We start from the raw sequence: 56493 nt of genomic DNA on the forward strand, positions 1-56493 counted from the left end.
GGCTCGCTGCCGTCGCCGTCCGTGGGCGCCGGTGCGGTCCTCGGCCTGATCGTCGGTGTGCTGACGCTGGCGGTCGGGGTGCTGGTCGTGCTGCGGCTGCAGGGCTCCCTGCTGCCGCAGGCCTGGACCTCCGGCAAGGCTGCGTCCGGTAGCGCGGCACCCGTTCCGCAGGACGCTGCGTCCGACACGCAGGATGCTCCCTCCGACCCGTCCGACCAGTCCGACGGAGACAACCCGAACACCCAGCGGCCCAACGCCGAGCAGTAGAAAGAGAAGGAGACACATCATGTCGGGTTACGACCTCTACACCAGTCTCGGCCTCTCCCGCGCGGAGCCGCCGGAGCAGCTCGCCGAGCAGCTGGACCGCCGCCTCTCCGAGCTGCGCAGCAACGGCTTCACCGACGACACCCCGCAGGTCAGCGAGGTATCCGCTGCCCGGGCCGTCCTCGGCGACCCCGCCAAGCGCACCGAGTACGACCACGCCCTGGACGCCCCGGGCGACGACGAGCCGAACATCCCCTCGATCATCGCCCTGGCGCAGCGTCCCACCGGGCCGCAGTGGGGGGTTCCCGCCGCCGGTGCCCCGAAGAACTCGGCGATGGATACACTGACCGACCTGCTCAAGCCGCTGTACGTCGCCGCGGCCGTCGGCGTTCTGCTCCTGCTGAGCATCGGTAACTTCTTCTTCCCCTGGGGGAAGATGGAGGCCGACGGCGAGGCGGCGCCGATGAACGGCTTCGGTGTCATCACCGCCGGCGGTGACGCCATCACCCGGACCCTGTACCTCTACATCGCCCTGCTGGTCATCGTGCTGCTCATCGCCGGCGCGGTCATGCTGGCCACCAGCTCGGCGCCGAAGGCCGGAGCCCTTCTCGCCGCCGTCGGTGGCGGCCTGCTGACCATCTACAGCTTCATCGCACTGGTCACCAAGTTCGGCGCCGCAGACTTCTTCGGCGTGGTCGGCGGCAGCGGATCATTCATGTCGGACTTCGGCGAGGAGTTCGAGACTGCCTCGATCGACGCCGCCGTCGGCATCGGGTCGATCTTCGGCCTGATCCTCGGCCTTCTCGTCCTGGCTGTCACCGTGTTCTATGTCATCAAGGGCGAGGGCCGCATCCTGCCGGCCCGGCAGCCCGTCCAGCAGTAGGACGGCACCACTGAACCCCCGGCATGGTGCCGGGGGTTCTTCTGGTTCCGAGGTCAGCGCTCTTGGTTCAGGTGTCGCTAGCTGTACCCGAATCGGTCACTCGACTACACACGGGACGACCGAAATGGGGACACTTAGCGACACCGGGGCAGATGTCCGACGGTCAGGGGCCAGAGGCCAGGGCTCAGGCAGTCAGGACGGTGCCGACCGCACCCTTGGCCGCACGGACCTCGGGGCTGCGTCCCACCGTCGTGACCCCGACGACTACGTCGCCGGAGCCGTCGGCGGCGGGTGCCACCGTGTAGACCACGAGTTCCTCGGGGGAGGACAGCTCCACCTGCTCGCGCCGGCCCTCGACCAGTCCCGCCTCGCCGAGGGTGTTGAGCATCAGTCCGTACTGGTTCGTCCAGCCACGCCGCTGCTCCTCAAGGTAGGAGCCGGCAGCGTCGCCGGAGTCGTTCACGGCTCCGAGCTGGCGTCCGACGATGGTGCCCAACGCACGGGCCGACCCCTCGTCCTCGGGACGCACCGTCACCTCCACCCCGTCGATGACCCCGTGGACCTCGACACAGTCGCCGACCGCCCACACGTCCGGTGCGGACGTCCGACCGGCGGGGTCGACGATGATGCCGCCACCGGGGCCGGAACCGACGGCGATGCCGGCGTCCTCGGCCAACATCGTGTCGCGCACCGCACCGACGGAGACGACGACCACCGCCGGATCCAACCGGTCGATCTCCGCGGCGAGCGCCGCAGCGTCCAAACCACAGGTCACGGAAACCTTGTTCTCGGCGTGACGTTCACGCAGCCACTGGGAGGCGGCCGGCGGCAGCATCCGGGAGCAGACCTCGTCGGCCATCTCCAGGACATGCACCGGCGCGTCACCGATCGTCGCGGCGGCGGAGGCGGCCTCCAGGCCCAGCACACCACCACCGACCACGACGACGGTGTCCTCGGCGTCCAGCTCGTCCAACCGGGCACGCAGCGCGGTGGAATGCTCCGGGGTGCGGATGTAGTGGACGTCGCGGCCGGCCTGCCACGGGGTCTCCGCGGGGTCGAGCAGGCGCGGGCCCGCGCCGGTGGCGATGACCAGCTGGTCCCACTGGTAGGTGGTGCCGCCGGCGGTGAGGGTGCGGGCGTCCGTGTCGATGTGGGTGACCGGGGTCGACAGGTGCAGGGTGACCCCGGGGGTCTCCAGCGGCGCGGCAGGCAGGGCGACGTCGGCGGGGGTCTTGCCCTTGAGCAGGATCCCCTTGTTCACCTCGGGACGCCGGTAGGGGGCGTGGGGTTCGGTGGTGAAGATGTCGATGGTGGTGTCGGACGCATCGGACGCATCGGACGCATCGGACGCAGCGTCCGATGCGGTGGCGTAGGCCTTGACGAGGGTGTGTGCGGCGACGCCGCCGCCGATGACGGCGATGCGGTGGGTGCTGGTGGACATGAGGCCTTCCTGGAGCAGAACGGTGTGTGCGGGTGGGTGGGGTGTGACGACAAAACCCCAGGTCGCGAAAAGTGTCACCGCCGATGTCGGTGGTGGCACTTCCCGTCGGCCCGGGGAAGGGGAGTCGGCAGACTACTTGCGGCTGATCTGGACCATCTCGAAGTCGGCCTTCGCCGCGCCGCAGTCCGGGCACTCCCAGTCGTCGGGGATGTCCTCCCAGCGGGTTCCGGGCTCGAAACCCTCGTCCGGGTCGCCTTCAGCCTCGTCGTAGATGTATCCGCACTGCAGGCATTCATAGACCTTGTAGTCGTCCATGGGAGCGTCCTTTCTTTCACATGGCCAGGTGGCAGGTTCCGGGTGCGGACCTGCGCCGTCTAGCCGACCTTCTCGAAGTCCACCTTGTCACGGACTCCGCAGTCGGGGCAGAACCAGTCTTCGGGAACTTCGTTCTCCCAGTCGAATCCGGGGGCGAAGCCCTCTGCGTCGTCGCCGGCTTCGGTGTCGACTCGGTAGTCGCACAGGGGGCACTGGTAGACAGCCACGGTGGCGTCCTCTCTTCTCGGGTCTTATGGGTCAAGCACGGTCAGGTGTGGTCAGGAGGTGAGTGGTGATTGTCAGGCGCTGGGCGTCGGGCCCGCCGCACCGCCGGCACCGGCGGCGTAGTCGATCGGCTTGCGGTTCTTCGGCCGGGGAATGACGTGGGTGGACGGGACGCCCGGCCCACGGTAGAGCCCGACGAGGCCCGGGAGCGTGAAGAACAGGGAGATGGCGATCAGCCAGGGGTAGGCCTCCTTGAGGAAGGCCGTTCCGGTCCAGCCGAGGATCCCCAGGACCAGCGTGGCGAGACCGAGGACGGTCAGCCCGATGCACATGGTGTAGTGGAACGTGGGGTTCGTCATCTTCTGCGGCGGCGCCTGGTTCTCCGGGATGTTCCCGCCACCGGCGGCGCGGAGGGCGTCCAGATCGGTCTGGGTGGCGGAACCGGAGGTCTTCTTGGGTGCAGTCGTGGACATTGTGCCTAGGCTCCTGCGGTCTCGGAGACGGGTGCCTTGCCGCCCCACTTGGCGCGCAGCTTGGCGGCTTTGGAGGGGTGCAGGTTGGCGCGGTCGAGGTCGTAGTTGTAGTACTGCATCAGCTTCTTGTCCATGATCCAGAACCACACCGGGGGAACCGCGGCGGCGGCGATCATCGTCGCGTAGCCGGCGGGCAGCTCCGGGGCGAAGACGTCCGAGCGCAGCGACTGGTACCGACGGGTCGGGTTGGCGTGGTGGTCGGAGTGGCGCTGCAGCTGGTACAGGAAGATGTTGGTCGTCAGGTTGTCCGAGTTCCAGGAGTGCTCGGGGGAGCAGCGCTCGTAGCGGCCGTCCTCGAGCTTCTGGCGCAGCAGGCCGTAGTGCTCCAGATAGTTGACGAACTCCAGCAGGGCGATGCCGATGATCGCCTGGACCAGCATGTACGGCAGGATGTTGATGCCGAAGACGGCGAGCAGGACGCCCCACAGAACGACGGTCATCAGCCAGGCGTTGAGGACGTCGTTGTCCAGGTTGAACTGGCTCTTGCCGCCGCGCTCCAGGCGCTTCTTCTCGTTGTTCCAGGAGCGGGGGATCTGCTTCGGGATGGAGCGCAGCAGGTAGGAGTAGGCGTTCTCGCCCATCCGGGAGCTCACCGGGTCCTCCGGGGTGGCGACCTTCACGTGGTGACCCTTGTTGTGCTCGACGTAGAAGTGGCCGTAGGCGGGCACAGCGAGGACGATCTTGCCGAGCCAGCGCTCGAAGCTGCCCTTCTTGTGGCCGAGCTCATGGGCGGCGACGATGCCGATACCGGAGGTCATGCCCATCGACCATGCGAGGCCGAGCTTGTCGTACCATTCCAGGCCGCCGTAGGTCCACTGCCAGCAGCACAGCACCAGGCTGGCCAGCATGATGGGGAAGTACAGGTAGGAGATGATCCGGTAGTACTTGGTCTCCTCCAGCCACGGGACGAACTCCTCGGGGGCGTTCTCGCCGTCACGGCCGAGGACGAAGTCGCCGACCGGGATCAGGATGAACACGGCGATCGGGCCGAGGAACCAGGACGCGTGCACCATGAACTCGGGCGCGTTGATCGCCTTCATCCACTCGACGATGCCCCAGTTGATCAGGGGGATCGCCGCGGGGACCATGGAGAAGATCCAGGCGTACTTCTTCTTGTCGACCCACTTCTTCTCGTTCTGGGTGAAGGGCTGTTCGATCGGTGTGCCGTCGTCGGCACCTGTCGGCTTTCGTTCTGTCGTCGTCATGACGGTGTCAACCTCCGTTAGGTTGGCTGGAAGTGTGTCTCAAGACACATATTTTCTGAGACGCGATAGACGATACAAGACGTAGTTAGGCTCCACAATGGAATTAGCAAATTCCCTGGAGGAAACATTCCAGATTCTGATGACCTGCGGATATGGTGTCCGCTTGAGGAATGGATAGCCTCACTAGCGCACCCCTAGAGCGGGGGTGGCGACCGGGGGAGGGGCGGGTCACAGGGGTGGGATTTGGAGTGCCCGGTACATGTTCCGGGGCGGGGTCCGTGGTCCCGCCATCTGGTCCGGACACGAGAAAACCCCGGCCTCCCACGAGGTCCGGGGTAGTCGCAGGGCGCTCCATATTGTCCGCACTGGAACAGCTTGTCGCTGTCGGCGGGAAGCGCCCACGGCTGGACGCGTCAAGCGTGCAACCGCGTGGGCCCCAGGGGTGGCGGGGCCGAGGTCGGGCGTCCGGGCGGTGCTTTTGTCGGCAAACGACCAGGTGCCGCAGAAGAACTTACCGAATGCGGTGAGAAACTGCCAGATGACCTGCGATCACACCCCGAAAACGGGGGCAGGCGTTGCCCAGCGCCGTCAGTCCGCCGTCAGTCCGCCGTCAGTCCGCAGTCAGTCCACCGTCCGGTCCCGTCCGGCGAGGTAGCCGGCACCGATGAGGATCACGTCGATGACCACCAGAGACACCAGTGCCGGCGACCACGATCCGGTGGCGTCATGCAGCGCGCCGACGGCCACCGGACCGACTGCGGCCAGCACATAACCGATGCTCTGCGCCAGGCCCGACAGGGACGCCGCGGTGGTGTGGTGTCGGGTACGAAGACCGAACAAGGACAGTGACAGGGTGATGCTGGCCCCGCCGCCGAGGCCGGCCAGGATCGCCCACAGGGCGGCGGCCTCCGGAGCGAGAAGAAGTCCTAGTGAGGACGCCAGCAGGAACAACGGTAGGATCGCGCCGATGAACCGCTGGTCACGGTGTCGGGCGATCAGGGCCGAGCAGACCAGGCTGCCGACGATGCCGAAGGCGTTGACCAGGAACATGTGGGTTCCGGCGGCGGTGTCACTGATTCCGGCGTCCCGCTCGATGGTGGACAGCCAGGTGACCAGGACGTAGAAGTGGGTGGACTGCAGGCCCATGAACCCCGTCACCTGCCAGGTCAGCGCGCTGCGCCACAGGGGGCGCGGGGTGGGGGCGGCGTCCTGACGGGGGAGGACGTTCCGGGTGTCCGTGGCCGTGCGGGCAGTCGTTCCCGTCGCGCTTGGCGCCGTCGGCGCAGGACGCTTCCGCAGCATCGGCAGCAGTACCCCCAGCGCGATCAGTGCCAGGCCGGCCCACATGCCCAGCGGCAACCGCCAGCCCAACGCACTCAGGCCCGCCACCGGGACCGCCACGCCGGACGCGATCGCCGCCACCCCGGACTGCACTGCGGCGTACGTGCCGGTGACCTGGCCGATCGAGGTGGGGAAGTCGCGCTTCACCCAGGCCGGCAGCACCACGTTCAGCACTGCGATCGCCATGCCGATCAAGGCCGTGCCCAACCACAGCAGTGCGTCCGGCGGGGTGGAGCGCAACAGCAGGCCCGTCGCCAGTACCGCCAGCGCGATGGCGACGATGCGCTCCAGGCCGAAGCGCCGCGCCAGTAGCGGGGCCACCGGGGAGATCACCGCGAACCCCAGCAGCGGCAGGCTGACCAGGTAGGACGCGGTGGACGACGTGAGTCCCAGATCGTCCTGGATGTCGCTGAGCACCGGGCCGACGGTGGTCAGGGCGGCGCGCAGGTTCGCGGCGACCAAGATGATCCCGAGGACAGGCAGGGCGATCCGCAACGCTTTTCGTGGCATTCGGAGGAATCTACCAAACACCTGAGGAGTAGCCTCCTGGGGCATGAGTATTGCCCTGAGTATCACCGATGTCTCCGTCCGACGCGGCGACAAGCACCTCATCCATGACGTGAACCTCGCCGTGCCCACCGGTAGCCACTGGGCGGTGCTCGGGCCCAACGGCGCGGGTAAGTCCACCATCCTGAAACTCGTCGGTGCGCGGTTGTACCCCACGGACGGCACCGTGGAGGTCCTCGGCGAGACGTTGGGACGCACCGACACCCGCGAACTGCAGAAGCGCATCGGCTACGTCGACCCGAAACAGCGTCTCGACGACATCAGCTGCGCCGAGGCGGTGCTGTCCGGGGTCTCGGCGTCCAACGGCTACCTCCGACGCTTCGACTACACCGTCGCCCACCGCGAGCGCGCCGAGGAGGTCATCGAGCTGGTGGGGATGGCAGGGCGCACCGAGCGACTGTGGAGCCAGATGAGCCAGGGAGAGAAGGCCCGCACCCTGATCGCCCGGGCACTGGTCACCGACCCGGAACTGCTGCTGCTCGACGAACCGTCCACCGGCCTGGATCTGCCCGGGCGCGAGACCCTGCTGCGGGTCATCGACGAGATGCGCGTCCAACTCCCGGCCCTGACCTCGGTGTTGATCACCCACCACGTCGAGGAGGTCGCCGCCTCCACGACCGATGTGCTCATGGTGAAGGACGGGACGGTGCTCGCCGCCGGGCCGGTGGCGGAAACCATGACCTCGGTGAACCTCAGTACCCTGTACGACATGGAGGTGACGCTGAACCGGATCGCGGGACGCTGGTTCGCGGTCAACGGGTAGGTCGGTGGCTGGCCGGTGTGGATTCGGCGAGACACAGCTCATGCGCGTCAGTGGGCAGTTCGGAGGGGCTACCGGATAGGCTCTCAAGGGTGAGTGACAGCAGAGCAGTGGAACCAGAGCCCGTGAATCCGTCCGGTCCGGTGTCGTCCGGTGCTGCCGGCGGCGCTGCGGCGAAAAAGAAGAAGATGCCGGTGTGGGCGGAGTACGTCCTCACCTTCATCGTGGCGATTCTGCTCCTCGGGCTGTTCAACACCTTCATCGGGCGGCTGTACCAGATCCCGTCGGAGTCGATGGAGCCCACGCTGGTCGGCTGCGACGACTGCACCGACGACCGCATCTTCGTCGACAAGCTCTCCTACCGTTTCAGTGATGTCGAGCAGGGTGACGTGGTCGTATTCACCGGCACCGAGGCATGGAACGAGGATTACACCTCCACCCGCTCCGACCAGGCGCTGGTTGCTGCGATGCAGAACGGCCTGGAGAAGATCGGGATCCTCGCCCCCGACGAGTTCACCCTGGTCAAGCGTGTGATCGCCACCGGCGGTCAGACCGTGCAGTGCCAGGAGGGTGACCCCGGCATCATGGTGGACGGGGAGAAGGTCGACGACTCCTACACCATGGACCCGATGGCCTACGCCGTGGATCCGCGCACCGGGGCGGACGCCTGCCAGGGTGAGTACTTCGGCCCGGTCGAGGTGCCGGAGGACTCCTTGTGGCTGATGGGCGACAACCGCACCAACTCGAAGGACTCCCGCTACTACCACCTCGCCGGTGACCCGCTGGACGGCACGATCCCGCTGGACAACGTGGTCGGCAAGGTGCAGTTCAAGGTCTGGCCGCTGAACCGCCTGGGTGGCGTGGAGTAGACCTCTCGCCGGGACGCCTGCGTGCCGCGGCCGGTGTCCCTCCTCGGAGGGTGTGTCCGGTGTCCTGCTCCGGTGTCGCGTCCGCTGCGTACCGAAGCATGACGGATTCACCGTTTCGCTGGCAGTCGAACCCCTAATCCGTCACGCTTCGGTCCGGTCAGGTGCCCCGCTCCCCTCCCGAGGCACAGGACGGGGCGTCATCGGGACGCCGCGGGGCGTCCGGTCTCCCCGTCAGTTACGGCTGTCGGTGATGTCCTCGGCGATACGTGCGCTGGACGCGGCCTCGCGGGAGTCCAGCGAGGCGGGATCGGTGCCGTTCGCGCCGTCCGCGTCCTCACCCTCACCGTCGCGGCTACCGAGCTTGCCGTCGGAGATCTTGGCGACGATCATCGCGATCGCGCCGTCACCGGTGACGTTCGCCGCGGTGCCGAAGGAGTCGATGGCGATGTAGGCGGCGATCATGATCGCGATGTGGTCGGCGGTGAAGCCCAGCTGGTCGCCGAGCACGCCGGCGGCCGCCATGATGGCACCACCGGGCACGCCCGGGGCGGCGATCATCATGATGCCCAGCAGCAGCAGGGATCCGATGAACTGCATGGTGCCGATGTCCAGGTCGAAGATGTGGATCACGGCCAGGGCGAACAGCGAGATCTTCATCACCGAACCGGCCAGGTGGATCGTGGCGCACAGCGGGACGACGAAGCCAGCGACGTTGTCCGGCACGCCGTTCTTCTTCGCGGACTCCAGGGTGACCGGGATGGTCGCGGCGGAGGAGGAGGTGCCCAGCGCGGTGGCGTAGGCCGGCATCATCGTCCACAGTGCCTTGAAGGGGTTGCGTCCGGCGACCGCGCCGGCGAAGAGGTACTGGGCGAGGATGAAGAGAATGGTCATCACGGTGGCCAGCAGCAGTACCTTGATGAACGCGGAGATCACGTCGACGAGATGGCCGTTCATGCCCATCGACAGGAAGACCCCGAAGATGAAGATCGGCAGCAGCGGGATGATGAAGGTCTTCACTACCTTCATCACGATGCTCTCCAGCTCACGGGAGGCGGTGTAGAGCACGTCGGATTTCACCGCGGTCATCGCCAGGCCGATGCAGAACGCCAGGATCAGCGCGGTCATGATCTCGAAGGGGGCGGGCATCTCGATGTCGAAGAACGGCTCCAGGGCACCCTCGTCGATGTCGACGAGGGTGTCGTAGGAGTCATTGCCCAGCAGCCACCCGTAGGTCAGGGTGGCGACGCCGAAGGCCACCAGTCCGGAGATGATGGTGGAGGCGTAGGCGATGCCGGCGGTGATGCCGAGCCAGCGTCCGGCGCTGCGTCCGATGCCGGCGATCGCCGGGGTGATCAGTGCGAAGATCAGGACCGGGATGAACAGGTCCAGGAAGTTGCCGAACAGTCCGTTGAAGGTCACGAAGACGCGCGCGAGCCCGTCCGGGAAGAAGAAGCTGCAGGCGATGCCGAGGATGATCGCCACGATGATCCGGAACAGCAGACTTCCGGCGAGTTTCTTGAACGTCATGAGGTGACTCTAAATCGCTGATGCCGCGTCCACCAACTGGGGAGTGCTGTTTCCGGCTGTGATCTTTCACATGGTGAACAATCAGCGGGTCTGACGGTGCCTGACTACTCCAACCCGAGCGCGTCGGTGATGGTGAAGTGCAGGTCGGTCTGGTCGGTCAGGCCGGAGACGTTGGCGGCGGACGGACCGTAGGCGGCGATGCGCAGCTGGGCACCGGTGTGCCCCTGGCTCTGGTTGTCCTGGTTCTCCGAGGTGGCGTAGCCGATGGTCATCTCCGCGCCTTCGCGGGTGATCAGGCGGCGGGACAGGCCGGGGTACACCGACTCGCGGGCCTCCTCGACGCTGATGTCCTTGTCCTCGGCCAGGGCCTCGATGTCCTCTTCGCTGACGTTGCCGAGGACCTGGCTCGTGTGGGCGTGGTCGGCGGTGACGATGACCAGGGTGTCACCGTCCTCCTCGGCGAAGGCGAGTGCCTCTTGGACGGCCTCGTCAAGGTCGACGGTCTCCCCGATCTGGCCGCAGGGGTTGGCGGCGTGGTTCTCCTTGTCGATGGAGGCGCCCTCGACCTGCAGGAAGAAGCCGTTCTCGGCACCGTCCCCGTTGTCGGAGAGCAGATCGATGGCCTTGGTGGTCATCGTGGCCAGGGTGGGGATGTCCCCGGTGCGCTCAGGGTTGTCGGTGCATTCCTGGGCGGGCTCCAGGTAGCCCTGCTGCTCGGCGAGGTCGCCTTCCCAACGCACCGGCATGGTGTCCTCGGCGAAGAGTCCGAGGACAGGTGCGTCCTGGTTCGCCTCGGTGATGGCGTCGAGTTCCTCTGCGTTGGTGGGCAGCTGGTAGCCGCGGTCCCCGGCCTGCTCCAGCAGGGTCTTGCCCTCCCAGTCGCCGGCCTTGGCGTTCTGGTCGAAGCTCTCGGCCCCGCCACCGAGGACGACATCGGCACGCGACTCGAGGTACTGCTCGGAGATGGAGCCGGCACCGCCCTGGTCGAGCAGGTCGTCGCCACATTCCTCGGTGTCATCCGGACCGTAGCATTTGCGGGCGTCCACGTGGGCGGCCAGCACAGCCGGGGTGGCGTCCTGAATCGCGGCCGTGGAGACGTTGCCGGTGGCAAGGCCGGCGTCCTTGGCCTTCTCGATGAGGTTGGTCTGGTTCTCGCCGTGGATGTCGACACCGATGGCGCCGTTGTAGGACTTGGTGCCGGTGGCCCACGCGGTGCCGGACGCTGCGGAGTCGGTCACGTAGTTCGGCGTGCCGTCCTTGTTGAGGGCGTAGTGGGTGTACTGCCCGGTGACCGGCAGGGCGTCGAGTCCGCTGAAGCTGCCGGCGGCACCTTCGGCGTAGTTGCGGGCGGCGGTGATCTCGGAGTCGCCCATGCCGTCACCGATGAGCAGGATGACGTTCTTGGCGCCGGTGGCGGAGACGGCGTCACGGACGTAGTCGCCCTGGTCGCCGTCGAGACGTCGTGCGCCACCGTTCTCGGTGATGTCGCCCTCGGCCGAACGGCTCTGGAGGTCCGGGCTGCCTGATCCGGAACCGGAGCCGTTGTCGTCGTCGCTGCAGGCGGCGGCGGTGGCGAGCAGGGAGACCGCGCCGAGTGCGGCAGTGGCGGTGCGGGCGGTGCGGGTGATTCGGGTGTGCTTCACGTTCTGCTTTCTTGACGTCATGTGTGATCCGTCGACAGACGCTACGAGTTGAGTGTGAACGGTGGGTGAGGGTGGCTCTGCGCACCGGTGAACTGGTGGTGAATCCTGCTTCCGGGGGCCAATGCTCTGTTGGGGGAGGGGACGAGGACTGACCCCGGTCTACTTCTCGACCGCAGCCTTGCCCGTCGACCCCCGGGCCACCAGTGAGGGGGCCATCTGGAGGTGGAGGTCATCCCGGCGCCCAGTGGAACGGGAGCGCACCATCGCGAAGGCACGGCCACCCATGTCGTAGGTCGGTTGGTCGATACTGGTCAGGGTGGGACGCATCTGCGTGCACAGCGCCGAGTTGTTGTAGCCGGTGACGCTGAGGTCCTCCGGCAGTGACAGTCCGGCATCCAGGGCGGCACTGACCAGTCGCAGTGCCATCCGGTCGTTGTTCGCCACCACGGCGGTGGTCGCGCCCTGACCCAGGGACAGTGGCCGGCGTTCGGCGATGCGCTGGATGGCCCACTCGGCGTCGGTCGGGCCCACGGTCACCGGGTCGGCAAGCCCCGCGGCGTGCATGACCCGGGTGAACCCGCGTTGGCGGTGCATCGCGGCAGGACGGGTCGATGACCGGAGGAAGGCGATCCGGCGGTGCCCCAGCGACAGCAGGTGTTCGGTGGCTGCGGCGGCCCCCGAGGCGTCGTCGTTGGAGATGGAGTCGACCCCGGGGACCTCGTAGGGGAGCCGGCCGACGACCGTGACCGGGATCCTGGAGGCGATCTCTTCCAGGGAGTCGATCGGCAGCCTGGAACTGATGACCACCATGCCGTCGGGATTCGACGAAGCCAGGGAGAAGAACCGCTGTTCCAGACGCTGCACGTCTTTTCCGCCGTGCGCCAGCGTGGTGGATGACCCGGCGGCTTCGGCGGCTGCCTCGATGCCGGATACGACGTCGTGGTTGTACGGGCTGGACAGGTCGTTGAGCAGCACGGCCAACACCGGGCGCGTGGACGGACGTAGAACGCGCGAGCGAACCGCAGGGCGGTACCCGAGCTTCTCCGCCGCGGCGAGTACGCGGGCCCGCGTGGCCTCGGACACGCCGTCCTCGCCGCGGATCGCCAGTGACGCCGCGGACACCGAGACCTCTGATGCTGCGGCGACGGCGGACAGGGTCACGGTCCTGTTCTTCCTCATGGGCACAGAACCTACCCAGAAAAGATGGTCCGTGCCTGGTGGCGCGGGATTTCACTGGAAGGTTCCAGTGGATTCCATCTTCTGGTGCCGACCTGTTCACTTTCCGACAACGTGCGCTTCTCCTGCCGTTACTACCGTCTCCCGCTATGAGCCCGACACCCACGACAGAACCGATGCCCGTCCCCCCGGCCGCCCTGGACTCCCTGGACTCCCCGTCCGCGGGGGACCTGTGGCCGCCACAGTCCGCACCTGCCGGCCTGATCCTCGATTTCGGAGGGGTGCTGTTCACGACCCGCACCAGAGAGGACGCCGTTGAGCGTCAGCGGAGCGTCCTGCGCGACTACCTTGTACGCAGGGTCGGCACGGCCACGCAGACCGCGGACACTGCGGAACTTCTGGCGAAGGACACAGACCTTCTCGACCGTGCAATCGCAGCGGCGGCGGCATCATTGACACACTTCAAGCACGGTTCCTCGCGGCGACCCGCCCCACGTGAGCTCAGTCCGGCGGAGATCGTCGGGGAGTTCTACGTCCCTGATTTCCCGGACGAGGTGCGGGACGCCCTGGTGGCCGTCGCCCCGGAACTGCTGGCCGATCTGGCTGAGGCGCGCACCGAGCACATCCTGCGCACCGGGGCCCGTGAGTTGCTCGAGACCGCTGCGGCGGCGGGCATCCCGATCGGCATCGCATCCAACGCACATTCCGGGCTGCACCACCGCCGGCTGTTTGCCAGGCACGGCCTCGACGTATTCCTGACCGCCCAGAACTATTCGGATGAGGTCGGTATCCGCAAGCCTCACCCGGACATGATCCGCCTCACCGCTCGTGCGCTCAGCGCCGCGTGTGATGAGTGCTGGTATGTCGGCGACACCCTGGACCGTGATGTCGTCGCGGGTCGGCGTGCCGGGGTCGGGGCCGTGATCCTCACCCGGGACAAGCACACCGACAATCCGCCGTTCCCGGTGGAGGTTCAGGCGGACGCTGTCCTCGAGACCCCGGGGGACCTGGCGGAGGTCCTGCGGGGACTCGCCGGCCCGGACGGCCCGGACGGCCCGGATGTGGCAGCCGGAGCGGACGGTCCGGACACGGCGTCGGGTACGACGATCCGGGCCTTGCTGATCGACCACGGTGGCGTGATCTCCGAGACCTGGCCGCACCCGCAGCCCTCGCTGGCGGTGGCCGAGGCCTTGGCGGCGGCCTGTGCCAAGGCCGGGGACCCGGTCTCCACGGGGACCGCGGCGAACCTCGTCGAACGCGCCCGGAAGCGCTACCGCGAGTTCAAGGCCGCCGAACAGTCCGCCGGCACCAGCAGGGAGGTCACCCCGGAGATCTACTGGACCGAGTTCGTGGACCTCACAAGTCGTCAACGCGAAGTCGTCGCCGGGCACGCAGACCTGCTCACCGTCCTGCTCTACCGCACCCGCTCCCGGAAGATGCTGCGCCCGGGTGCCGCCGAACTGCTGCGTGCCGCGCAGGAGGCAGGCGTCCCGGTCGTGATGGTGTCCAACACCATCAGCGGACGCGGGGTGCGTGCCCTGATCACCGAATACGGTCTCAACAGGACCTTCGACAGCTGGGTGTTCTCCGACGAGGTCGGGGTGAAGAAACCCCATCCCGGCATCTTCGACTCCGCTCTGGAGGAGCTGCCGGCAGACATCTCTCCGCAGGACTGCCTGATGGTCGGCGACAAGATCGACAACGACATGTCCGGCGCACGCGACGCCGGCATCGGACACCGGTACCTGGTGCGCGGTGGTGACAGCGGCAATGACGAGATCGCCGATGCTGTGCGGTCCGGTACAGCCACCGGTGCCGTCGACAACCTCTCCCAGCTCATCGCCCTTCTCCCTCCGACCCCGGTGCCTCCTGTGTCCCGCGCAACCCAGGCACCCCGGGCATCCCACGCGACGATCTCCTGACCCTCCGCCCCGGTGCCCCCACCGGAGAAAGTGACACGACCATGTCTTCACCGTCATCACCGTCCTCCCCTTCATCACCGTCAACTGCCACACGCCCTTCCCCCGCCCGCCCCGACCGCGCCGACCAGGCAGGGCGCCGCGGCACCCTGCGCACCCGCGGTGCCAACGGAATCATCGAGCTGACCACCCCGCAGAAGCTCATGGTGTTCGTGCTGTCCATGTCCCTGTTCGGGCTGTCGAACATCATGCTCGAGCTCATCCCGGACATCCAGGTCGGCCCGGTGGACATCTCCATCTCCAATATGATCTTCATCCCGCTGACCATGGCAGTGCTGTTCTCCCCGTTCTGGGCCGCACTCGGCGCCCCGCTGGGCGAGATCGTGTTCACCGACCTGCTCATGGGTGACTTCTCCGGACTGGCGGAGGTCGAAGGCTACCTGCAGATGTTCCTCGGGATCTACATCGGTGGTTCGCTGGTGCGGAGGGTGACCTCGGTGCCGCAGATCTGGATCGGTGCCATCGTCATCATCGGCATCGACAAGCTGTTGTCCGCCGTCGTCGACCTGTCCAAGGTGTGGATCGGTGTCGAGGACGCCGAGTACGTCTCCGGCCTCCCGGAGTCGATCCTGGTCGTCGAGGGTGTCGGCTTCGTCACCGACCTGGTGACCAGCGGCATCCTGTTCGGTGCGATCCCCGCCATGTGGATCATCCCCCGCCTGCACGGACGCATCGAGCCACTGATGGGCATACGTCCGCGCCAGCCTGGTGAGCGTCCTCCGGGACAGGCCCGTGGTAACGCGGCCTTCGTGGCGGTGGCCGTCCTGCTGTCGGTGGCGTCCTTCGGATTCGCCTTCCTCGAGGCGTTCGACGTCAGCGCCGGCGAATGGTCGCCGGACTTCCTCGGCGAGTACGGCAACGGTGTCCTGTGGGTGTCGGTCGCCGCGGTCGCGGTCGTGCTCGCCCTGGCTGTACTGCTGTTCCGGGTGTCCCAGAAGAAGAGCGGGAAAAAGGGTGGGACGCAGTGAACTTCATCCAGATCACCGACCTGTCCTTCCGCTACCCGGGCGCGGAGGTGGATTCCCTGCGCAACGTGAACCTCACGATCGAGAAGGGCGACTTCGTGGCCGTCGTCGGCGGCAACGGATCCGGAAAAACCACCCTGTGCAAGACCCTCAACGGCATGATCCCGCACTACTGGTCGGGTGAGTTCGCCGGCGGCGTCCGGGTGAACGGCATCGACACCTTCGACTCCACCGTCGCCGAACTGTCCCGTACCGTCGGCTACGTCTACCAGGACTTCCAGAACCAGCTGGTCCGTCCGACCGTGCGGGACGAGGTCGCCTTCGGTCCGGTGAACTACGGACTGGAGGACTTCGGGCAGAGGCGGGACGAAGCACTGTCCCAGCTGGGGATCGAGGGACTCTCCGAACGGTTCGTCTGGCAGCTGTCCGGCGGCCAGGCCCACCTGGTGGCGCTGGCCAGCGTGCTGGCGTTGCGTCCGGAGGTCGTCATCGTCGACGAGCCGGTGGCTGAACTGGACCCGGCCCGTGCCGAGGAAACCTACCGGCAGCTGGAGAAGCTGAACCGTGAGGTCGGCACGACGATCATCGCCATCGAACACCACGCGGAGTTCATCGCCCGCTACGCCTCCTCGGTCATCCTCATGAACGACGGTGCCCCGGTGTGGCACCTTCCGGTCCGTGAGGCGATGGCCCGGGCCGGGGAATTGGAGTCACACGGTATCCCGGCCCCGACGGTCACCGACATCGGTCGTCGTATCGGGGTGGGCCAGCCGGCGCTGACAGTGGCGGAGGCCGCCGACCAGCTACGGCAGGACGGTCTGGTGGGGACCCATGACATGGTGCCCGACGCCGCTGCGTCCCCGACGGTCTCGTCCGGGGCAACCAACCCGTCCAACCCACCTATCCGGGGGCACACGGCGAACGCCGCGGCCGACTCCATCGCCCGACTGCAGGGCGTGCGCCACGGCTACCGGTCCGTCGGCGGCAGCATCACCCCGGTGCTCGACGGCATCGACCTGACTCTGCACGAGGGGGAACGCGTCGCCGTCGTGGGCTCCAACGGGGCCGGCAAGTCCACCCTGCTGAAGTTGCTGACCGGACTGATCGTCCCGCGCTCCGGCACGGTGGAGGTCTGCGGGGTGAACTCCCGGAAGCGTTCCGCTGCCCAGCTGGCTGACCTGGTGTCGTACCTGTACCAGCACCCGGAACGGATGTTCCTCACCGAGTCGGTGCGCAAGGATGTCGAGCTGTTCCCCACCGGGCGGAGGATCCCTGATGCGGAGGCCATCGCCACCCGGGTCATCGACCGGGTCAACCTCCGCGAGATGGCGGACCGGGACGGCCGGGCCCTGTCCGGCGGGCAGCAGCGCCGAGCGACGATCGCCATCGGCCTGGCGATGCGTCCACGGGTGTTGTTGTTGGATGAACCGACCGCCAGCCTGGACATCCGGTCGCGGGACGGGGTCATCGGGATGCTCGCCGAACTGGCGGACACCATCCGCTGTGCCGTGGTGGCCACCCACGACATGCAGCTGGTGGCCGACTGGGCGACGCGGGTCCTCGTGATGGGGGAGGGCACGGTGTTGGCGGACGTCACCCCGCGTGAACTCTTCGCCGATGTGGACCTGGTCACCCGGGCCCGGTTGGTGCCCCCGCAGGTCGCGCAACTGGGAGTGGAGCTGGGCATGGATCCCGTCCCGCTGTCGGTGGATGAACTGGTGGACCGTCTGGCCACCGTGGAAGAGAAGGAGCAGGTGTAGGTCATGGCGACACAGACAGCACATTCAGCGCATGAAGCAGATATCGACGCGCACCAGGACCGGCGCCGGGAGCGTAAGACTCACGACGTCCTCAGCGCCGAGTGGATCAAGCTGGAACTTCTCCGGACCGCGTACGCCACCCGCGGCGGACTGTTCGCGGCGATGGATCCCCGGGCGGTCATCGTCTGGTACCTGATCCTGGCCGTCGCTCCGTGGTTCACCCATGACACGGCGAGCCTCACCGCCCTGTTCGCCATCGGCGTGGTCAGCGTGTTCCTCGCCAGGGTGGGGCCGCTGATCCTGGGGTTGTTCGTGATTGGACTGGTGGGACAGGTGCTCTCACTGCTGGTGGTGTCCCTGTTCTTCGGGGGCGATTCCGGCACGTTGTGGGCCCTGGTGGAGCTCAACATGAAGCTCGGCGCGGTGTCGTTGGCGTCGATGGCGGCGTTCGTCTCGCTCGACCCGGAGAAGCTGTCGGATGCTCTGCTGGCGATGCGGGCCCCGGTCCTGCTCGCCTTCGGCGTGAGTTACGGCTACCGGATGCTACCGATCATCGTCGAGGAGTACACCACCGTCTTCGATGGATTCCGGCTGCGCAGTGCGCCACCGCAGGGGAAGGACCTCCTGAAGATCAGGGCGCTGATCCACTGGTGCACCCTGGTGGTGAAGTCCTTCTACCCGATCATGCTGAACACGGCGAAGTCGGTGCGCACCACCGTGGAGGCTTTGGAGGCCCGCGGGTTCACGTACGCCGCGGAGAACAAGACCGGCCGTGACCTGCGGCTGCGCTATCTGAAGATCGGCGTGCTCGACGTCGCGGTGATCCTGGTGACCCTGGGTCTGGTCGCTCTGGCGCTCTGGCTCTGACGGCCGAGGACGGGGACGAGGCCCCGTCCTTCCCTTAGTCGGTCGTGGTGTCCTCGGCCTCGTCGGAGGGGTCCTCGGTCGGAGCCTCCGAAGGCGTGGGGGTGCCCTCGGCGGCCGACGGAGTAGTCGGGTCTTCAGCTGGGGGCTCCGGGGCGCTGCTGGACGGTGCCTGCTCCTCGGTGAGCTCCTGGGTGGAAATACGAGCGGGGGAGGAGGGCGTGGAAGACGCGGAAGCGGGGGACTCAGTCTCCGTGGAATCGGTGCCCTCCGCTTCCTTTTCGTCCTCGGCCGCCTCAGATTGCTCGGCGTTCTCGGAACCGCTGAGTCCCAGCAGGTCACCGACGTACTTCAGGTCGTCCGGCAGGGTGACGCTCTCGGCCCAGTTGGTGAAGATCCGGTCCGGACGGGTCAGGACGTCGAGGGTGACCGTGCCCAGGCCGAAGGCGTTGTCCCAGGTGACGAGGCTGACCTTGGGTAGCAGGCCGGTGTCGGCGTCATCAGTGATCTTCTCGATCTGCGGCAGGCTCAGCAGATTCGGACGGGAGGTGCCGTTGACGTCGACGGCCGGGAAGAAGACGACGCGGTGACCGAGCCACTCCACGGTGACGGGATCACGCAGACCGTAGTCCGAGGTCAGCCAGGCGGCGGTGGTTTCGCGGGTCTGCTTCTCCGTGACTTGCTCCCCGTTATTGGTGACCGGATCGCCGTTCTCGTCGAGAACCGGGACCTCGATCTCCTCGGTGGTCACGTTCTGGGTGAAGCGCACGAAGTCCTTGGCGAACTTCAGGCGGTCGTCCTCGCTGGTGATGTTGTCCATCAGGTCGTCGAGGAAGGGAGTTTCCTCGGTGTCGCCGGTGAGCTGCTTGACCAGGGCGTCGTTGCCGAGGACGAGAGAGGAGAGGTCGGTGAGACCCCACTGCTTCTGACGGGACTCGCCGACGACCGGGTCGCGCAGGTCCTCGTAGCGGTCGAAGGTGCCCAGGATGTTGGTGCAGGAACCCAGGCCCTCGGCGGTGGCGGTGGTGTACACGCCGAAGCAGGACACCTCCTTGAGGGCGGGGATCTCGAGGTTCTCGGCGGTGTCGAGCATTCCCATGGCCTCGTCTCCGGCGTACTCGTCAATCCCGAGTTCTTTCAGTTTCGTCAGATCCAGAGCCTGGCCGAACCAGGTCAGGCCGATCTCGTTGGTGTCCATGTTCAGCGCTGTGGAAAGGCCCAGGGTGGAGTGGGAGATGGAGGCTCGGCCGCCGTCGGCGCCGGAGATGGCGGCGGAGGGCAGGCCGAAGAGCTTCTTTGCCTCGGCCAGGGCGTTGCCGTCGCGCATGGCGGCGGCGACGGTGATGCCGTCACCGACGGTGGTGGCGGTGCCGCGCGGGCTCGAATCGTTCAGATCCGGGAGTTCGACTGGCTTGGCGTAGTCGTATTTCTCACCGGTGAGGTACTCGGCGATCTTCATGGCGTTCTCGCGCTTCTCGCGGTTCTTGTCGTAAGTCTTTTCATCCCACCAACCCACGCACCTGCTGCCAACCATGAATCCGATGCAGTTGCGCTCCGTCACCATGTTCACTTCGAGCGCAGCGTCTTTCTGCACCTGCTCGTAGGAGCGGTACTCGCCGAGCTTGGTCGGGTCGACCCGCGGCAGCCCTAGCCCCTCTGCGATGTCTTTGATGGTCCCGCTGCCCAGGGCTGCGGCACTGATGAGTTCGAAGAGGTTCCGCTCGCCCAACTTGTAGGTGTAACCGAAGATCTTGACGTCATCGCCCAGGTCAATGGTCACGTTTTCCGCGGCATTGCCCAGCTCGATCTTCTCCGGAATGACGATGGCGAGGCCGTCTCCGGTGGCCTGCGAACAGTCGGCCACGGCGACCGGCTGCACATCCGTGTCGGCAGCCTCAGCGACGTTGGCGCCCTCACCGGCGGCGGCGCCGTTCTGGCAGACCTCGAGGTAGTCGAGGATCATCTCGTTGTTCAGCAGGTCGCTGAACTCGTCCATGCTGAAGTCACTACCGAGGGACACCTGGGCCGATGCTGACGGCCCGACGACAATGCCGGCGCCGAGGGCGACCACAGCGCCCAGGCCGAGGACGCGGGTGCGCCACTTCTTCGAGGAGGGATTGGTGGCGCGGCCGGCGCCCCGGGAACGACCCGGGGAACGGTGGCGGGAGGAGGTGCTCATTCGGCAGCCTTTCAGGGGCAAGAACAATAACGTCGAGCACCTTATCTGTGCAGCGCACGGCGACGTTACCGACTCGTCCCGTATGCCCCCGACTGTATACCCCCGGGTGACTGGGGCGGCGTCCTACAGCTCCCGGACCGCCTTCGCCGGCGTTCCCACGGCGAGCACATTCGACGGAAGGTCGCGGGTCACCACGGAGCCGGCCCCCACCACGGTGTTGTCGCCGATGGACACCCCGGCGCACACCGTGACCCCGCCGCCGAACCACACGTTCTTCCCCAGCGTGATCGGGGCCCCGTACTCCCAGCCGGTCGCGCGCAGCGCGTGGTCCTCCAACGGGTGCAGTGGGGTGAGGAACTTCGCGCCGGGGCCGATCTGGCAGTTGTCGCCGATGGTCACCGGGCATACGTCGAGGATTGTGGCGTCCACGTTGATGAAGACGTGGTCACCCAGGTGGACGTTCGTTCCGTAGTCGACCTTCAGCCCGGGCCAGACCGTGACGTCCTGCCCGACGGTGCCGAGCAGGTCACGCAGTTGCGCCTCATGGGAGGCTTCGTCGGCCGGGTCGGTCTGTGCCAGGCGGAAGCATGCGGAACGGGCCGCCAGTGATGCGGCGGCAATCTCTGGATCGGAGGCGTGGTAGAGCTCGCCGTCGACCATGCGCTGCCACATGGTGCGGGAGTCGGCGGCGGTCTCGGCGCGCACCGCGGCCGCCGGGTCGGAGGGGTTGGACGGAGGCGCCGATGAAGGCGCAGCAGGGGATGCAGGGGTGTCGGCCATGGAGCCCAGTATGCCAACAGGCCTCCCCGGCGAATCCTAGACCGCTTGGTCTGCTAGGCTGTCGGCGGAAACCCACCACAGTGTGTCGCGCAGTGAGCCGCAGTGCAGCAGTAGGCGGCAGTAACAGGAGAACCACCGATGACCAGTGTTGACAACGCCGAGCGCCCGGCCGAGCACGAGTCCCGCGCCGATGCCGGGACCGCCGCCCGCCGCGCCGCCGGCAATCGGCTGACCGATGCGTCCGGCCGCCCCCACGGCTTCGACACCAACGCCATCCATGCCGGTTACGAGCCGGACGGACAGACCGGTGCGATCAACGTCCCGATCTACGCCTCCACCACCTATGCGCAGGACGGCGTCGCCCAGCTGCGCGGCGGTTTCGAATACTCCCGCTGCGGAAACCCCACCGTCACCGCCCTCGAAGAGACCGTCGCCGCCCTGGAGGGTGCCCGCTTCGGCCGCGCCTTCTCCTCGGGCATGGCCGCCACCGACACCCTGCTGCGCGCCCTGCTGAAGCCCGGCGAGCACGTCATCCTCGGCGACGACGCCTACGGTGGCACCTTCCGTCTGCTGGATACCACTTTCCGTGACTGGGGTGTGGAGCTCTCCGTCGTCGACACCACCGATACCGCATCCATCGTTGCCGCGCTGCGACCGGAGACCAAGCTGGTGTGGCTGGAGACCCCCACCAACCCGATGCTGTCGATCACCGACATCGCCGCCACCGCCGCAGCACTCAAGGATGCCGGAACCGCGGCGAAGCTCGTCGTCGACAACACCTTCGCCAGCCCCTACCTGCAGCGACCACTGGAGCTCGGTGCGGACGTGGTCATGCACTCGACCACCAAATACATCGGCGGGCACTCCGACGTCGTCGGTGGTGTGGTGGTCACCGACGACGAGGACCTCGACGGTGAGCTGCTGTTCCTGCAGGGCGGCGTGGGTGCGGTGCCCAGCCCCTTCGACGCCTACCTGGCCTACCGCGGGGTGAAGACCCTGGGTGTGCGCATGGACCGCCACTGCGCGAACGCCCAGGCCGTTGCCGAGTTCCTCGACTCCCGCGACGAGGTCCACACCGTGGCCTACCCGGGCCTGCCGGGTCACCCCGGCCACGCCGTCGCCGCGACGCAGATGTCCGGCTTCGGTGCAATGGTGTCGGTACGTTTCGCCGGTGGTGAGGACGCCGCCCTGTCGTTCTGCGAGAACACCCGGCTGATCTGTCTGGCCGAGTCCCTCGGTGGTGTCGAATCGCTGTTGGAGCACCCCTCGAAGATGACCCACCAGTCCGCCGCCGGCTCCGCACTGGAGGTCCCGGACGACCTGGTGCGCATCTCCATCGGCATCGAGAACATCGATGACCTGCTCGCCGATCTGGAGCAGGCGCTGGACGCACTGTGAAGGTTGGCGAGCTGGACTACGACCCGTCAGCGTGCCGGGTGTCGGTGCGCACCGGCCACAGTCTGGTGCATGTCACTGTGTGGCACCCGAACTGGGGGTCGGCGGCCACTGCCGCGCTGCGCAGTGCCCTGTTCGGTGGGCAGGGGCCGGACGAGGGTGCGGTGCCGGACGTGCGCGCAGCGCGGCTGATGTTGGACGATGTGCTCGGTGCCGGTCAGGTCGCCACCTGGATCGGCGAGGTCGGGGTCACCGACACCGCGCCGGTGGAGGCGATCGGCTTGGATGAGCTGGACGCGCTGTTGGCCCGTCGTGCCGAGGAGGCCCGGGGACCGGACGGTGAGCCGGGGTGGGCCACGGTGACCTTCGCCGACGGTGCCGCCCGCACCGTGGTGCCCCTGGCGCCCGCCGTCGCGCCGTCCTGCGATGTGCACGCGGTGGTGACCCTGGAGGTCGACCTGGTCGCGTCGTCCGACCTGACGGCCGCGCAGATCGACGAGCGCGCCCTGGTCGTGCAGGAAGCCCTGGCCGATGCGTTGGCCGAGAATGCCGCCGGACGCACCGTTGCCGTGGTGACCACCGAAGCCACCGGGCCGGTGGTGACCGGCGGGACCGGTGACATCGTCACAGTGCACATGTACCTGGACTCGTCGGTGCCCGGTGTGGGCGGCGTGGTGGACCCGGACGGTGACCGGGCGGTGCTGAATACGCTGCGGGCGGTGGCGTCGACCTGGGACATCGGGGAGTCCTCGTTCGACGCGGAGCCGGACCCGACGTGGAGGGCGGTTCAGGCGCTGCGGGCCTAATGCAGCACCCCGCTTCCCGGTCGGTTCCAGTTCGTGAAGCAGCGCAGGAGATACTCCATCGGCCCGTACCGGTGGCGCCGCAACCACCAGGAGCTGAGGGCCGCCTGAAGTGCGAAGACGACGATCGCCACCAGTAGCAGCAAAGCCGGGGACACCGTGCCGGCGAGCCCGAACCCGATCCCGGTGAACAGGACGAGGCCGACGAAGGACTGGGCCAGGTAGTTCGTCAGCGCCATGCGCCCGGTCGGTTCCAGCGCCGTGCGAACCCACGTGGCCCGGGGCGAGTGCATAATCCGCACCAGTGTCGCCACGTAGGCGGCACTCAGGAAGGGGGCGGTCACGACACTGACTGTCGTGGCCACCGTGTCGGCGTCGCCACCGAGCCAGGCGTAGACCAGTCCGCCGGTCACGCCCACCGGGAATCCGACCCACTGGATTCGACGCAGCAGTTGTGGACGACTATTGCCCAGGTCCGAGAACAGTCTCCGCCGGGCGGCGACCATGCCCAGCAGGAACATCGCCAGCGCGGTCGGTCCCTGAAGCGAGGCGGCCTGGATGACGAGGAGTCCGAGGCCATCCATGTGTTGGCCCACGATATCGCTGAAGGATCGGAGCATCGCCTGGGTCCCTTCCTCTGCCGAGACAAGCGCTTCGTCGGTGCCGGGCATGAAGTCTGACCGGTCCAGGAATGCCGCACTGACGACCAGGGAGATCGTCACCAGGGCATAGATCGCCCCGGCCGGCAATATCATCGGGCTGATGACGAACCCTCACTACCTCGAGATCCTCGGGGCCGGAAGTGCAGGAGGCGCAGGAGGCACAGGAAGTGACCGGCCGTGAGCACCGTACGGCAGATACAGATCACGTTCGACTGCGCAGATCCGAGAAGAGTTGCCGGGTTCTGGAAGGCGGTACTGGGTTACGTCGATCCGGCGGTGCCGGAGGGTTTCCGCACGTGGGAGAGCTACTTCGAGGCCAGCCCGGGTGACGACGACAATTCATTCTGGGCATGTCAGGACCCCGAGGGGGTCGGCCCGCGGTTGTTCTTCCAGAGAGTTCCCGAGCCCAAGACGACGAAGAATCGGGTCCACGTGGACGTCCGGGTCGGTGCCGGACTCGTCGGCGACGAGCGGCTCGCGGTGCTCGAGAGCGAAGCGTCCCGATTGGAGAAGCTGGGCGCTCGCCGGGTGCGACTGCTGCCGGCGGACGGTGAGAACGAGTCCTGTCAAGTGATGCAGGACATTGAAGGCAATGAGTTCTGCCTCGACTGACGGGGTGGTGGCTGCTGGCTATCTCACCGCTCGTGTGCGGCGTGCGAGTGGTCGACGGCGAACGCCAGGATGATCTTCGCGGAGAACAGGAGGGTTACGCCCACCATGACGGGGTCCGAGTCATAGGCGAAGGGACTGGCGATCAGGGGGAACAGGAAGAGCGACACCGCGATGAGCAGTTGCTGGGGTGAGGTGGCCAGCGAGTTGACGACGAAGCCCGCGACGATCGTGAATGCCCAGAGTGCGACAGTCGGCGCCAATGGTGCGCCCAGCAGCAGGGAGACGACGACCAGATGCACATGGACGGCAAGGAAAACGCGTCGATGCAGGGGGCGCTGTGCGTAGTAGTCGTTGGTGGAGCGGGTGACGTTGGCCAGGCAGCCGCAGGCGATGTCCCAGATGACGATGACGGCCAAGAGGGTGCGCCACCACGCGGGAGCGGTGAAAGTGGTGAGGTCCCAGGTGACGAGGGCTGCGGTGGCCAACGTTCCGCCGACGAGGACGGCGATGATGGTGGTGAGCGGCTGGCGCTCGCCGAAAACCTCGTGAAAGGCCGGGTGAATACGCATGATTCTCCAGGTCAGAATTATGTGTAAGCTATATACTATCGCGGCTCGGCCTGGTGCCCCGGTCCGACCGACGGAGGTTGCTCTGTATCAATTCTGCTGGGCCAGGGAGTAGCGTGAGGTTCATGAGCGATGCGACAGATTCCGTAGCTTCTGCAGCTTCCGTAGCCTCGTCCGCTACCGTCTCCGGGGGTGTGGTCCACGGGATGCCCGATGACCTGCGCGCGGCGATTCTCGGCGGGCACCGTGGCAAGGGCGACGACGGCAGCGCGTCGGTGGCCCGCAGCGTCCTGGAACTCTGGGAGAACTGCACCCCGTTGGGTCGCAATGAGTTCATCTGCTGGGTCGAGGACGCCAAGCAGTCGAAGACCCGCGCCCGCCGGATCCGTCGGACCTGTGAGGAACTGGAGGACGGACGACGCCGCCCCTGCTGCTGGCCCGGGTGCAAGCACCGGGAGCGTACAGGGACGGCGTAGTCAGGTTCGTACCGTCCGGATGGGACCGACACGGAGGTGGTAACCGCGGGTCAGTGTCGTGTCGGTCGGGAGTCGGGGGGCGGTCAGTACCAGTGGGTACCGACTGGTGCCGGTCGGTACCGGCTAGTACTTGATCGCGATACGTCCGTCGATCTTGCCCTGCTCCATGGTCTCGAGGACATCGTTGATGTCCTCGAGGTTGCAGGACTTCACCGTGGGCTTGATCAGCCCCCGGGCGTAGAAGTCCAGCGCCTCGACCTGGTCCTGACGGTCGCCGACGAGCGATCCGCGGATGGTGAGACCCTTGAGCACGATGTCGAAGATCGGGGCCGGGAAGTCTCCCGGGGGCAGGCCGTTGAATACGATGGTTCCGGCGCGGCGGGCCATGTTGATCGCCTGACCGAAGGCCTGCGGGTGGACCGCGGTGACGAGGACGCCGTGCGCACCGCCGTCGGTGTACTCCTCGACGGCTTCGGCCGGGTCGACCTCGGCGGCGTTGACGGTGAATTCCGCACCGTGCTTCTTCGCCAGTTCCAGCTTCTCGTCGGCGATGTCGACGGCGATGACGCGCATACCCATCGCCTTGGCGTACTGCACGGCGAGGTGGCCGAGACCGCCGACACCGGAGATGACCACGAACTGGCCGGGCTTCGTCTCGGAGACCTTGAGGCCCTTGTAGACGGTGACGCCGGCGCAGAGGATCGGGGCGACCTCCAGCGGGTCGGAGCCCTCCGGGATGCGCGGGGCGAAGCGGGTGTCGACGAGCATGTAGGTGCCGAAGGAGCCGTTGACGGTGTATCCACCGTACTCCGCGTTGGGGCAGAGCGTCTCCCAGCCCTTCAGGCACTGGTCACAGTTTCCGCAGGCGGACCAGAGCCAGGCGTTGCCGACCAGGTCGCCGACCTTCACGGTGTGGTCGCCGGGGCCGAGCTCGACCACCTCACCGACACCTTCGTGGCCGGGAACGAACGGGGGCTCAGGCTTGACCGGCCAGTCGCCGTGGGCGGCGTGGAGGTCGGTGTGGCAGATGCCGGAGGCGATGAGCTTGACGAGAGCCTGGTTGTGTCCGGGAGTGGGCAGTTCGACGTCCTTGACGACGACGGGGGCGCCGAACTCCTCGACGACAGCTCCGGTGAACGTATCGGTCATTGGGCAGATCCTTCCGGTTGGGGAAAAGGTGTGATGGGACGCTAACAAGACCCCCGCTGTGACGACCAGAGCATTCTGCACCGGATCTGCGCCGGCCACGCCGGATCTTTCCTGCAAAGAACCACGTCAGACACACCTTTTTCAGTGGATGTGATGTATTCCACAATTCTGACCTCCGGGGGGTGCCGGGGGTGATTTTGCTGACAGTATCGCCATCAGGTACCGCCGAACGGTCACCTGTTATGTCGTCACAGTATTTTTCGTAGTGCCACTGTTCCGGTGCCCACCAGCCCTGCAGCAACGAGGAAGACATAGAGCAGCGCGCCGTCCGGTCCCCAGGCCGGTTCCAGGGCGATATCCTGCCCCGTCGCGTACTGCCCGTTGAGAAAGGGCATCCACCCTAGCAGGTCGGCACCCTTCGGGATGTAGACCAGGGCGCTCTCGACGAGCAGTGACCACAGTGTCAGCACAGCGACCGCAGCTGCCGGCACCCGCACCAGTGCGCCGACCCCCACCCCGATGCCGGACGCGGCCACCGCGTACAGCGGCACCGTCCACAGGAACCGCAGCCCGGCGTCCGACCCGATGGACACCGTCCCGTACACACCCGGGAACAGTGCCGGCAGCGTCACGAGCAGGGTGACCACCGCCACCAGCGAAGACAGGGCCGCGACCGCACCCGTGACGGCCCAGCGCGCGGGAAGATCCCACCGGATACGGGGCAGGAGGTGCCGTCGCAGCTCACCGACCGCACCGCGGGTGGACGTCGCCTGGGCGTAGGCCGCGACCACCGCATGCACCGTGATCCCCAACGAGATCACCCAGTACAGCGAGTTCGTGGTGCCTACCTCGCGGACCCGGATCAGGGCCTCGCCGAGTCCACCGGACCCGTCTCCCGGATCGCCGTGCAGCTTCTCTGCGACGGCGGCGACAACAACACTGACCAGCAGCGGGAGGACCAGACCCAGGGGGAGGGACGCCCGGAGCAGCGGTCCCCGGCGTCCGCCGAGACGCACGGCCTCGGCCCGGGCACTACGCAGGAACGCACTCATCGCCGCACCTCCGCAGAACCGGCCGCGCGGGGGACGAGGGCGACCACGGAGTCCTCCAGACTGGAATGTTCCCCGCGCACCTCGTCGAGCGGACCGGCGGCCACGGTGTGTCCGGCTTCGAGCAGCATGACGGCGTCCGCGGACAGCTCGACCTCGCTGAGATGGTGACTCGCGACGATGACGCACCGCCCGTCGGCGGCCAGTCCACGGAGCAGACGGCGCAGCCACAGCACCCCGGCGATGTCGAGGCCGTTGAGCGGCTCGTCGAGGATCACATTGGGCGGGTCGCCGAGCAGTGCGCCGGCGATGCCGAGACGCTGGCGCATCCCCAGGGAGTACCCGGACACCGCGTCATCGGCGACAACGTCGAGCCCCACGTCGGTGAGCCGACGGTCGGCCTCGGCGGCGTCCAGCCCGGAGGCGGCGGCGAGCCACCGGAGGTGACGGCGTCCGGTGTGGCCGGGGTGCACGGCGGCGGTGTCGAGGAACATGCCGGTCCGGCGCCCCGGGGCGGGCCAGGCGTCCGGTGCTCTCCCGTCGACGAGGACGCGCCCCGCGGTGGGACGCCGCACCCCGCACAGCAGACGCAGCAGGGTGGACTTGCCGGTGCCGTTGAGTCCGAGGACGTAGGTGACCCGGCCGTCGGGGAAGGTCTGGGTGATGCCCCGCAGCGGGGTGACAGGTCGGCGCCGTCCGAAGGTACAGGTTAGGTCGGTGGTGGTGATCATGGCGGCTCAGGCGTTGCAGTAGACGGGCAGGCCGACGGTGCGGACGCCGGTACAGACCGAGGCGCTGGACAGTCGCCATGTTCCGTCGCGGTAGACGAAGGTGATCGGCAACGACACATCGGGTATTCCCTGTGACCAGGCGTTGAGGTGGGCGGTGACTGTGTCGCCGTCGCGTTCGACGGGGCCGGTGATCTCGGATCCGCCGCGGGGTGCGCGGAAGAGTCCGACGCGTGAGACGGTCTGCGGGACGATGAGGGCGTCGGTGGACTCGAGGTACTTCTCCTTCTCGGCGTCGGAGGCGTCGGACGCGGTGAGCAGGTGGACGATGTCGGTGAGTTCGTCGGTGCCCGGGGTGGGGACGCTGTCTGTGCCGTCGGTGGTGCCTGCGTCGGCTGTATCGCCGGTGCTTCCTCTGCCTTCCGCCGGTTCGCCGGCCGAGGCCCCGCCGGTAGCTGCGCCGGTCGATGCATCGGGTGCCGGGGCGGACGCCGATCCCGAGGCGGACCTTGAGGGCGTTGCCGACGGTGCTGCAGAGGATGTGGAGGGGGCGGAGCTGGACATGGCAGGCGCCTGCGATTCCGCGGACTGCCCGCCGGAGCCGACCGGCACCGTGGTGTCGCCGTCCCCGCCGGAGCGCTGCAGGGCGATGACGCCGACGGTGATGATCACTGCCGTGACCAGTGCGGCGCACAGGACAGAGACGAGGACGGTGGTCCGGCTTTTCAGGTCGGTGGAGGCTGGTCCGGGCATCGGGGTTTCCGTTCTCCCCGGGCTCGGACCCGGGGTGTCAGTTGGTGGGGGAGGTGGGGACAGGGAGAACAGTGGGGGCGGTGGACGCGGGGGCTGTGGGTGCGAGGCGGAGCGCGACCTCGCAGTCGCCGAAACGGGGGTCGGGGCGGGATGTCACGGTCCAGCCGTCCGACGTTCCGGCTGCGGTGGATCCGGTGGAACCTGCGAGGCCGGTGAGGGCGAACTCCACGGCACCGCGCTGGATACCACGGGCGACCTCGGGATGACGCTGCCCCAGGATCCGCAGCGGACAGGAGCACACCCGGATCTCGCTGGTACCGAAGATGCTGCTCATCGACTGGATCTCGAAGCCCAGCGCGGTGAGGACGGCAGCTGCGGCGTCCAGCGGATCGGCGGCGTCCAGCGCAGAACCGACCGGAGAATCGACCGCAGAACCCACCACACTGGACGCCCAGATCCGGCCCGCCTGTGCGGCCCGTTCCTCACGCTCGTCGTCGGTGTCGGCGAGCGCTTCCACAAGGGCGATCAGCAGGGTGTCGGTCGGTGTCGCAGGAGCCGGACGGTAGCGCTTGCGAGGGCGGCCGCGCCTGTCAGTCGTATCCGCCGACCCTTCGACGATCTGGCCGGCGTCCAGGAGCTTGCGCAGGTGAAACCCCACGGTCGACGGATGGAGGTCCAGGGTGTCGGCGAGCTCGGCGGCGGTCACGGCGTCCCCGGTGCGGGTGTGGGCGTCCTCGACAGCGGCGAGGACGCGACCGCGGGGCGACGGCTCGGTGACGGAACTCATGTCATGATCCTGCCCCCTCACTCATCGGAGTCGGAAACCGGGGCATCTGCGCCGCCGTGCAGCACGAGCAGGGTGACGGTGGACGCCTCGGTGGCGGTGAGGGAGTGGACGCGTCGGGCGGTGACATTCAGCGCGGCGCCCGGGGCGAGCTCCACGGTGGCGGCGTCCTCCCCGGAGAGGTCGGCATTGTCCGGACCGGCGACGGTCACCTCGACACGGCCGGACTGTCCCATGATGAGGATCGGCCAGACCGCGGAGTGGTCGGCCATGACGTCACCGGCGCGGAATGCGAGACGGACGGCGGTGACGCCCTCGAGCTCGCCCAGCTTCTTCGCCGCGGGGATCGCCCGCTTGCGGCGCTGGTGGGGGCGGTCACCGGCCAGCGGGACGGTACCGGGATGGGCGTCCAGCAGGCCGTCGACGAGGGTCCAGCCGTCGCCGGACCGGTCGTCGACGAGAGCGTCCGCGGGGACACTGCCGGGGGTGTCACTCATTATCTTCTCCTGTCGGGTTCTTCGTTGCGACGACGGCGATGGCCGCGAGGTTGTCGCTGTACCTGTTGAAGACCTTGCGCATCCCGAGGACGCGCCTGCGGGCGCCCGGATTGCGCAGCAGGTTGACCACGATGGTGGCCACACCCTTCAGGCCTTCATCGGCGAGGTTGCGCCGCGGCTTGAGCAGTTCCATGCCGTTGTGCTGCACCGACTCGACCGTGAAGCCGTGGGAGGTGAGCAGGTCGGTCCATTCTTCGGTGGTCAGCGGGCGGGCGTTGACCTTGATGGAGCGGGCGAGGGCCTTGCGGATCTCGGTCTTCGCGTCGTCGTCGAGGGTGTCGGGCTCGAGGCAGAGCTCGTGGATGGCGTAGCGGCCGCCGTCACGCAGCACGCGGTGGGCTTCGGCGACGATGGCGTCCTTGCCCTTCGCACCCTGCATGGTGAGCATGGCTTCGCCGAGGACGACGTCGGCGGAGTCGCAGTCCAGGCCCGTGGCGTCCGCCTTCGCCTCGGTGACCTCTCCGGCGTTGCCGATGGCCTGGTTGGTCAGGGTCACGGCCTCGGCGTCCTCGTCCACACCGCGGTAGGACGCCGGGTGGGTGTCGAGCAGCAGCTTGGCGGTCTTGCCGAGACCGGGGGCCAGCTCGACGACGTCCTTGCCGGCGGTGGACGCGGCGGTGATGAGCCGTTCGGTGAGCTCCCGGCCGCCGGGGCGCAGGACGCGCTTGCCGAGCCGGGCCAGCAGCCAGTGGCCGGGCAGATCCTCGATGGGCCGTTCGGACATGGGCAGAGTGTCGGTCACAGGAACCTCCGTCGGTAGCGCCGACGGCACCGTCGGCGATGTGGTCGGCTATTTATGAGGATGATCATGCTCATAATAACCGACATGAAGGCAGGAGAACCTAAGTGTGGGATACCTCACCTGACTCCGGGGGTGGTGGCGGTCGGATACCCTTCGGACGCCCCCGTGGCGTGGTCACGGTCCGGTCGCCGGGGATCCAGAACCGCAGTGGTGCCTCGACATTCTTCGAGATGCCGATCCGTGGGCCGCTGACATAGTCCGCCGGGGACGCCGGGGGAGTGAGGGTGAAGGTGGCGTCGGCGGCGGCATCACCACTGACCACCGCCAATGTCGCGCCGTCGAGATCCAGGTCAAGGCCCAGCACAGCGCCGAGATTCCCCGGCCCGCGCCCCAGTGCCTCATCGGTGGGAACCACGGCCACCCCGTCCTTCACCTTCCTCCGTCGGCGCCGCGCGACCTCCAGCCCCTCGACTACGCGCCCGGCCCGCATGAGTACCCCCGCGCCGGTCCCCGCCGGCCGGCACACGATATTGCCGGCCCGGTGGATCCCGTAGCTCGCGTAGACGTAGATGTGCCCCGGTGGGCCGAACATCGTCGCACACCGGGGTGTCCACCCCTTGGCCGTGTGGGACGCCGGGTCCCCGACCCCCGGATATGCCTCGACCTCGGTGAGCTGCACGGCGACTGTGTCGGTGCCGCCGACGCCGTCAGGAGTCACCCGACGCAGCACTGCGCCGAGCAGCTGCGGCGCCACAACCTCGGGGGACGCGGTGAGGTCGAGCATGCTCAGCCCCGAGAATCCTGCGTGCCCTGCACATCCGGCGAGCTCTGCGCGATCCGCAGTGCAGACACCGCCGCCCCGTCCGTCTCCTGCAGCATCAGCGGATCGGTCCGCGGCATCGGCGAGATCGTCATGTCCGCCCGGTAGTCCAGCAGCGGAATGCCCAGCATGTGGACCCGCGGATCCACCTCGCCGTCCGGGTGCACCAGCAGACCTGTCGCCAGATCCACCTCCGGCGCGGTCGTCACCGAGCCGTCGGCCAGGGTGAAGGGACGCAGTCGCCCGGCCAGCCGCAGCTGTCGGGTCAGCGGATCGGCCGAGGTCCGGGCGTCCGGCTTGTGCAGCCAGGCGTCCACCAGCGTGGTGGAGAACACCGCCTCGTCACCGGTGGTCGGCGAACTCATGGCGAAGGCCGGCTGCTCCGGGTCGACGACCAGGGTCGGGTGCGCGCCCAGGAAGCGCACGTAGCCGGCGTCGACCAGGCACAGCAGTTCGGCGGTGCGGAACGCCGGCGGGCCGGACCCGACCATCTGGCCGACCCGCTTGAGCTCTGCCAGGCCGCCGCGCCGGGAAGCGGTGGTGTACCGGTTCGGCTGGTCGACGATCCCGGCGGGCTTTCGGGCAGACCCGATGACCTGTAGTCCGGCCTTCACCGCGGAGTCCCGGCCCCGCAACGCCTCGGTGAGGTCGAGGGCCAGGTTGTCGGCGATCATGGCGGTCAGCTCGTCGATGGTGGGGCCGGTGGCGATACCGTTCGCCGCGAACCGTGCCACCGGATCGGCGTGGAACGGCAGGTCGAAGCGCTGTTCCGCCGTCACCAGACCGTCGAGCCGGGGGTCGGTGTGCAGCGACCAGGGGTCGGCGTCCGGCGCGTCGATCACGGCGATGACCTGGTCCAGGGGCTCCGGATCCTGGTCCGACCCGCTGCCCAGCAGCACCCGGTAGTAGGCCTCCTGGGCGTCCCGCAGGATCGCCGGCCACAGGGTGGCGTCGAAATCGACGGAATCCGCCGGGGCATCAGCGGGCACGGCAGCCTTCGCAGCGGCGAACCGTGGCATCACCGCGGCCGGCGGCAAGGTACCGTACACAGGTTTCGGCTGGTAGGGGTATCCGTGGTGGGATGCCACCAGCAGGTGCGGTTCAGCGCCGCAGGGCTCATAGGTCAGCCCGGAACGGGACTGCGGATCGGGGACGAAGCGTCCTCCCCGGTCGATGGTGAGCATTGCCATCACGTCGAAGAAACCCATCCCCAACCCTCGCACGAGCACCTCCTCGCCGGAATCGGCGAAGGAGTCGATGCTGCAGGTGTCCTGGTCAGCGGGGTTTCCGGGGCGCACCCACGTCAAACCGGGGTAGGTCGACACGGCGGTGTCGGTGAAGGCCTCCATCGCATCGTCGGTGGTGTCGGTCCAGCCCAGGGCGAGCACGGTGGCGTCGGCGAGGATCTCCTCGCCGGTGGACAGGACGATCCGGTCAGCAGCATCCTCGCTGCTGATCTCCGTGGCCGTGGCGGTGTGGAGGGTCACGGTGACCCGTCCGCCGTCCTCGCTGGCGGCGGGACCGGCGGCCAGCTCGAGCACCACCGACAACACCCAGCGTAGGTACTCGCCGTACAGCGCACGCGACGGGTGGGACTCTGGAACGGCGGCGGCCAACTCCGCTGCGTACGCCTCCGGCAGCGCCGCCGGATGTGCCGCCACCAGGGCACTCTTCGCCCCGTTCGGGTCGACCGTGGCTTCCAACGGCTCACCCCGGTGCAGCTGGATCCACTCGTACATCGTGGGGCCCTCGAGAACCGGCAGGGCCACCGTGGAACCAGGCTCGGTGAACAGCGTGACCGCGTCCGCCAGGGTGTTCATGCACAGGGTGCGGGTCTGGTCGGTCCGCCACACCCGTCCGGCGCCGGGTTCGGTGTCGTCGACGAGGTGGACGTCCAGCGGGAGGCTGGTGGGCAGGGTGGGGGCCGCGGCGACGATCCGTTCCAGGACGGAGATGCCGCGCGGACCACCTCCGATGATCGCGAGCGTGGGCATGTAGCTCATGGTAATCCAGAGGGAAGCCAGGTTGAGGGGTGCTGACGCGAGGGAAACCTGTCGGGCAGTCAGCCTGGCACATATCTACCTGGCACATATCTACCTGGCTCATATCTACCTGGCTCATATCTAGTGGCATCGTAAACGGTCAGCTGGTCAGTGTAGATGGCCGGATATCACCCAGATGTTGGTCATCTACACTGACCAGCCGCCCACTTACGATGACATCCTGCACCTGTTCCCCATCGTCTTCCGGCGCCGCCCGGGGCACCGTGAGTTCACACTGGAACGCAGTGCAGTCGTCGGGTGGCGTTCGGGTCGGTCCGACGGGCCGGGGGGTCACGGGCGTAGCGTGGACTCCATGACTGAATCGACAACGACCGTTCCCCGCGTCGAGATCCCCGGCACCGACCTGAAGGTCGCGCCGGTCAGCCTGGGTGGCAACACCTTCGGCTGGACCTCCGACGCCGACGAGTCCTTCGCCGTGCTCGACGCCTTCCTCGCTGGCGGCGGCTCGGTCATCGACACCGCCGACATGTACTCCCAGTGGGCCGAGGGGCACTCCGGCGGCGAGTCCGAGACCGTCCTCGGCCAGTGGCTGGCCGACCGTGGCACCCGGCAGGACGTTGTGCTGGTGACGAAGGTCGGCGCCATCCAGGACGCGCCGGGTCTGGCACACGACACCGTGCTGGCCAACCTCGAGCGTTCCCTGCAGCGACTGCAGACCGACCACGTGGACATCTACTACTACCACTACGACGATGAGTCGGTGTCCATCGCCGACCAGGTGAAAACCGCCGCTGAACTGATCGATTCCGGCAAGGTGCGCTTCCTCGGCCTGTCGAACTACACCCCCGACCGGATCCGCGAGTTCTACGAGACCGCCCGCGAACTGGAGCTGGACCGGGCCATCCCGCTCGCGGTCCAGCCGCAGTACAGCCTGCTGGCCCGCAGTGACTACGAGGAGGGCTACGGGCTCGTCGCCGAAGAGTACGGCGTGGGTGTGTTCAGCTACTTCTCGCTGGCCTCAGGCCTGCTGACCGGCAAGTACGCCAGCCGTGAGGACATCGCCGGGGCCGCCCGTGAGGGCATGGCCGCGGGTTACTTCGGGGACGACAGTGCCGACGCCCCCGACCCCTTCGCCGTGGTCGAGGCCGTCCGCGACATCGCCGCCGAGCACGAGGTCGAACCGTCCTCGGTGGCACTGGCCTGGCTGATCGCCAAGGGGGTCACCGCGCCCATCGCCTCGGCGCGCACCGTCGAGCAGGTTGCCCCGCTGCTGGCGGCGACGACACTGCAGCTCAGTGATGAGAACATCAGCAGATTGGACAGTGCCTCGACTGGTTTCTGAAGGTAAACTTCAACCATGGGCACCGACTACACCACCGACACTGTCGAGCACGACTACCCCGTCATCCGTCCCGAAGGCGCCGACGGGGAGGACATCGGTGCCATCCACGCGCTGACCGCCGAGGCCTTCGCCACCGCCGACCACACCTCCGGCACGGAGGCGGCCATCATCGACGCCCTGCGGGACGCCGAAGCGCTCACCTTGTCCCTGGTTGCGGTGCATGCCGGACGCATCGTCGGCCACGTCGCGGCCTCCCCGGTGACCCTCGACCCACCCGCTGAGGGCTGGTACGGGCTGGGCCCGATGTCGGTGCACCCGGAGTTCCAACGCCAGGGAATCGGCTCTGCCCTGGTCAAGGCGGTGGTGGACGCCCTGGTCGACCTGGAGGCCACCGGTGCGGTCCTGCTCGGCGAACCCTCGCTGTACCAGCGTTTCGGCTTCGCGGAACGCGAGGGACTGACGATGGCCGGGCTGGACCCGGACAACTCCGCCTACTTCCAGGCACTCCGGCTCGACGGCGGCGGAGCCGGCGCCGCGTCCTATCCACAGGCGGTGGTCACCTACCACCCGGGGTTCGACGCAACCTAGCGTCCCACAGCACCCCGGCACACAGAATTCCGGGCGACCCGAGACCCCTGATGCGTGGATTCGGGGGTTCTTCGGGCTAGCATTAGGGCCCGATGAATGCCCCACAGTCTGCTGCCGTATCCCCCCGGCGGTCCGCCAGGCCCGGTCACCGGACCGACATCGACGGACTCCGCGGCCTGGCGATCGCGCTGGTTGTGGTCTTCCACGTCTTCGTCGGACGGGTCTCCTCCGGTGTGGACGTGTTCCTGCTGCTCGGCGGTATCTTCTTCTTCGCCCCGCAGATCCGCAACGCACTGAACCCCAGGGGACTGACGGTCGTCCAGTCCTTCCTGCGCATCCTGCGTCGACTGTTCCCCGCCCTGGTCACCGTGGTGTTGGTGTCGGCCGCCGCTGCTGCGGTCATCTTCGGACGGGTCCGCTGGGGCGAGGTCGCCGAGGACGCCACCGCCTCACTGCTCTACATGCAGAACCTGCACCTGACCGACCTGGGGCAGGACTATTCTGCGCTGAACCGGGACGTCAGTGTCTTCCAGCACATCTGGTCGATGTCGGTGCAGATGCAGATCTACGTCGGCTCCCTACTGGTCATCGCGCTGATTGGCGGCATCGCCCTGCTCGCAGGTGCGGGGCCCGACAAGGGACGACCCGGTGCACGACGCGGCGACGGTTCCACCCGGGCCATCTCGGGTGGGCTGCACTGGCTGCTGGTCATCGCCACCGTCGCCAGCTTCATCTACGCCGCCTGGCTCGGTAACGAGGACCAGGGTGCGAACTATTACTCGCCGTTCTCCCGCTTCTGGGAGATCGGCCTGGGCGGCCTGTTCGGCATCTGGCTGCTGGGCCGCACCCTGCCGCGGGTGTGGGAGATCCTGCGCTGGCCGGCCGGTGTGCTCGGCGTCGGGATGATCATCGTCACCGGTCTGTTCCTCGACGGTGCCGCGCAGTTCCCCGGCCCGTGGACGCTGGTCCCGCTGGTGGGCGCGATGCTGGTCGTGCTGGCCGGCAACCCGGTGGAGGACGACCGTTCCCCGCGCTCCGAGGGCGTCACCGCCCTGCTGGAGACCCGGCCGTTCCAGTTCCTCGGACGCATCGCCTACAGCCTCTACCTGTGGCACTGGCCGATGCTGGTGCTGGTGACCTACCTGCTGTCCGACCCGCTCGAGGGCGAGGGTTCCGTCGCGGAGGGGGCCGCCGACCCAGCCGACGCAGTCGGAGCCGGGGCCGACGTCGCGGGGGACGGAGCCGGTGCGCTCGGCGGCATCACCGCCACGCTCGGCACCGGCCAGGGAATCCTGGTCGGCACCGGCGTGGTCGTGGTGTCCTGCCTGCTGGGCTGGGCGACCTACCGCTTCATCGAGACCCCGCTGCGTCAGGGACGCAAACCCGGACGCTCCTGGGTTCTCACCCCGTCCTACCTGCGCACATCGCTGCGCAAGGGTGGTGCCACCAAGGTCGGTGCCACGACACTGATCGTCGTCGCCACCGGCGCGGTGCTGGCGTTCGGTCCGATCGCCGACCGCGCCGGGGAGGAGGCCCTCACCGACGCCTCCGAGGTGAACCGCGACGACTATCCCGGCCCGCGGGCGTTCCTTCAGGACGCACCGGTGCCGGAGGGCCTGGATCCGGAACCGAACCCGGAGATCGGCGAGGACGAGATGCTGCCGGACACCCAGGACGACGGCTGCTTCTCCGGTTTCGTCGAACCCAACCTGATCCTCACCCAGCAGTTCAACGCCTCCGACATCCCCTGCGAGTACGGCGACGTGGACTCCGACCGGCTGATGTACCTGGTCGGAGGTTCCCACTCCGAGCACTTCCTGCCGGCCCTCGACGAGATCGGCCAGGAGCAGGGCATCCGCATTGTGCCGTTGCTGAAGATGGGTTGTGTGCTGGGCATGGAGCTGCCGCACCTCAGCGGCGAGCCCTACCCGGAGTGCGGCGAGTGGGAGCAGTCCGCCCAGCAGTACATCTTCGACAACCCGCCGACCGACGGGGTGTTCATGACCGTCACCCGGCCGACCACCATCGAAGGCAACGGGCCGGACCAGGTGCCGCAGGAGTACGTGGACATGGTCGCCAAGCTCACCGACGCCGGCATCCACACCTGGGGTATGCGCGACACCCCGTGGCACATGTCCGGCCCCGGCCAGCAGGGCAATGCCCGGGAGTGCGTCGCCGTCGGCTTCGACGGTGACTGTGGTGTGGACGAGCTCGCCAGCCTCGCCCCGGAGAACCCGGCACTGCCGGCCTATGAGGGACTCGACATCACCCAACTCGAGGTCACCCCGGCACTGTGCCGCGACGGTCGCTGCCCGGCGGTCGTCGGCAATGTGCTGGTCTACCACGATGGTCAGCACTTCACCTCGCTGTTCTCCTCCATGTTGGCCGAGGAGATCAGTCGTCAGATGTACGAGGTCCCCGCAGAAGACGGGCTCGGGGGTGAGCCCGGGGATGAGGCCGGAGTCCCGGCAGGGGGCGCCCCGGTGGCCCCCGCAGGGGAGTAGCTCCACCACCCATGCTGAACCACGAACGTAGCCCCCGGGCGGGGGCCAGTCTCCGACGCGCCGACATCGACGGACTCCGCGGTCTGGCGATCGCCCTGGTCGTCATCTTCCACGTCTTCGTCGGACGGGTCTCCTCCGGTGTGGACGTGTTCCTGCTGCTCGGCGGTATCTTCTTCTTCGCCCCGCAGATCCGCAACGCACTGAACCCAGCCGGCCTCACCGTCGTCCAGGCGGTGCTGCGGATCATCCGACGGCTCTACCCTGCACTCGTCACCGTGGTGGCGGTGTCGCTGGCGGCGGCGTTGGGCATCTACGCCTCGGTGCGTTGGATCGACACCGGGCAGGACGCGGCGGCCTCGCTGCTGTACGTCCAGAACCTCAACCTGATCCACCAGGGGCAGGACTACGCGGCGATCAGCCAGGACGTCAGCCTGTTCCAGCACATCTGGTCGATGTCGGTGCAGCTGCAGATCTACCTCGGCTCACTGGTGGTGATCACGGTGCTCTGCGCGGTCGTGACCCGGGTGTTCTCCCGGACGGCGACCGCGGCCAGGCGGACCGTGGTCGGCCTGCTGGTGGTGGCCACTGTCGTCAGCCTCGGGTACGCGACCTGGATGACCGCCCACGACCAGGCGGTGAACTACTACTCGCCGCTGTCGCGTTTCTGGGAGATCGGCCTGGGTGGACTGTTCGGTCTGTGGGTGCTGGGACGCCGTCTGCCGGGCTGGTTCACCCGCCTGCGGATCCCTGCCGGGCTGATCGGCCTGGTGCTGATCGTGGGCACCGGTCTGGTGCTCGACGGTGCCGAGCAGTTCCCCGGGCCCTGGACGCTGGTGCCCTTGGCCGGTGCGGTGCTGGTGGTGCTCGCCGGCAGTGAGACAGCGTCCACCGGATCCACCGGGCCCACGGGGTCCGGACGGGTCGGGGTGGCACGCCTGCTGGAGACCCGTGTCTTCCAACTGCTCGGACGCTACGCCTACAGCCTCTACCTGTGGCACTGGCCGGTGCTGACCCTGGCGACCTACCTCTGGGCCGGCCGCACTGCACAGGACACCGCCGACGCCAGCACCGCCGAGGTCGCTGCCGACACCCCCTTCCTGCAGGGCATCACCGCCACCCTCGGTTCCACCACCGGCACCCTGGTCGGCACCGGCGTCATCGTGGTCTCCCTCGTCCTGGCCGCGGCCACGCACCGCTTCGTCGAGGTGCCGCTGCAGCAGACCTCGCGTCCGACCCGCTCCTGGGTGCTCACGGACCTGGGCTACCTGCGCAGCGCCTCCGGCCACCGGGGGAAGACCGTCGTCGCCGTCGGCATGGTCGCCGCCACCGTCGGCGTCATCGCCTTCGCCCCGACGGGCGAGCGCGTCCTCGCGCACCGCGCCGCGAAGCTGGAGGCCCGCGCCGCCGACACGGACATCTACCCGGGGCCCGCGGCGTTCCTGCAGGACGCTCCGGTCCCCGAGGGGGAGCCGGTGGTCCCGGACACCGCGGAGATCCGCCCGCTGATGCCGCTGAACCAGCCCGACGGCTGCTACGCCAGCTTCCCGCACACCGAGGTCGTCCTCACCCACGACCACAACGAGTCCGACGAGGAGTGCGCCTACGGCGACGTCGACTCCGACCGGGTGATGTACCTCGCCGGCGGTTCGCACTCCGAGCACTTCCTGCCCGCCCTGGACATCATCGGCAGGGACCGCGGCATCAAGATCGTGCCGATCGTGAAGATGGGCTGCGTGCTGGGCATGGCCCTGCCGCGCGTGGACGGCAGCGACTACCCGGAGTGCGCCGAGTGGGAGCTCAAGGCCCAGCAGTACGTGCTGGACAACCCGCCGACCGACGGGGTGTTCATGACCGTCACCCGGCCGACCTCGATGCTGGGCGACGGCCCGGAGCAGATCCCGGACGAGTACGCCGCGATGGTGCAGAAGCTCACCGACGCCGGCATCCACACCTACGCCGTCCGCGACACCCCGTGGATGATGAGGAGCCCCGGACGCCAGCTCGACGCCCGCAAGTGCGTCGCGGAACAGCGCGAGGGCGACTGCGGTGTCGCCCAGGAGGACCACCTGCTGCCGGAGGACCCGTCGCTGGAGGCGTTGGTGGGGATGGACGTCACCCACATCGACCTCACCGACGCGGTGTGCCGCGACGGACGCTGCCCCGGCGTGGTCGGCAATGTGCTGGTCTACCGCGACACCCAGCACCTGACGAACCGTTTCGTGGAGCTGCTCGCCCCGGAGATCGAGCGTCAGATGTACTCAGATGCACGAGGCCGCTGACCGCTGAGGTTAAGATGAGTCACGCTATGACACCCCCTGACCATCAGTTTTCACCGGCGCGTCCGGTGACGGTGGACCCGCGGCCGCGACCGCGGCTGACCCACCGCACCGACATCGACGGACTCCGCGGCCTGGCGATCGCCCTGGTCGTGGTCTTCCACGTCTTCGTCGGCCGCGTCTCCTCCGGTGTGGACGTGTTCCTGCTGGTCGGTGGTGTCTTCTTTTTCGCCCCGCAGGTCCGCAACGCGCTGAACCCGAAGGGTATGACACTGCCGCAGTCGGTGTGGCGGATCCTGCGGCGCCTGTTCCCCGCACTGGTCACCGTGGTGTCGGTCAGCGCGGTCGCCGCGCTGCTGTTCCTGCCGGCGTCGCGGTGGGTGCAGACCGGGCAGGACGCTTCGGCCGCCCTGCTGTACGTCGAGAACCTCCACCTGGCCAACCAGGGGATGGAGTACGAGGCGATCGGCCGGGACGTCAGTCTCTTCCAGCACATCTGGTCGATGTCGGTGCAGATGCAGATCTACGTCGGCTCGCTGATCGTCATCGCCCTGCTGGCGGTGCTGTTCCGTAAGCGTGCCCGGGTCGGCACCGGGGTGATGCGTTTCCTGCTGGTCGTCGCCACCGTCGCCAGCTTCGCCTACGCCACCTGGCTGGGGACGGAGAACCAGGCGCTGAACTACTACTCGCCGTTCTCCCGCTTCTGGGAGATCGGCCTGGGCGGGCTGTTCGGGCTGTGGCTGATCGGCTGGATGATCCCCCGGTCGTTGGCGTGGGTCCGTTGGCCGGCCGGTGTGCTCGGCCTGGTGCTGATCGTGGGCACCGGCATGTTCCTGGATGGTGCCGCCCAGTTCCCGGGACCGTGGACGCTGGTGCCGTTGGTCGGCGCGATGCTGGTGATCCTCGCCGGTAACCCCGTCGCAGAGCGGGGTGGCGACGGGGGGTCCATCGGCGTGGCCCGGATGCTGGATTCGCGGGTGTTCCAGTTCCTCGGCCGGATCTCCTACAGCCTGTACCTGTGGCACTGGCCGCTGCTGACCCTGGCGACCTACCACTTCGCCACCCGCTCGGAGTCCACCGGCGACACCTCCCCGTCCGGCGGTCTGCAGGGCATTACCGCCACCCTCGGCACCGGGCAGGGCATCCTCGTCGGCTCCGCTGTGATCCTCGGCTCCCTGGTGCTGGCGTGGCTGACCTACCGCCTGGTGGAGGTGCCGACCCGGCAGAAGACCAAGCCCGCCCGGTCGTGGGGGTTCCTGGGCTTCCCGGGCCGCCGCCGGCGCGCAGCCGCCGCAGCCGATACAGACGCCGCAGCGTCCGGAGACAACGCCGCACCCCGTAAGGCGCTGCGTCCCGTCCCGGTCGCGACCGTCGCACTCATGGCCGCCACCACCGGTGGCGTCCTCGCCCTCGCACCGCTGGCCGAGAACCACAACGTGCGCGAGGCTGAGGCGGCGATGGACACCGAGATCACCGAGGAGACCCACCCTGGGCCCGCCGCCTACCTGCAGGACGTCCCGGCGTCCGGCAGCGCGCCCGTGCTGCCCCCGGCGGTGTGGGACGACGACATCATGTTCCCGCAGTCCACCCTCGACGGCTGCATCAGCCGCGTCACCGACAGCGACCTGGTCCTCACCCACGAGCGCAACGCCTCCGACACCCCCTGCGTCTACGGCGACACGAACGCCGAACGCACCATGTACCTCGTCGGCGGCTCGCACTCCGAGCACTTCCTGCCCGCCCTCGACGCCATCGGCACCGAGCGCGGCATCCGGATCGTCCCGATGCTGAAGATGGGCTGCCCGCTGGGCATGGAGATCCCCCGCTTCAACGGCGAGCCCTACCCCGAGTGCTACGCCTGGCAGGAGAAGGTCGAGGAGTACATCTTCGACAACCCGCCGACCGACGGGGTGTTCCTGTCCTCGACCCGCCCGACGACCCGCAACGGTGAGGGACCCGACCACGTGCCCGAGGGGTACGTGGACGTGGTGCGCCGGTTCAGCGACGCCGGCATCCACACCTTCGCCGCCCGCGACAACCCGTGGCGCAACGTCGACGGCAAGCTCGGCAACTCCCTGGTGTGCGTCGCCGACGGTGGCGACGCCGACGACTGCGGCATGGTGCAGGACGACTCCCTCGCCGAACACAACCCCGCACTCACCGCCTACCAGGGGCTCGACGTGACCCACCTCGACCCGACGGCGGCCTACTGCCGCGACGGGGTGTGCCCGGCGGTTGTCGGCAATGTGCTGGTCTACCGCGACGGCAACCACTTCACCCCGATGTGGGTGGAGCTGATGACCGAGGAGATCGAGCGGCAGATGTACGACCCGGAGGCGATCGCCGACATGCAGGCCGCGGCGCAGGAGGCGAAAGACGCCGAGGCCGAGGCGCAGCGCGACGGGGGCGATGAGCTCGCCCCGCCGGTGGTCCAGCGCATGCCGAAGCCGTGGGACCCGGACTACGTGCCGCCGGTGGAGACGGCCGACCCGGTGCCCGCGCCTGCACCGGAGCCTGCGCCGGAGCAGGGCTGGGTCGATCCCGGTTACGTCGACCCGGGCTGGGTGGACCCCGGGTACGTCGCGCCGGCGTGGTGAGCGTGACGGCCGGAGTGTCCTGAACCGCCGCAGCGTCCTGCACGGGCCGGAGAAACGACGTTCACCAGCGGCGCGCTCCCCCGTCGACACATCGGAGTCGCTGCGCCTGTGCGTCCCTGGGGGTAATGGGCGGTATGCTGTAGCCCGCCATGAACTCTTCGAATCCACACCCCGCTTCCGGAGCGGTACCGCGGCGACCCCACCGTAGGGACATCGACGGACTCCGCGGCCTGGCGATCGCCCTGGTCGTGGTCTTCCACGTCTTCATTGGCCGGGTCTCCTCCGGTGTGGACGTGTTCCTGCTGGTCGGCGGTATCTTCTTCTTTGGCCCGCAGATCCGCAACGCCCTGAACCCCAAGGGCCTGACGCTGGTGCAGTCCTTCCTGCGCATATTCCGGCGTCTGTATCCGGCGTTGATCACCGTCGTCGCAGCGACACTGGTCCTCGCCGTCATCGTGTACGCCGAGGTCAGATGGGTCAATGCCGGTAAGGACGCCAGCAGTTCACTGGCGTACTTCCAGAACTTCCACCTGGCCAACCAGGGACAGGAGTACACCGCGATCAACCGGGATGTGAGCCTGTACCAGCACATCTGGTCGATGTCGGTGCAGATGCAGATCTACGTCGGCTCCCTGGTGGTCATCGCGCTGCTGGCGGCGCTGTTCCGCAAGAAGGCGAAGGTCGGCAGCACCATACTGTACTGGCTGCTGGTCGCTGCGACGCTCGCCAGCTTCGCCTACGCCACCTGGCTGGGGTCCGAGAACCAAGCGCTGAACTACTACTCGCCGCTGTCCCGTTTCTGGGAGATCGGCCTGGGTGGCCTGTTCGGCCTGTGGCTGATCGGCTGGGTCATCCCTCGCTCCCTGGCGTGGATCCGCTGGCCGGCGGGCCTGGTCGGCCTGGTGCTGATCATCGCCACCGGTATGTTCCTCGACGGTGCCGCGCAGTTCCCGGGTCCGTGGACGCTGGTGCCGCTGGCCGGTGCGATGCTGGTGATCCTCGCCGGCAACCCCGTCGCCGACCGCAAGGCCCCGGAGGGCGGCAGCACCGGTGTCACCGGGTACCTGCCCATCGTCGGCGTCTCCCGGATGCTGGACTCGCGGGTGTTCCAGTTCCTCGGCAAGACCTCCTACGGCCTGTACCTGTGGCACTGGCCGCTGCTGACGCTGGCCACCTTCGAATTCTCCACCTCCACCGCGTCCCAGGCCGGTGGCCTGCAGGGCATCACCGCCACGCTCGGCACCGGCCAGGGCATCCTGGTCGGCACCGCGGTCATCGTCGCCTCCCTGGTTCTGGCGTGGTTGACCAACAAGTTCATCGAGGCGCCGCTGCGCCAGAAGTCCAAGCCCCACCGCTCCTGGGTCATCGTCGACGGTGGCTACTGGCGAACCAGCCTGCGCTCGAAGGGCAAGGTCGCCGCAGCCGTGGTCATGGCGCTTGTCACCGCCGGCGTCTTCGCCTTCGCCCCGGTCACCGAGGCACGCATCCAGGCCCGCGTGCAGGAGCTCAGCGTCACCGACGTCGACCCGGCCGAGTATCCCGGCCCGAATGCTTTCCTGCAGGACGCTCCGGTTCCCGACGGCCTGCCCGTCCTGCCGGACCCGGCGGACGACCGCCCGATGATGGCCGACACCCTCAAGGACGGCTGCCTGGCCCACTTCGAACACACCGACCTGATCACCACCAAGTGGTTCAATGAGGAGGACGAGCCGTGTGTCTACGGTGACGTCGAGTCTGATCGCACCATGTACCTGGTGGGCGGCTCGCACTCCGAGCATTTCCTGCCGGCGCTGCAGCCCATCGCCCAGCAGCAGAACTTCAAGATCGTCCCGATCCTGAAGCTGGGTTGTGTCATCGGCATGGACATCCCGAAGTGGGATGGCTCGGACTACCCGGAGTGCCGCGAGTGGCAGCAGAAGGCCGAGGACTTCATCTTCGAGAACCCGCCGTCCGAGGGCGTGTTCATGACCGTCACCCGGCCGACGACGATCCAGGGTGACGGCCCGGACCAGGTGCCGCAGGAGTACGTGGAGATGGTGCGCCGCCTGTCGGACGCCGGTATCCACACCATCGGTGCCCGCGACACCCCGTGGGTCCTGTCGTCCCCCGGTGTCCAGGGCAATGCACGACTGTGCGTGGCCGAGGATCCCGACGATGACGACTGTGGCGTCGACGAGGCGGAGTCGCTGGCACCGGTGAACCCGGCGTTGGCGGCCTATGAGGGGCTCGACATGACCCACGTGGACGTCACCCCGGCGGTGTGCAAGGACGGACGCTGCCCCGGTGTGGTCGGCAATGTGCTGGTCTACCGCGATGCGCAGCACTTCACGAACCTGTTCGCAGCGCAGCTCGCGCCGGAGATCTCCCGCCAGATGTACGATCCGGCGGCCCAGGAGGAGCAGCTGCGTCACGCGGGGGAGAGCAGTGCGCAGGCGCCTCCGGAGGATCCGGACGCTCCGATGCAGAAGGACGTCTTCGTCCTGCCGAAGCCTGGCGCGGAGGACGAGGCGGTCCTCCCGGACCCGAACCAGAACGTGGCGCCGATCCCCGAGCCGGCTCCGGCCCCTGTTCCGGCTCCCGCCCCGGCCCCGGACCCGGGGTGGGTTGATCCGGGCTATGTCGATCCGGGTACTGGCCAGGGCTACGTCGACCCCGGCCCCGACCAGGGCTACGTGGATCCGGGTTACGCCCCGCCGTACTGACCCGGGCCCCGCGCCAACCATCTGACCCCGGTGGCCCTCCGCACGGAGCGGCCAACCGGGGTCACGTGTGTAGTACACGACGGGACTAGTCGTCGTCGGCGCCGGCGTTATCCTCGTCGTCCTCGCCGTCATCTCCGGCAGCAGCGTCGGCATTCATCAGGTCGCGGACCGTGGCGAACTCGTCGAGACCGAAACGCTCCAGCAGTCCCGGGCCGCCCTCCGCCGGCCAGACCTCCGAGCCGTTGACCGGCAGGAATCCCAGGGAATCGCCGTCGGGCAGGCAGAAGATCACGGTGTCCTGCTCGGTGAGGTTGAGCAGGGCATCGCCCAGCAGGTCGTCGGGGAACAGTGTCACCAGCACGATGACCTCCACCCCCGGCACCAGGGACGGCAGGCCGGTGAGGATGTCCGGGGTCGCCCGGATGCCCTCCAGGTAGGCCTGGGCCAGGTTCTGCCGGTGCAGCCGTTGGTTGGTGTCCTCGTCCTGCAGGGAACGCACGTACAGCACCGGGGACGAGGCGGCTCCGTTCGTCATCCCTTCCGGGTTGGTCTCCTGTTCCACGGCCCATTCGGCGTAGCTGCGCATCGCCGGCTTTTCCGTGCCGGAGAGGAACTGCAGGTCACGGGTGGCGGCGAACTTCGCCTCGGAGAGCTTCTGGGCGCTGCCGGCCATGGGGGCGTTGACGCCGTAGTAGGTCCACTGCGGGGCGGACGTCGGGTCGTGCCGGAACACGACCTGGGCGATGCCGAAGGTGTCGTCCTGCATTACCGCTCACCTGCCTGGGCGGTCTCGTTGCCGCCGATCGTCCGGACCAGTACTGCCACCAGGAAGTCGGACGACTCGGTGAACGGCTGCAGGTCCCAGCCGGCGAACATCTGGCTGACCTGCAGTCCGGCGGCCGTAGCGTCCTGCCGGAAGGCATCGAGGCTGCGGCCACGCTGCAGGCCGAAACCCACGACCAGGCGTCCGGCGTCGTCCAGGCGGGAGGCGAGCACGCCGAGCGCTTGCCGGTGGGCGGCGTCCGGGATGAAGGCGAGCACGTTGCCTGCCGAGACGATGAGGTCGAAGGGGCCGGCGGGGACCTCGGACTCCTCGGCCAGGTCACCGGTGTGCCAGGCGACCGGCAGGCCGACGGATTCCTCAGCGTCGGTGTAGCGCTGGCGGGCGTAGGCGACCAGCTGCGGGTCGATGTCCACGGCGGACACCTGGTGGCCGAGGGCTGACAGGTGCGCGGCGACGCGTCCGGTCCCGGCACCGGCGTCGAGGATACGGGCGCCGCGCGGGGCCATGGCGTCAATCAGGCGGGCCTCGCCGTCGATGTCACCGCCGCCGCCCTCGATGGCCTCCCACCGGGCGATGTAGCGCTGGGAGTGTTCCGGGTCGGCGCCGGTGACGGACGCCCAGGTCGTGGTCGCGGCGGTGGCTGGGGTGTGCTGGTTGTTCCTGGTGCTCTGTGCTGACGGGGTGCCGGACGTCCCGGAGACCCTGGGGGAGGGGCGCGGGGTGGACAGGGACATCGGATCGATCGGACTCATGCGACCAGTATGCCAGTCGGCAGCGCGAGCTGGCGCAGGTGAGAGCGGTGTTGAGTATCCGGCGTGTCGTGTGGGAGTTGATCACATAACACGAGAACAATTCGCTGAGAATCCCGGTGGTACCCGTAGGGCGGGTGTGGTGGTTACACCGACGATGGTGGACGGGGAACAGACAGTTCACCGATACCCGGTGAGCCTGTCTCGAACCGATGGCGCCGTCACCGGACGGCAGGCCGGTCTGGGGGATCCTCACTGCCGCGACCGTGGGAGCTACGGATGACCTGCCCAGGGTTCCTGACCGCGCTGTGGAGGTGTCCCGTGAAGAATCTGGACTAAGGTGTCTCCCGACATGACCGCCAATCCTCTCCGTCTGTCCCCTGTCTGCCCCTCGAGCTATGGAGCCTGTCTCGACCATGACTGAAACCACCACCACCAGCTCCCGCCCACGCAAACGTGGTCGACCACGCAAGACAGAGGCCGCACGCCAGGACACCCGAGAACTGTTGTGTCGTGCCGGCGTGGTCGCGCTGACCGAGAAGGGCTACTGCGCGACCGGTATCGACGAGATTCTGTCCACTGTCGGGGTGCCGAAAGGATCTTTCTACAACTACTTCGGAAGTAAGGAGGCATTCGGGGCTGACGTCATCGCAGAATACGACCGATACTTCACCCGCAAGATCGACCGGCACCTCAGCGATGCGGCCGTCCCCGCGGTGGAACGCATCACCGCTTTCTGCGTCGATGCCGAAGAGGGTATGCAACGACACTCCTTCCGACGCGGCTGTGTGATCGGAAACCTGGGCCAGGAGATGAATGCACTTCCCGAGGCGTACCGCGCCCAGATCATCGGCGTGCTCGACGGTTGGCGCGAACGAGTCGCCGCCTGCCTGACGACGGGGAAGGCCAACGGTGAGATCCCCGCCTGGGTCGACTGCCGGCAGTCTGCTGAGGCGTTCTGGATCGGGTGGGAGGGAGCCGTCCTCCACGCCAAGCTCCATCGCAGTGCCGAGCCGCTGCGGACGTTCCGGCGATTCTACGTCACGGGCCTGGGGATATCTCCGAAGTAGTTTCCGACATGAAGCAACCCGGTCGATTTTCAGAGACGATCGGTCTAATATTGGTGCACGAACGCTTTCCTCGACAAGTAAGGAGCATCTCCGGTGTTCACAGGTGTACTGATCGACAATGACGACAACGGCTACCGGGTGCGCCTCACCGAGCTCGACGAACAGCAGCTTCCCGAGGGCGACGTGACAGTGCGGGTCAGCCACTCGGGCATGAACTACAAGGATGCCCTGGCGATCACCGGCAACGGCAAGATCGTGCGCGACTTCCCGATGGTTCCCGGCATCGACTTCGTCGGGCAGGTTGAACACAGCGAACACTCGGACGGTGCTGCGGACTATTCGGAGGGCGACTGGGTGATCCTCAATGGCTGGGGTGTGGGGGAGGGCCACTGGGGAGGACTGGCACAGAAGGCCCGGGTCAACGGGAACTGGCTGGTGCCGTTACCGGACAATTTCTCCCCGGCCCAGGCAATGTCCATCGGCACCGCCGGCTACACAGCCATGCTGTGCGTGATGGCCCTGGAACGCCACGGTGTCACGCCGGACCAGGGGGAAATTGCGGTGACCGGCGCATCCGGCGGAGTCGGCAGTGTGGCGGTGGCTCTGTTGGCGAAGCTGGGCTACACCGTGGTGGCGATCACCGGGCGCTCCGACGAGAACCAGTACCTGAAGGATCTCGGGGCATCCGAGATCCTCGACCGGGCTGACTTCTCTGACGCGGGCAAACCCCTGCAGAAGGCCCGGTGGGCCGGCGCCGTTGATGTCGCCGGCAGTCACACCTTGGCCAATATTCTGGCCGGCACGAAGTACCGCGGTGTGGTGACCGCCTGCGGACTGGCGGCAGGGATGGACCTACCTGCGTCGGTTGCCCCGTTCATCCTCCGGGGTGTGACCTTGGCCGGTGTCGACAGCGTGATGTGCCCGATCGAGGACCGTCTGGAGGCATGGCATCGGTTGGGCCAGGACCTGGATCCGGCGAAGCTGGACATGATCACCACTGAGATCGGTCTGGACGAGGCCATCACCACCGCCGACCGGCTCCTGGACGGCAAGGTGCGAGGTCGGGTCGTCGTGGACGTCAACACGTTCCAGGACGTGTCTGCTCAACCGTAGCGGTACGACCTGCCACCGTGAGGCCGCACCCACCGGCCATTTCCAGCAGTGCGCCGATACCCGGGTGATGTTCTCCGGCGGTGTCTCGGCAGAATCTCTCAGACGAGCGTGTCGATGATCTCCTGCGCAGCTGGGAGGGCCGCTGCTCGGTCGGCGTCGATCAACCCGATCCGGGAACGTCGGTCGATGAGGTCCTCCACCGTCGCCGCACCCTCGTGGGTGACATGGAAGGCGAACTCGGCACGGACCGTGTCGATCCCCGGGGCCACCGGCTCCAGCGGACGCTCCACCGGGCAGGTCCGCAACACCGCCGGTGCCTCATGGCCGAAGCGTTCCACCAGGGACTTCGGCAGTCCCGCCAGGTCGCTGGGGTGCACGTACTCGACCCCGGGTGCCCCCGGTGCCCCGACGAGAGCGGTGGTGGCGGTGACGCACGGCCCCGGGGTCTCCCCGATCGTGCGCAGGATGTCCGCGACGATGTCCACGGTCTGCTCCGCCATCAACCGGTACTCGGTGAGCTTGCCGCCGGTGACGGTGACCAGGGAGGCGTTGTCGCCGTCGCCGGTGAGGATCACGTGCTCGCGGGACAGGTCCGCGGTGGGGGTGGATGCCCCGGCAGTACCGTCGGTGCCGTCACTGCCGCCGGTGTCGCCGCGCCTACCGCGGTGGGGCTTCTCGTTGAACTGCACCAGCGGACGCAGCCCGGCGAACGCCCCGTCGACGTCCTCGGCGGTCAGGTCGGTGGCCAGTGCCTGGTTGACCACGTCCAGAATCCAGTCGATGTCGTCCTGCGGCACCTCCGGGACGTCCGGGATGGTGTCGGAGCCCAGGTCTTCGTCGGTGATGCCGATGTAGCAGCGTCCCAGCTGCTCCGGGAGGATGAAGCAGAACCGGCTGTTGTGGCCGGGCACCGGGACAGTCAGCGCACCGCTCGGGTTGCCGACCTTGTCCGCGTTGACGACCAGGTGCGTCCCGCGCGAGGGGCGAACGGTGACCTGCGGGTCGAGCTGCCCGGCCCACACCCCGGTGGCGTTGACCACCGCACCGGCGGTGACCGCGAACTGTCCGCCGCCAGCCAGTTCGTCCTGAAGTACGACCTGGTTGCCGCTCGCCTCCACGGCACGGCAGTGGGTGAGCACCTGCGCACCGTAGCCGGCGGCGGTGCGGACCAGGGCGGTGACCAGGCGGGCGTCGTCGATGAGCTGGCCGTCGTAGTTGACGTACCCGAAGCGCAGGTCGCTGGTGTCCACCGCCGGGCACAGTTCGGCGACGGTCTTTTTCCCGACGGTGCGGGAGAACGGCAGGGTGGTCGACTTCGTCGCCGCGGCAACGCGCAGGGCGTCGCCGGCGAGGAAGCCGAGTCGCGGAATGGTCCGCTGCATGCGGGTGAAGCGGTCCAGCACGGGCACGACCTGCGGGACCGCGCGGGTCAGGTGCGGGGCGGTGGTCTCCATGAGGATTCCGCGTTCGCGGGCGGACCGGCGGGCGATGCCGACGTTTCCGCTCGCCAGGTAGCGCAGCCCGCCGTGGGCCAGTTTGGAGGACCAGCGGGAGGTGCCGAAGGCGATGTCGTGGGCGTCGATGAGCAGGACGTCCAGCCCGCGGGTCGCGGCGTCCACGGCGATGCCGGCGCCGGTGACACCGGCGCCGATGACGACGAGGTCGACATGGGTGGGGCTGTCGGAGAAGTCGATCTGACGGCGCAGGGAGTCGAGGAGACGGGCGCGGCGGGCGGGGCTGAGCCGGGTGGCCTCGGCATCGAAATAGGTCATGGTGTCGAGCTTATGCGGTCGACGACAGGTGGGGGAGGGACTCTGTGTGACATTCCCCCTGCCCACCACCAGGGTGGGCACCGTGCACCGTTCCGCCACGTTCTCGCCGGTTTCGATCCCCTCCCCGGCCACCGGGATTAGGCTCATGGACATGAGCAAAGACACCGGCGTGGCGCTGCCACCGATGAAGTTCAATCTCTGGGGGACCGTCGACGAGGCGAAGCCCCTGGGCCCCTCGACCGCCGGCCTGTTGAAGAAGCTCATGGGCGTCGTCGCCGACCCCGGTGCCACCGCGGCAATGGACGTCCCCGTGTCGGACGCCCGGCTGACGCCCGTGCGCCTCACCGAGCAGGACCTGACCACCTTCGGCGGGCTGATCGGCGAAGCCCACGTGACCACCGATGATGCCCAGCGCGCCCCCCGGTCCCGCGGAAAGTCCTCCCTCGACCTGTTGGAATGGCGGCACGCCTCTGACAACTCCGGCACCGGGCACGTCATCAACGCCCCGGACGCCGTGCTCGCCCCGGCGTCCGAGGAGCAGGTCGCCAAGGTGCTGCGTTACTGCACCGCGCACGGTATCGCCGTGGTGCCCTTCGGTGGCGGGACATCCGTGGTCGGTGGGCTCACCCCGTCGGACTCCGACGGCTCCCGCACCTTCCGCGCCGTGGTCAGTCTCGACCTCGCCCGCTTCGACAAGCTCACCGACGTCGACGCCGAATCCGGGCTGGCGACCCTCGGCGCCGGGCTGACCGGTCCCGCCGCCGAGCTGCTGCTCGCCGAGCACGGGCTACAGATCGGTCACTACCCGCAGTCCTTCCCCTACGCCACCATCGGCGGATATGCGGTGACCAGGTCATCCGGCCAGAACTCCGCCGGGTACGGACGCTTCGATGACATGGTCCGCGAGATGACCCTGGTCACCCCGTCCGGCACGATGACCGTCGGCCAGGCCTCCCCGGCATCGGCCGCCGGCCCTGACCTGCGCGAACTGATCATGGGCTCGGAGGGTGCCTTCGGTGTCGTCACCCGGGTGCGGCTCCGGGTGCACCCCGTCCCGCAGGTCAAGCGCTACGAGGCCTTCACCTTCAAGGACTTCCCGAGCGGCGTCGCGGCGCTGCGCGCGGTGACACAGACCGGTACCGGGCCGACGGTGATCCGGCTGTCGGACGAGATCGAGTCCTCGGTGAACCTGTCGTCCGGTGACAAGGCGGGTGAGACGAAGTCCCCACCCGGCTGCATGTGCATCACCATGTACGAGGGCACACCCGAGCACACCGCGTCCCGCCACAAGGAGACCCGCGACCTGCTGCTGTCGATGGGGGCGCGCAGCGTGGGTGAGGACCCCGCCCGGCACTGGGAGCAGGGACGGTTCAATGCTCCGGTGCTTCGCGACTCACTGCTGGACGCCGGAGCGTTGTGCGAGACCCTGGAGACCGCGACCGACTGGTCGAACGTCCCGCGGTTGAAGAAGGCGGTGGGTGACGCCCTGGCGTCCTCGTTGAACGACTCGGGAACCATGGCACTGATCATGTGCCACATCTCCCACGTCTATGCCGAGGGATGCTCGCTGTACTTCACCATCGTCGCCGCACAGAAGGGGGACGCGGTGGCACAGTGGCGCGCCGCGAAGACCGCGGTGACCCGGGCGCTGACCGAGAACGGTGGTACGGTCACCCACCACCATGCGGTGGGCAAGGACCACCAGCCGTTCATGGGTGCCGAGATCGGCGAGTTGGGCCTGGAGATCCTGCGTGCCGTGAAGAACCGGCTGGATCCGGCGGGGATCATGAACCCTGGCACGTTGGTGGACGCCGGTGTCGGTGCCGGTGGTTCTGGCGCGGGAGGTGCTGCCGGTGCTGCCGTCGGTGAAGGTGCAGGCGGGGCGGGTAATGCCGGTGGAGCGAGCGGAACAGGGGTCACCTCATGAACGCCGCAGCCAACGGAGCGTCCGACCCCCTCAACTCCCCGAGCTCCCCCGACGCCCCCGGGTCCCCCTACGACGTCGGACATGTCGACATCACGCGTCTCGCCCTGCTGACCAACCCGCACGCCGGCAAGGGTGGCGCGGCACTGGCCGCCGAGATCGCCCGCGACCGCTTCGCCGACCGCGGCATCGACGTGGTCAGTCTCCAGGGGGCCTCACCCGACGGTGCCCGCGAGCTGGCCGCACGCATGGTCGCCGAGGACGGCATCGACGCCCTCGTCGTGTGTGGTGGGGACGGCCTGATCAACCTGGCGCTGCAGGAGCAGGCCGGGTCTGGGGTGCCGCTGGGCATCGTCCCGGCCGGCACCGGTAACGACCACGCCCGCGAGTACGGCATCCCGACCCACCCGCGCCGGGCGGCGGATATCGTCGCCAACGGTTTCACCACCACCACCGACCTGGGCATCATGCGCAATGATGACGGTGACGAGCACTGGTTCGGCACCATCGCCTGCGCCGGGTTCGACTCGCTGGTCTCCGACCGGACGAACCGGATCTCCTGGCCGAAGGGCCAGATGCGCTACAACATCGCCATCGTCGCCGAGTTCCTCAACTTCCATTCCATCCCCACCCGCCTGGTTCTGGACCCGGGGACTCCGGAGGAACAGGTCATCGACGAGAACATGACGCTGGTGGCGATGGGCAACACCAAGAGCTACGGCGGGGGCATGCTGATCTGCCCGGATGCCGACCACCACGACGGCATCCTCGACATCACCGTGCTGGAGCGCATGGGCCGGGTGAAGGCGGCGTCCAAGTTCATCAAGATCTTCGACGGCAGCTTCGTCGAGGAAGAGGGTGTGAACACCTACCGGGCGAGGAAGGTGCGCATCGAGATGACCGACCGGGCCGGCATGGGTGGCCGGGGTGGCAGGCCGATCAACGGGTACGCCGACGGTGACTGCTTCGCGCCGTTGCCGATGGAGGTCGAGGTCGTCCCGGGTGCGGGACGCTACATCGTGCCCCGACCGTAGGGTGCACGTTCGGTCTCGGGCGTGGGTGCGCGTTCGGTCTCGAGCGTGGGTGCGCGCCTGCTCCTGGCTGTGGGCTTCGCACCCGGGCCCGGTTCATTCCCTTCTGACCATCATCCCTGAAGCTCACTCCCGCTCCCGGGTGGTTCTGACCCCTCCAGACCACCCGGGAGCGGGAGTGAGAGTGCAGGCGGCGCGAGGCTCAGTGGTCGGTGGGGACTCCGGCGGCGACTTTCGCGGCATCGATGCCGTTGGTTCGGGTCAGGGTCTCGCGGGTGGGGGCCGCTTGAGGTGCGGTGTCGGACGCGGCGGCGCCGGCCGAGGCAGCATCCGCGGCATCCGCAGCAGTGCCCCCATTCCCGGTCCCGGCACCAGCGCCCTCCGAGCTCTTCGACTTGCCGCTGGAAATGGTGAGTTTCCGGATCACCTTTGCCGCCATCACCGGGCGGTCGATCTGCGCACGGGTGACGGGGATGTTGAGTGACTTCGGCAGCTTCATACCCGTGATCCTATACCGGTGGCGAGGTTCACCGGACTGCTTTGCGGGCACCTTCCACGCCACGCCCACCACGCCACACCCATCACGCCACACCCACCACGCCACACCCACCACGCCATGTCAGACCCATGTCCACTGTGCGCCCACGTCACCCCGGCGTCGCCCCAGCTCGGCCCCAGACATCCGACCACCGTGAGCTGACCCGCGACTCGCCAGCCACAACTCGCTACCCTGGATCGCATGACTGAACCCTCCGCACAGAACACCAGTCCCAGCAGCTCCAATGGTGCCAGCAGTTCCCGCCGCCTCGCGGTGGTCACCGGTGCGTCCGCCGGCATCGGTGAGGCCACCGCAGTCGCGTTGGCGGCCGATGGGTGGGACGTCGTCCTCGCCGCACGGCGTCCGGAAAAGCTCGAGGCCGTCGCGGGACGCATCGCCGCCGAGGCGCCGGACGCCACGTCCCACGTGGTGCAGGTCGACGTCACCGACCGGACGAGCGTGGACGCCCTGGCCGCGACTGTCCACGACCTCGGCGGGGTGGACCTGGTGGTCAACAATGCTGGTGGCGCCCGCGGGTTCGACTCGGTGCTCGACGGCGATGTCGAGGACTGGCGCTGGATGTACGAGGCGAACGTGATCGGTACCCTGCAGGTCACCCAGGCTTTGTTCGGCGAGCTGACCAGGACGGATGCGCCGCAGGTGATCAACGTCGTCTCCATCGCAGGACGCGGTGCCTACCGCGGCGGGGCAGGTTACAACGCCGCGAAGTTCGGCGAGACAGCCATGACCGACGTGATGCGGATGGAGTTCGCCGAGAAGGGCGTGCGTGTGTGCCAGATCGACCCGGGCCGGGTCGCCACGGACTTCAGCCTCAACCGGTTCAAGGGCGACGCGGAGAAGGCCGATGCGGTCTACGCCGACAACCTCAACCTGGTGGCGGAGGACATTGCCGAGACCATCCGCTGGGTGGCGGGGCGTCCGGCACACATGGATGTCGACACCATCATGATCCGCCCCACTGACCAGGCGTAGTGGCTAGGTTCACCTGCAACGATCCGCAAGGGCCGTTATCCGTACGGGCGAAGAACCTAACCCCGCCAGATCTCCTCGAACATCCAGCCGTCAAAGAAGCCCATCGAATCCGCCCCGAGCAGCCGGTGGCGGGGG

50 protein-coding genes (2 of these 50 only partly in view) are annotated in these 56493 nt (G+C 68.0%); 23 read left to right on the forward strand and 27 right to left on the reverse strand.

The window, feature by feature from the left end:
• Together ACTXPP_RS03865 and ACTXPP_RS03870 are read left to right on the forward strand one after the other, a co-directional pair.
• On the forward strand, positions 1-267 hold the final stretch of the coding sequence (locus ACTXPP_RS03865; protein ID WP_443340985.1) for a hypothetical protein. It extends 738 nt beyond the left edge of the window; the window shows 267 of its 1005 coding nt (coding positions 739-1005); its start codon lies beyond the left edge, outside the window; the stop codon is at positions 265-267.
• Positions 268-286: 19 nt separating this feature from the next.
• Positions 287-1147, forward strand: coding sequence for a hypothetical protein (locus tag ACTXPP_RS03870; protein ID WP_301520955.1), 861 nt, complete (start codon positions 287-289; stop codon positions 1145-1147).
• Between the two features lie 184 nt (positions 1148-1331).
• Here the strand turns inward: ACTXPP_RS03870 and ACTXPP_RS03875 are convergent, their stop codons facing one another.
• The 6 genes from ACTXPP_RS03875 to ACTXPP_RS03900 all read right to left on the reverse strand — a co-directional run bounded on the left by ACTXPP_RS03875 (position 1332) and on the right by ACTXPP_RS03900 (position 6717).
• A complete protein-coding gene (locus tag ACTXPP_RS03875) occupies positions 1332-2588 on the reverse strand; it encodes an FAD-dependent oxidoreductase (RefSeq protein ID WP_443340987.1) in 1257 nt (418 codons plus the stop codon).
• Positions 2589-2720: 132 nt separating this feature from the next.
• Entirely contained in the window at positions 2721-2903 is a 183-nt protein-coding gene (locus ACTXPP_RS03880) for a rubredoxin (protein ID WP_443340988.1), read from the reverse strand.
• 59 nt (positions 2904-2962) lie between these two features.
• Positions 2963-3130 (reverse strand): rubredoxin, encoded by a 168-nt coding sequence (locus tag ACTXPP_RS03885; RefSeq protein WP_301498430.1) that lies wholly within the window; start codon positions 3128-3130, stop codon positions 2963-2965.
• Between the two features lie 72 nt (positions 3131-3202).
• Positions 3203-3601 carry a hypothetical protein gene (locus ACTXPP_RS03890; protein WP_443340991.1) on the reverse strand — a complete coding sequence of 133 codons (399 nt, stop codon included), beginning with the start codon at positions 3599-3601 and terminating at the stop codon, positions 3203-3205.
• Positions 3602-3606: 5 nt separating this feature from the next.
• A complete protein-coding gene (locus tag ACTXPP_RS03895; protein ID WP_443340992.1) occupies positions 3607-4866 on the reverse strand; it encodes an alkane 1-monooxygenase in 1260 nt (419 codons plus the stop codon).
• Positions 4867-5487: 621 nt separating this feature from the next.
• Positions 5488-6717: a CynX/NimT family MFS transporter gene (locus ACTXPP_RS03900; protein WP_443340993.1), complete on the reverse strand. Its 1230-nt coding sequence runs from the start codon at positions 6715-6717 to the stop codon at positions 5488-5490.
• Positions 6718-6760: 43 nt separating this feature from the next.
• Between ACTXPP_RS03900 and ACTXPP_RS03905 the strand changes: the two genes are divergently transcribed.
• On the forward strand, positions 6761-7537 hold the full coding sequence (locus ACTXPP_RS03905) for an ABC transporter ATP-binding protein (RefSeq protein ID WP_443340994.1): 777 nt from the start codon (positions 6761-6763) through the stop codon (positions 7535-7537).
• 89 nt (positions 7538-7626) lie between these two features.
• Entirely contained in the window at positions 7627-8403 is a 777-nt protein-coding gene (gene lepB, locus ACTXPP_RS03910; RefSeq protein WP_443340996.1) for a signal peptidase I, read from the forward strand.
• Between the two features lie 231 nt (positions 8404-8634).
• Here lepB and ACTXPP_RS03915 read toward each other — a convergent pair whose 3' ends face one another.
• From ACTXPP_RS03915 to ACTXPP_RS03925, 3 genes are all read right to left on the reverse strand, one after another.
• Positions 8635-9930: a dicarboxylate/amino acid:cation symporter gene (locus ACTXPP_RS03915; protein ID WP_443340998.1), complete on the reverse strand. Its 1296-nt coding sequence runs from the start codon at positions 9928-9930 to the stop codon at positions 8635-8637.
• Positions 9931-10034: 104 nt separating this feature from the next.
• Positions 10035-11594 (reverse strand): alkaline phosphatase, encoded by a 1560-nt coding sequence (gene phoA / locus ACTXPP_RS03920; RefSeq protein ID WP_301525483.1) that lies wholly within the window; start codon positions 11592-11594, stop codon positions 10035-10037.
• A gap of 138 nt (positions 11595-11732) precedes the next feature.
• On the reverse strand, positions 11733-12752 hold the full coding sequence (locus ACTXPP_RS03925) for a LacI family DNA-binding transcriptional regulator (protein WP_301497165.1): 1020 nt from the start codon (positions 12750-12752) through the stop codon (positions 11733-11735).
• Positions 12753-12925: 173 nt separating this feature from the next.
• On the opposite strand from ACTXPP_RS03925, the gene ACTXPP_RS03930 reads away from it, so the two are divergent.
• The 4 genes from ACTXPP_RS03930 to ACTXPP_RS03945 are packed head-to-tail and all read left to right on the forward strand — an operon-like array spanning position 12926 to position 18320.
• Positions 12926-14671 (forward strand): HAD family hydrolase, encoded by a 1746-nt coding sequence (locus tag ACTXPP_RS03930; RefSeq protein ID WP_443341001.1) that lies wholly within the window; start codon positions 12926-12928, stop codon positions 14669-14671.
• A gap of 41 nt (positions 14672-14712) precedes the next feature.
• The gene (locus tag ACTXPP_RS03935; protein WP_301525680.1) at positions 14713-15696 is read left to right on the forward strand and encodes a DUF8171 family membrane protein; all 984 of its coding nucleotides are present in this window, start codon (positions 14713-14715) and stop codon (positions 15694-15696) included.
• A complete protein-coding gene (locus tag ACTXPP_RS03940) occupies positions 15693-17453 on the forward strand; it encodes an ABC transporter ATP-binding protein (protein ID WP_443341002.1) in 1761 nt (586 codons plus the stop codon). Before ACTXPP_RS03935 ends, ACTXPP_RS03940 begins: the two co-directional genes overlap by 4 nt.
• A 3-nt stretch (positions 17454-17456) precedes the next feature.
• A complete protein-coding gene (locus ACTXPP_RS03945) occupies positions 17457-18320 on the forward strand; it encodes an energy-coupling factor transporter transmembrane component T family protein (RefSeq protein ID WP_301498549.1) in 864 nt (287 codons plus the stop codon).
• 34 nt (positions 18321-18354) lie between these two features.
• Here ACTXPP_RS03945 and ACTXPP_RS03950 read toward each other — a convergent pair whose 3' ends face one another.
• Together ACTXPP_RS03950 and ACTXPP_RS03955 are read right to left on the reverse strand one after the other, a co-directional pair.
• On the reverse strand, positions 18355-20496 hold the full coding sequence (locus ACTXPP_RS03950; RefSeq protein ID WP_443341004.1) for a hypothetical protein: 2142 nt from the start codon (positions 20494-20496) through the stop codon (positions 18355-18357).
• Between the two features lie 123 nt (positions 20497-20619).
• Positions 20620-21276, reverse strand: coding sequence for a sugar O-acetyltransferase (locus ACTXPP_RS03955; protein ID WP_301520717.1), 657 nt, complete (start codon positions 21274-21276; stop codon positions 20620-20622).
• Between the two features lie 138 nt (positions 21277-21414).
• Between ACTXPP_RS03955 and ACTXPP_RS03960 the strand changes: the two genes are divergently transcribed.
• Together ACTXPP_RS03960 and ACTXPP_RS03965 are read left to right on the forward strand one after the other, a co-directional pair.
• A complete protein-coding gene (locus tag ACTXPP_RS03960; protein WP_301497347.1) occupies positions 21415-22674 on the forward strand; it encodes a cystathionine gamma-synthase in 1260 nt (419 codons plus the stop codon).
• A complete protein-coding gene (locus ACTXPP_RS03965; protein WP_301497345.1) occupies positions 22671-23477 on the forward strand; it encodes a hypothetical protein in 807 nt (268 codons plus the stop codon). Before ACTXPP_RS03960 ends, ACTXPP_RS03965 begins: the two co-directional genes overlap by 4 nt.
• Here the strand turns inward: ACTXPP_RS03965 and ACTXPP_RS03970 are convergent.
• Entirely contained in the window at positions 23474-24229 is a 756-nt protein-coding gene (locus ACTXPP_RS03970) for a DUF418 domain-containing protein (RefSeq protein WP_301497343.1), read from the reverse strand. The genes ACTXPP_RS03965 and ACTXPP_RS03970 overlap by 4 nt on opposite strands.
• Positions 24230-24313: 84 nt before the next feature.
• Between ACTXPP_RS03970 and ACTXPP_RS03975 the strand changes: the two genes are divergently transcribed.
• Positions 24314-24748 (forward strand): VOC family protein, encoded by a 435-nt coding sequence (locus ACTXPP_RS03975; protein ID WP_301520718.1) that lies wholly within the window; start codon positions 24314-24316, stop codon positions 24746-24748.
• Between the two features lie 23 nt (positions 24749-24771).
• Here the strand turns inward: ACTXPP_RS03975 and ACTXPP_RS03980 are convergent, their stop codons facing one another.
• Positions 24772-25317 carry a hypothetical protein gene (locus ACTXPP_RS03980; RefSeq protein WP_301497341.1) on the reverse strand — a complete coding sequence of 182 codons (546 nt, stop codon included), beginning with the start codon at positions 25315-25317 and terminating at the stop codon, positions 24772-24774.
• Positions 25318-25439: 122 nt separating this feature from the next.
• Between ACTXPP_RS03980 and ACTXPP_RS03985 the strand changes: the two genes are divergently transcribed.
• A complete protein-coding gene (locus ACTXPP_RS03985) occupies positions 25440-25790 on the forward strand; it encodes a YdeI/OmpD-associated family protein (protein ID WP_301497339.1) in 351 nt (116 codons plus the stop codon).
• A gap of 123 nt (positions 25791-25913) precedes the next feature.
• On the opposite strand, the gene adhP is transcribed toward ACTXPP_RS03985, so the two are convergent.
• The 9 genes from adhP to ACTXPP_RS04030 form a co-directional block, all read right to left on the reverse strand.
• Positions 25914-26939, reverse strand: a complete 1026-nt coding sequence (gene adhP, locus ACTXPP_RS03990; RefSeq protein WP_301520719.1) for an alcohol dehydrogenase AdhP — start codon at positions 26937-26939, stop codon at positions 25914-25916.
• A gap of 248 nt (positions 26940-27187) precedes the next feature.
• A complete protein-coding gene (locus tag ACTXPP_RS03995; RefSeq protein ID WP_041629720.1) occupies positions 27188-27991 on the reverse strand; it encodes a hypothetical protein in 804 nt (267 codons plus the stop codon).
• Positions 27988-28719, reverse strand: a complete 732-nt coding sequence (locus tag ACTXPP_RS04000) for an ABC transporter ATP-binding protein (RefSeq protein WP_014008699.1) — start codon at positions 28717-28719, stop codon at positions 27988-27990. Before ACTXPP_RS04000 ends, ACTXPP_RS03995 begins: the two co-directional genes overlap by 4 nt.
• A 6-nt stretch (positions 28720-28725) precedes the next feature.
• Positions 28726-29469 carry an MTB12 C-terminal domain-containing protein gene (locus tag ACTXPP_RS04005; protein WP_014008700.1) on the reverse strand — a complete coding sequence of 248 codons (744 nt, stop codon included), beginning with the start codon at positions 29467-29469 and terminating at the stop codon, positions 28726-28728.
• Positions 29470-29506: 37 nt separating this feature from the next.
• Positions 29507-30256: a helix-turn-helix domain-containing protein gene (locus ACTXPP_RS04010; protein WP_014008701.1), complete on the reverse strand. Its 750-nt coding sequence runs from the start codon at positions 30254-30256 to the stop codon at positions 29507-29509.
• Positions 30257-30273: 17 nt separating this feature from the next.
• A complete protein-coding gene (locus ACTXPP_RS04015; protein ID WP_052302432.1) occupies positions 30274-30750 on the reverse strand; it encodes a cupin domain-containing protein in 477 nt (158 codons plus the stop codon).
• Entirely contained in the window at positions 30743-31534 is a 792-nt protein-coding gene (locus ACTXPP_RS04020; RefSeq protein ID WP_052302574.1) for a class I SAM-dependent methyltransferase, read from the reverse strand. The genes ACTXPP_RS04015 and ACTXPP_RS04020 overlap by 8 nt, the downstream gene beginning before the upstream one ends.
• A gap of 118 nt (positions 31535-31652) precedes the next feature.
• Positions 31653-32336 carry a DNA-3-methyladenine glycosylase gene (locus ACTXPP_RS04025; RefSeq protein WP_073884060.1) on the reverse strand — a complete coding sequence of 228 codons (684 nt, stop codon included), beginning with the start codon at positions 32334-32336 and terminating at the stop codon, positions 31653-31655.
• 2 nt (positions 32337-32338) lie between these two features.
• On the reverse strand, positions 32339-34375 hold the full coding sequence (locus tag ACTXPP_RS04030) for an FAD/NAD(P)-binding protein (RefSeq protein WP_301520440.1): 2037 nt from the start codon (positions 34373-34375) through the stop codon (positions 32339-32341).
• A gap of 352 nt (positions 34376-34727) precedes the next feature.
• Here ACTXPP_RS04030 and ACTXPP_RS04035 point away from each other — a divergent pair, with 352 nt between their 5' ends.
• The 6 genes from ACTXPP_RS04035 to ACTXPP_RS04060 all read left to right on the forward strand — a co-directional run bounded on the left by ACTXPP_RS04035 (position 34728) and on the right by ACTXPP_RS04060 (position 46384).
• Positions 34728-35717, forward strand: coding sequence for an aldo/keto reductase (locus ACTXPP_RS04035; protein ID WP_443341010.1), 990 nt, complete (start codon positions 34728-34730; stop codon positions 35715-35717).
• A 15-nt stretch (positions 35718-35732) separates the two neighbouring features.
• Positions 35733-36305, forward strand: a complete 573-nt coding sequence (locus tag ACTXPP_RS04040; protein WP_443341011.1) for a GNAT family N-acetyltransferase — start codon at positions 35733-35735, stop codon at positions 36303-36305.
• Between the two features lie 92 nt (positions 36306-36397).
• A complete protein-coding gene (locus ACTXPP_RS04045; RefSeq protein ID WP_443341012.1) occupies positions 36398-38809 on the forward strand; it encodes an acyltransferase family protein in 2412 nt (803 codons plus the stop codon).
• 11 nt (positions 38810-38820) lie between these two features.
• Positions 38821-41088: an acyltransferase family protein gene (locus ACTXPP_RS04050; protein WP_443341014.1), complete on the forward strand. Its 2268-nt coding sequence runs from the start codon at positions 38821-38823 to the stop codon at positions 41086-41088.
• Between the two features lie 26 nt (positions 41089-41114).
• Positions 41115-43682, forward strand: coding sequence for an acyltransferase family protein (locus tag ACTXPP_RS04055; RefSeq protein WP_443341015.1), 2568 nt, complete (start codon positions 41115-41117; stop codon positions 43680-43682).
• Positions 43683-43831: 149 nt separating this feature from the next.
• Positions 43832-46384: an acyltransferase family protein gene (locus ACTXPP_RS04060; protein WP_443341017.1), complete on the forward strand. Its 2553-nt coding sequence runs from the start codon at positions 43832-43834 to the stop codon at positions 46382-46384.
• A gap of 85 nt (positions 46385-46469) precedes the next feature.
• On the opposite strand, the gene ACTXPP_RS04065 is transcribed toward ACTXPP_RS04060, so the two are convergent.
• Both ACTXPP_RS04065 and ACTXPP_RS04070 read right to left on the reverse strand, forming a co-directional pair.
• A complete protein-coding gene (locus tag ACTXPP_RS04065; protein ID WP_443341018.1) occupies positions 46470-47150 on the reverse strand; it encodes a hypothetical protein in 681 nt (226 codons plus the stop codon).
• Positions 47150-47920, reverse strand: coding sequence for a class I SAM-dependent methyltransferase (locus ACTXPP_RS04070; RefSeq protein ID WP_443341020.1), 771 nt, complete (start codon positions 47918-47920; stop codon positions 47150-47152). Before ACTXPP_RS04070 ends, ACTXPP_RS04065 begins: the two co-directional genes overlap by 1 nt.
• A gap of 413 nt (positions 47921-48333) precedes the next feature.
• Here ACTXPP_RS04070 and acuR point away from each other — a divergent pair, with 413 nt between their 5' ends.
• Positions 48334-48987, forward strand: coding sequence for an acrylate utilization transcriptional regulator AcuR (gene acuR / locus ACTXPP_RS04075; protein ID WP_443341022.1), 654 nt, complete (start codon positions 48334-48336; stop codon positions 48985-48987).
• Between the two features lie 93 nt (positions 48988-49080).
• Positions 49081-50100 (forward strand): acrylyl-CoA reductase (NADPH), encoded by a 1020-nt coding sequence (gene acuI / locus ACTXPP_RS04080; RefSeq protein ID WP_301525713.1) that lies wholly within the window; start codon positions 49081-49083, stop codon positions 50098-50100.
• Positions 50101-50198: 98 nt separating this feature from the next.
• Here the strand turns inward: acuI and ACTXPP_RS04085 are convergent, their stop codons facing one another.
• Positions 50199-51872 (reverse strand): glycerol-3-phosphate dehydrogenase/oxidase, encoded by a 1674-nt coding sequence (locus tag ACTXPP_RS04085; protein ID WP_443341025.1) that lies wholly within the window; start codon positions 51870-51872, stop codon positions 50199-50201.
• 151 nt (positions 51873-52023) lie between these two features.
• Here ACTXPP_RS04085 and ACTXPP_RS04090 point away from each other — a divergent pair, with 151 nt between their 5' ends.
• Positions 52024-53799, forward strand: a complete 1776-nt coding sequence (locus ACTXPP_RS04090; RefSeq protein WP_443341027.1) for an FAD-binding oxidoreductase — start codon at positions 52024-52026, stop codon at positions 53797-53799.
• Positions 53796-54830, forward strand: a complete 1035-nt coding sequence (locus ACTXPP_RS04095) for a diacylglycerol kinase (RefSeq protein WP_443341029.1) — start codon at positions 53796-53798, stop codon at positions 54828-54830. The genes ACTXPP_RS04090 and ACTXPP_RS04095 overlap by 4 nt, the downstream gene beginning before the upstream one ends.
• Positions 54831-55029: 199 nt before the next feature.
• Here ACTXPP_RS04095 and ACTXPP_RS04100 read toward each other — a convergent pair whose 3' ends face one another.
• Positions 55030-55326 (reverse strand): hypothetical protein, encoded by a 297-nt coding sequence (locus ACTXPP_RS04100; RefSeq protein WP_301495581.1) that lies wholly within the window; start codon positions 55324-55326, stop codon positions 55030-55032.
• Positions 55327-55566: 240 nt separating this feature from the next.
• Between ACTXPP_RS04100 and ACTXPP_RS04105 the strand changes: the two genes are divergently transcribed.
• Positions 55567-56358, forward strand: coding sequence for an SDR family oxidoreductase (locus ACTXPP_RS04105; RefSeq protein WP_301495583.1), 792 nt, complete (start codon positions 55567-55569; stop codon positions 56356-56358).
• Positions 56359-56414: 56 nt separating this feature from the next.
• Here the strand turns inward: ACTXPP_RS04105 and ACTXPP_RS04110 are convergent, their stop codons facing one another.
• Positions 56415-56493 carry the final stretch of an Abi family protein gene (locus ACTXPP_RS04110; RefSeq protein ID WP_301520826.1) on the reverse strand. It continues 893 nt past the right edge of the window, so the window shows 79 of its 972 coding nt (coding positions 894-972); its start codon lies off the right edge, out of view; the stop codon is at positions 56415-56417.

It is taken from the genome of Candidatus Corynebacterium faecigallinarum (assembly GCF_052264515.1).
Classification (GTDB): domain Bacteria; phylum Actinomycetota; class Actinomycetes; order Mycobacteriales; family Mycobacteriaceae; genus Corynebacterium; species Corynebacterium faecigallinarum.

Excerpts from the sequence above, each read along its gene's own strand:
- ACTXPP_RS03870 (WP_301520955.1), top strand. The coding sequence starts at position 287 with ATGTCGGGTTACGACCTCTACACCAGTCTCGGCCTCTCCCGCGCGGAG.
- ACTXPP_RS03875 (WP_443340987.1), bottom strand. The coding sequence starts at position 2,588 with ATGTCCACCAGCACCCACCGCATCGCCGTCATCGGCGGCGGCGTCGCC.
- ACTXPP_RS03880 (WP_443340988.1), bottom strand. The coding sequence starts at position 2,903 with ATGGACGACTACAAGGTCTATGAATGCCTGCAGTGCGGATACATCTAC.
- ACTXPP_RS03890 (WP_443340991.1), bottom strand. The coding sequence starts at position 3,601 with ATGTCCACGACTGCACCCAAGAAGACCTCCGGTTCCGCCACCCAGACC.
- ACTXPP_RS03895 (WP_443340992.1), bottom strand. The coding sequence starts at position 4,866 with ATGACGACGACAGAACGAAAGCCGACAGGTGCCGACGACGGCACACCG.
- ACTXPP_RS03900 (WP_443340993.1), bottom strand. The coding sequence starts at position 6,717 with ATGCCACGAAAAGCGTTGCGGATCGCCCTGCCTGTCCTCGGGATCATC.
- ACTXPP_RS03905 (WP_443340994.1), top strand. The coding sequence starts at position 6,761 with ATGAGTATTGCCCTGAGTATCACCGATGTCTCCGTCCGACGCGGCGAC.
- ACTXPP_RS03915 (WP_443340998.1), bottom strand. The coding sequence starts at position 9,930 with ATGACGTTCAAGAAACTCGCCGGAAGTCTGCTGTTCCGGATCATCGTG.
- phoA (WP_301525483.1), bottom strand. The coding sequence starts at position 11,594 with ATGACGTCAAGAAAGCAGAACGTGAAGCACACCCGAATCACCCGCACC.
- ACTXPP_RS03925 (WP_301497165.1), bottom strand. The coding sequence starts at position 12,752 with ATGAGGAAGAACAGGACCGTGACCCTGTCCGCCGTCGCCGCAGCATCA.
- ACTXPP_RS03930 (WP_443341001.1), top strand. The coding sequence starts at position 12,926 with ATGCCCGTCCCCCCGGCCGCCCTGGACTCCCTGGACTCCCCGTCCGCG.
- ACTXPP_RS03935 (WP_301525680.1), top strand. The coding sequence starts at position 14,713 with ATGTCTTCACCGTCATCACCGTCCTCCCCTTCATCACCGTCAACTGCC.
- ACTXPP_RS03945 (WP_301498549.1), top strand. The coding sequence starts at position 17,457 with ATGGCGACACAGACAGCACATTCAGCGCATGAAGCAGATATCGACGCG.
- ACTXPP_RS03950 (WP_443341004.1), bottom strand. The coding sequence starts at position 20,496 with ATGAGCACCTCCTCCCGCCACCGTTCCCCGGGTCGTTCCCGGGGCGCC.
- ACTXPP_RS03955 (WP_301520717.1), bottom strand. The coding sequence starts at position 21,276 with ATGGCCGACACCCCTGCATCCCCTGCTGCGCCTTCATCGGCGCCTCCG.
- ACTXPP_RS03960 (WP_301497347.1), top strand. The coding sequence starts at position 21,415 with ATGACCAGTGTTGACAACGCCGAGCGCCCGGCCGAGCACGAGTCCCGC.
- ACTXPP_RS03970 (WP_301497343.1), bottom strand. The coding sequence starts at position 24,229 with ATGATATTGCCGGCCGGGGCGATCTATGCCCTGGTGACGATCTCCCTG.
- ACTXPP_RS03980 (WP_301497341.1), bottom strand. The coding sequence starts at position 25,317 with ATGCGTATTCACCCGGCCTTTCACGAGGTTTTCGGCGAGCGCCAGCCG.
- ACTXPP_RS03985 (WP_301497339.1), top strand. The coding sequence starts at position 25,440 with ATGAGCGATGCGACAGATTCCGTAGCTTCTGCAGCTTCCGTAGCCTCG.
- adhP (WP_301520719.1), bottom strand. The coding sequence starts at position 26,939 with ATGACCGATACGTTCACCGGAGCTGTCGTCGAGGAGTTCGGCGCCCCC.
- ACTXPP_RS03995 (WP_041629720.1), bottom strand. The coding sequence starts at position 27,991 with ATGAGTGCGTTCCTGCGTAGTGCCCGGGCCGAGGCCGTGCGTCTCGGC.
- ACTXPP_RS04000 (WP_014008699.1), bottom strand. The coding sequence starts at position 28,719 with ATGATCACCACCACCGACCTAACCTGTACCTTCGGACGGCGCCGACCT.
- ACTXPP_RS04005 (WP_014008700.1), bottom strand. The coding sequence starts at position 29,469 with ATGCCCGGACCAGCCTCCACCGACCTGAAAAGCCGGACCACCGTCCTC.
- ACTXPP_RS04010 (WP_014008701.1), bottom strand. The coding sequence starts at position 30,256 with ATGAGTTCCGTCACCGAGCCGTCGCCCCGCGGTCGCGTCCTCGCCGCT.
- ACTXPP_RS04015 (WP_052302432.1), bottom strand. The coding sequence starts at position 30,750 with ATGAGTGACACCCCCGGCAGTGTCCCCGCGGACGCTCTCGTCGACGAC.
- ACTXPP_RS04020 (WP_052302574.1), bottom strand. The coding sequence starts at position 31,534 with ATGTCCGAACGGCCCATCGAGGATCTGCCCGGCCACTGGCTGCTGGCC.
- ACTXPP_RS04025 (WP_073884060.1), bottom strand. The coding sequence starts at position 32,336 with ATGCTCGACCTCACCGCGTCCCCCGAGGTTGTGGCGCCGCAGCTGCTC.
- ACTXPP_RS04030 (WP_301520440.1), bottom strand. The coding sequence starts at position 34,375 with ATGAGCTACATGCCCACGCTCGCGATCATCGGAGGTGGTCCGCGCGGC.
- ACTXPP_RS04035 (WP_443341010.1), top strand. The coding sequence starts at position 34,728 with ATGACTGAATCGACAACGACCGTTCCCCGCGTCGAGATCCCCGGCACC.
- ACTXPP_RS04040 (WP_443341011.1), top strand. The coding sequence starts at position 35,733 with ATGGGCACCGACTACACCACCGACACTGTCGAGCACGACTACCCCGTC.
- ACTXPP_RS04045 (WP_443341012.1), top strand. The coding sequence starts at position 36,398 with ATGAATGCCCCACAGTCTGCTGCCGTATCCCCCCGGCGGTCCGCCAGG.
- ACTXPP_RS04050 (WP_443341014.1), top strand. The coding sequence starts at position 38,821 with ATGCTGAACCACGAACGTAGCCCCCGGGCGGGGGCCAGTCTCCGACGC.
- ACTXPP_RS04055 (WP_443341015.1), top strand. The coding sequence starts at position 41,115 with ATGACACCCCCTGACCATCAGTTTTCACCGGCGCGTCCGGTGACGGTG.
- ACTXPP_RS04060 (WP_443341017.1), top strand. The coding sequence starts at position 43,832 with ATGAACTCTTCGAATCCACACCCCGCTTCCGGAGCGGTACCGCGGCGA.
- ACTXPP_RS04065 (WP_443341018.1), bottom strand. The coding sequence starts at position 47,150 with ATGCAGGACGACACCTTCGGCATCGCCCAGGTCGTGTTCCGGCACGAC.
- ACTXPP_RS04070 (WP_443341020.1), bottom strand. The coding sequence starts at position 47,920 with ATGAGTCCGATCGATCCGATGTCCCTGTCCACCCCGCGCCCCTCCCCC.
- acuR (WP_443341022.1), top strand. The coding sequence starts at position 48,334 with ATGACTGAAACCACCACCACCAGCTCCCGCCCACGCAAACGTGGTCGA.
- ACTXPP_RS04085 (WP_443341025.1), bottom strand. The coding sequence starts at position 51,872 with ATGACCTATTTCGATGCCGAGGCCACCCGGCTCAGCCCCGCCCGCCGC.
- ACTXPP_RS04090 (WP_443341027.1), top strand. The coding sequence starts at position 52,024 with ATGAGCAAAGACACCGGCGTGGCGCTGCCACCGATGAAGTTCAATCTC.
- ACTXPP_RS04095 (WP_443341029.1), top strand. The coding sequence starts at position 53,796 with ATGAACGCCGCAGCCAACGGAGCGTCCGACCCCCTCAACTCCCCGAGC.
- ACTXPP_RS04100 (WP_301495581.1), bottom strand. The coding sequence starts at position 55,326 with ATGAAGCTGCCGAAGTCACTCAACATCCCCGTCACCCGTGCGCAGATC.
- ACTXPP_RS04105 (WP_301495583.1), top strand. The coding sequence starts at position 55,567 with ATGACTGAACCCTCCGCACAGAACACCAGTCCCAGCAGCTCCAATGGT.